Annotated in this window: 39 protein-coding genes and 4 pseudogenes; 28 read left to right on the plus strand and 15 right to left on the minus strand. The window is 38.5% G+C overall.

Annotated elements, in window-relative coordinates:
• The first annotated feature begins 162 nt into the window (after positions 1–162).
• From ABW51_RS07200 to cas2, 11 genes and pseudogenes are all read left to right on the plus strand, one after another.
• Complete coding sequence (locus tag ABW51_RS07200; RefSeq protein WP_053466183.1) at positions 163–780, plus strand: TIR domain-containing protein; 618 nt, start codon at positions 163–165, stop codon at positions 778–780.
• A 10-nt stretch (positions 781–790) separates the two neighbouring features.
• The gene (locus ABW51_RS07205) at positions 791–1,288 is read left to right on the plus strand and encodes a toll/interleukin-1 receptor domain-containing protein (protein ID WP_053466184.1); all 498 of its coding nucleotides are present in this window, start codon (positions 791–793) and stop codon (positions 1,286–1,288) included.
• A 57-nt stretch (positions 1,289–1,345) separates the two neighbouring features.
• Positions 1,346–2,785 carry an SIR2 family protein gene (locus ABW51_RS07210; RefSeq protein ID WP_053466185.1) on the plus strand — a complete coding sequence of 480 codons (1,440 nt, stop codon included), beginning with the start codon at positions 1,346–1,348 and terminating at the stop codon, positions 2,783–2,785.
• 77 nt (positions 2,786–2,862) lie between these two features.
• A pseudogene (gene cas5c, locus ABW51_RS07215) lies at positions 2,863–3,537 on the plus strand (type I-C CRISPR-associated protein Cas5c).
• Positions 3,534–5,311 (plus strand): annotated as a pseudogene (gene cas8c / locus ABW51_RS07220) (type I-C CRISPR-associated protein Cas8c/Csd1). The pseudogenes cas5c and cas8c overlap by 4 nt, the downstream one beginning before the upstream one ends.
• A gap of 11 nt (positions 5,312–5,322) precedes the next feature.
• Positions 5,323–6,189, plus strand: a complete 867-nt coding sequence (gene cas7c / locus ABW51_RS07225) for a type I-C CRISPR-associated protein Cas7/Csd2 (protein WP_053466186.1) — start codon at positions 5,323–5,325, stop codon at positions 6,187–6,189.
• A gap of 233 nt (positions 6,190–6,422) precedes the next feature.
• Positions 6,423–7,046: a hypothetical protein gene (locus ABW51_RS07230; protein ID WP_053466187.1), complete on the plus strand. Its 624-nt coding sequence runs from the start codon at positions 6,423–6,425 to the stop codon at positions 7,044–7,046.
• 9 nt (positions 7,047–7,055) lie between these two features.
• Entirely contained in the window at positions 7,056–7,664 is a 609-nt protein-coding gene (gene cas4, locus ABW51_RS07235) for a CRISPR-associated protein Cas4 (protein ID WP_053466188.1), read from the plus strand.
• Positions 7,665–7,728: 64 nt separating this feature from the next.
• Complete coding sequence (locus ABW51_RS07240; RefSeq protein ID WP_197271846.1) at positions 7,729–8,325, plus strand: DUF4760 domain-containing protein; 597 nt, start codon at positions 7,729–7,731, stop codon at positions 8,323–8,325.
• Positions 8,326–8,529: 204 nt separating this feature from the next.
• Positions 8,530–9,542, plus strand: a pseudogene (cas1c, locus tag ABW51_RS07245) (type I-C CRISPR-associated endonuclease Cas1c).
• Positions 9,543–9,545: 3 nt separating this feature from the next.
• Positions 9,546–9,839 carry a CRISPR-associated endonuclease Cas2 gene (gene cas2, locus ABW51_RS07250; protein ID WP_053466189.1) on the plus strand — a complete coding sequence of 98 codons (294 nt, stop codon included), beginning with the start codon at positions 9,546–9,548 and terminating at the stop codon, positions 9,837–9,839.
• 659 nt (positions 9,840–10,498) lie between these two features.
• On the opposite strand, the gene ligA is transcribed toward cas2, so the two are convergent.
• On the minus strand, positions 10,499–12,517 hold the full coding sequence (ligA, locus tag ABW51_RS07255) for an NAD-dependent DNA ligase LigA (RefSeq protein WP_053466190.1): 2,019 nt from the start codon (positions 12,515–12,517) through the stop codon (positions 10,499–10,501).
• A 110-nt stretch (positions 12,518–12,627) separates the two neighbouring features.
• Positions 12,628–13,614 carry a cell division protein ZipA gene (gene zipA, locus ABW51_RS07260; RefSeq protein ID WP_053466191.1) on the minus strand — a complete coding sequence of 329 codons (987 nt, stop codon included), beginning with the start codon at positions 13,612–13,614 and terminating at the stop codon, positions 12,628–12,630.
• Between the two features lie 152 nt (positions 13,615–13,766).
• Here zipA and cysZ point away from each other — a divergent pair, with 152 nt between their 5' ends.
• Both cysZ and cysK read left to right on the plus strand, forming a co-directional pair.
• Complete coding sequence (gene cysZ / locus ABW51_RS07265; RefSeq protein ID WP_053466192.1) at positions 13,767–14,585, plus strand: sulfate transporter CysZ; 819 nt, start codon at positions 13,767–13,769, stop codon at positions 14,583–14,585.
• 99 nt (positions 14,586–14,684) lie between these two features.
• Positions 14,685–15,635 carry a cysteine synthase A gene (gene cysK / locus ABW51_RS07270; protein WP_053466193.1) on the plus strand — a complete coding sequence of 317 codons (951 nt, stop codon included), beginning with the start codon at positions 14,685–14,687 and terminating at the stop codon, positions 15,633–15,635.
• Positions 15,636–15,776: 141 nt separating this feature from the next.
• Here the strand turns inward: cysK and ABW51_RS07275 are convergent, their stop codons facing one another.
• The 9 genes from ABW51_RS07275 to ABW51_RS07315 form a co-directional block, all read right to left on the minus strand.
• Positions 15,777–16,433 carry a HEPN domain-containing protein gene (locus tag ABW51_RS07275; protein ID WP_053466194.1) on the minus strand — a complete coding sequence of 219 codons (657 nt, stop codon included), beginning with the start codon at positions 16,431–16,433 and terminating at the stop codon, positions 15,777–15,779.
• 118 nt (positions 16,434–16,551) lie between these two features.
• Complete coding sequence (locus tag ABW51_RS07280; RefSeq protein WP_053466195.1) at positions 16,552–16,956, minus strand: SMI1/KNR4 family protein; 405 nt, start codon at positions 16,954–16,956, stop codon at positions 16,552–16,554.
• Positions 16,957–16,965: 9 nt separating this feature from the next.
• Complete coding sequence (locus ABW51_RS07285) at positions 16,966–17,607, minus strand: HNH/ENDO VII family nuclease (RefSeq protein ID WP_082318415.1); 642 nt, start codon at positions 17,605–17,607, stop codon at positions 16,966–16,968.
• 9 nt (positions 17,608–17,616) lie between these two features.
• Positions 17,617–20,709, minus strand: coding sequence for an ATP-binding protein (locus ABW51_RS07290; RefSeq protein WP_053466196.1), 3,093 nt, complete (start codon positions 20,707–20,709; stop codon positions 17,617–17,619).
• A 10-nt stretch (positions 20,710–20,719) separates the two neighbouring features.
• Positions 20,720–21,622 (minus strand): hypothetical protein, encoded by a 903-nt coding sequence (locus tag ABW51_RS07295; protein WP_053466197.1) that lies wholly within the window; start codon positions 21,620–21,622, stop codon positions 20,720–20,722.
• A 10-nt stretch (positions 21,623–21,632) separates the two neighbouring features.
• On the minus strand, positions 21,633–23,909 hold the full coding sequence (locus ABW51_RS07300; protein WP_053466198.1) for a dynamin family protein: 2,277 nt from the start codon (positions 23,907–23,909) through the stop codon (positions 21,633–21,635).
• 63 nt (positions 23,910–23,972) lie between these two features.
• Entirely contained in the window at positions 23,973–24,920 is a 948-nt protein-coding gene (locus tag ABW51_RS07305) for a dynamin family protein (RefSeq protein WP_053466199.1), read from the minus strand.
• A 13-nt stretch (positions 24,921–24,933) separates the two neighbouring features.
• Positions 24,934–25,257, minus strand: a complete 324-nt coding sequence (locus ABW51_RS07310; protein WP_046942247.1) for a hypothetical protein — start codon at positions 25,255–25,257, stop codon at positions 24,934–24,936.
• A 2-nt stretch (positions 25,258–25,259) separates the two neighbouring features.
• The gene (locus tag ABW51_RS07315; RefSeq protein WP_053466200.1) at positions 25,260–26,156 is read right to left on the minus strand and encodes a helix-turn-helix transcriptional regulator; all 897 of its coding nucleotides are present in this window, start codon (positions 26,154–26,156) and stop codon (positions 25,260–25,262) included.
• A gap of 154 nt (positions 26,157–26,310) precedes the next feature.
• Between ABW51_RS07315 and ABW51_RS07320 the strand changes: the two genes are divergently transcribed.
• A complete protein-coding gene (locus ABW51_RS07320) occupies positions 26,311–26,691 on the plus strand; it encodes a helix-turn-helix domain-containing protein (RefSeq protein ID WP_082318416.1) in 381 nt (126 codons plus the stop codon).
• A gap of 135 nt (positions 26,692–26,826) precedes the next feature.
• On the opposite strand, the gene sodA is transcribed toward ABW51_RS07320, so the two are convergent.
• The gene (gene sodA / locus ABW51_RS07325; protein WP_053466201.1) at positions 26,827–27,474 is read right to left on the minus strand and encodes a superoxide dismutase [Mn]; all 648 of its coding nucleotides are present in this window, start codon (positions 27,472–27,474) and stop codon (positions 26,827–26,829) included.
• Between the two features lie 261 nt (positions 27,475–27,735).
• Between sodA and ccmA the strand changes: the two genes are divergently transcribed.
• From ccmA to ABW51_RS07380, 11 genes are all read left to right on the plus strand, one after another.
• Positions 27,736–28,374 (plus strand): cytochrome c biogenesis heme-transporting ATPase CcmA, encoded by a 639-nt coding sequence (ccmA, locus tag ABW51_RS07330; protein WP_053466202.1) that lies wholly within the window; start codon positions 27,736–27,738, stop codon positions 28,372–28,374.
• Positions 28,375–28,378: 4 nt separating this feature from the next.
• Positions 28,379–29,044: a heme exporter protein CcmB gene (gene ccmB, locus ABW51_RS07335; protein ID WP_005637214.1), complete on the plus strand. Its 666-nt coding sequence runs from the start codon at positions 28,379–28,381 to the stop codon at positions 29,042–29,044.
• A 60-nt stretch (positions 29,045–29,104) separates the two neighbouring features.
• A complete protein-coding gene (locus ABW51_RS07340) occupies positions 29,105–29,845 on the plus strand; it encodes a heme ABC transporter permease (RefSeq protein ID WP_005634316.1) in 741 nt (246 codons plus the stop codon).
• A gap of 42 nt (positions 29,846–29,887) precedes the next feature.
• Complete coding sequence (ccmD, locus tag ABW51_RS07345; protein ID WP_053466203.1) at positions 29,888–30,091, plus strand: heme exporter protein CcmD; 204 nt, start codon at positions 29,888–29,890, stop codon at positions 30,089–30,091.
• Positions 30,088–30,609 (plus strand): cytochrome c maturation protein CcmE, encoded by a 522-nt coding sequence (ccmE, locus tag ABW51_RS07350; RefSeq protein WP_053466204.1) that lies wholly within the window; start codon positions 30,088–30,090, stop codon positions 30,607–30,609. Before ccmD ends, ccmE begins: the two co-directional genes overlap by 4 nt.
• A complete protein-coding gene (locus ABW51_RS07355) occupies positions 30,606–32,552 on the plus strand; it encodes a heme lyase CcmF/NrfE family subunit (protein WP_053466205.1) in 1,947 nt (648 codons plus the stop codon). The genes ccmE and ABW51_RS07355 overlap by 4 nt, the downstream gene beginning before the upstream one ends.
• Before the next feature lie 142 nt (positions 32,553–32,694).
• On the plus strand, positions 32,695–33,237 hold the full coding sequence (locus ABW51_RS07360; protein ID WP_053466206.1) for a DsbE family thiol:disulfide interchange protein: 543 nt from the start codon (positions 32,695–32,697) through the stop codon (positions 33,235–33,237).
• 2 nt (positions 33,238–33,239) lie between these two features.
• On the plus strand, positions 33,240–33,701 hold the full coding sequence (locus ABW51_RS07365; protein ID WP_053466207.1) for a cytochrome c-type biogenesis protein: 462 nt from the start codon (positions 33,240–33,242) through the stop codon (positions 33,699–33,701).
• On the plus strand, positions 33,702–34,619 hold the full coding sequence (gene ccmI, locus ABW51_RS07370; RefSeq protein WP_053466208.1) for a c-type cytochrome biogenesis protein CcmI: 918 nt from the start codon (positions 33,702–33,704) through the stop codon (positions 34,617–34,619).
• Positions 34,620–34,726: 107 nt separating this feature from the next.
• On the plus strand, positions 34,727–35,257 hold the full coding sequence (locus ABW51_RS07375) for a hypothetical protein (protein ID WP_053466209.1): 531 nt from the start codon (positions 34,727–34,729) through the stop codon (positions 35,255–35,257).
• Positions 35,258–35,268: 11 nt separating this feature from the next.
• Positions 35,269–35,565 (plus strand): hypothetical protein, encoded by a 297-nt coding sequence (locus ABW51_RS07380; RefSeq protein WP_053466210.1) that lies wholly within the window; start codon positions 35,269–35,271, stop codon positions 35,563–35,565.
• Positions 35,566–35,640: 75 nt separating this feature from the next.
• Here the strand turns inward: ABW51_RS07380 and ABW51_RS10570 are convergent.
• Positions 35,641–35,912, minus strand: a pseudogene (locus ABW51_RS10570) (IS3 family transposase); the annotation flags it as partial.
• 447 nt (positions 35,913–36,359) lie between these two features.
• The gene (gene udp / locus ABW51_RS07385) at positions 36,360–37,118 is read right to left on the minus strand and encodes a uridine phosphorylase (RefSeq protein ID WP_053466211.1); all 759 of its coding nucleotides are present in this window, start codon (positions 37,116–37,118) and stop codon (positions 36,360–36,362) included.
• 237 nt (positions 37,119–37,355) lie between these two features.
• On the opposite strand from udp, the gene ABW51_RS07390 reads away from it, so the two are divergent.
• From ABW51_RS07390 to ABW51_RS07400, 3 genes are read left to right on the plus strand one after another with little or no spacing between them, the layout of a single operon-like run.
• Positions 37,356–38,018, plus strand: a complete 663-nt coding sequence (locus tag ABW51_RS07390) for an MOSC domain-containing protein (RefSeq protein ID WP_053466212.1) — start codon at positions 37,356–37,358, stop codon at positions 38,016–38,018.
• 2 nt (positions 38,019–38,020) lie between these two features.
• Positions 38,021–38,503 carry a YchJ family protein gene (locus ABW51_RS07395; RefSeq protein WP_053466213.1) on the plus strand — a complete coding sequence of 161 codons (483 nt, stop codon included), beginning with the start codon at positions 38,021–38,023 and terminating at the stop codon, positions 38,501–38,503.
• Positions 38,500–39,309, plus strand: a complete 810-nt coding sequence (locus tag ABW51_RS07400; RefSeq protein WP_053466214.1) for a virulence factor BrkB family protein — start codon at positions 38,500–38,502, stop codon at positions 39,307–39,309. Before ABW51_RS07395 ends, ABW51_RS07400 begins: the two co-directional genes overlap by 4 nt.
• 17 nt (positions 39,310–39,326) lie before the next feature.
• On the opposite strand, the gene lpt6 is transcribed toward ABW51_RS07400, so the two are convergent.
• Positions 39,327–40,982: a phosphoethanolamine transferase Lpt6 gene (lpt6, locus tag ABW51_RS07405; RefSeq protein ID WP_053466215.1), complete on the minus strand. Its 1,656-nt coding sequence runs from the start codon at positions 40,980–40,982 to the stop codon at positions 39,327–39,329.
• Positions 40,983–41,158 lie beyond the last annotated feature (176 nt).

Raw genomic sequence — 41,158 nt, forward strand, 5'->3', positions numbered from 1 at the left:
GGCTGGATTTGTATAATGAAGTGGCGGGGTTGAGTTGGGAGGATACTAATTTTATAAAAGAGGAGAGCTTGATATTTTAAAATTTCAATCTGATTAAGTTATTTAACGTATGATTACGCAATGAAATTAACCTGCAACCATTTTATTAGAAGGAGAGTTCCTATGGGACGTAAAATTTTTATTTCATACAAATATAGTGATTCATCTGTAGAACGCTTATCACCTTATCAGGAAGCAACAGCTCGAGATTATGTTGATATTCTACAAGCAAAATTAGAAGAAGATGGCATCCATATAAACAAAGGAGAGAAAGACAATGAAAGTCTAGCTCAATTTAAAGATGAGACTATTCAAACAAAATTATCAGATAAGATTTTTGATAGTTCAGTAACAATAGTCTTGCTTTCACCGAACATGAAGGAATGGTGGAACTCTGAAAGTGAACAATGGATTCCTTGGGAAATCGCATACTCTATTAAAAATAATAAAAGATCATTGTCTTCAAGTAAGAGAAATGCAATTTTGCTGGTTGTATTACCTGATCTATCAGGCTGTTATTCTTATGTTAATAAAGAAGGTTTTTATTTTAATATTATTAAAAGTAACAGAAATAACCTTCAACACTCTTATTCAGCCAAAAAGCTAAAGAATGGTTGTTCAAATTCCTATATGCTCAAGTGTAATTGGGATAATTTTATTTCAAATGTCAATGGTTGGATTAATGCCGCCGTTGAAATTAAAGAAAATGCTGATAAGTATGCTATCAACACTAAAGTTTAGGAGTATATAAATGGCTTATTTTACCAAACAGGAAGCTCGCAACTATGCAAGAAGTGTTACAGCATCATTTGAGAGTTATTCAAGTAAACTGGAAAGTATCGTTGAAAGTCAAAAATATCAATATCGCTTTGATGTTTTTCTATCACATTCTGTTAAGGATGCTGAGCTAGTTCTTGGTGTTGTACGTATTTTAGAAGATATGGGGCAAAAAGTTTACGTAGATTGGGTAGTTGATCCACAACTTTCCAGGGATTCTGTAACAAAAGAAACTGCTGAAACATTGCGGGATAGGATGAAGCAATCTTCTAAATTGCTGTATTTAGCTACGGATAATGCTTCATCTTCTAAATGGATGCCTTGGGAATTAGGATACTTTGATGGATTGAAGTCTGGAAACGTAGCTATTTTACCTTTGGTTGATTCTGTATACAGCTCATTCCAAGGACAAGAATATTTAGGGCTTTATCCTGCCTTAGGTAAAGATGATTTGAGAAGATTTTTAGGTTAATCATATTGTGCTTTAGAGGGTTTCTAAAGCCCAATATAAATATTTATTGGAGTTGCTATGGAATTCACCAAGAAACAGAAAAAATTTATCACTGATTTTGTTGTAGAGATTAAAAATGGTGATGCTGCAATTTTTGCTGGGGCAGGCTTATCAGCTCCAGCAGGCTTTGTTAATTGGAAAGGTTTGCTGAAAGATCTTGCAGAAGAACTAGGTCTTGATATTGAAAAAGAACATGATCTAATTGGAGTAGCTCAATATCATTTCAATCGGCATAAAAGAGGAAAAATAAACAATAAGATAATCAATGAGTTTACTACATTAAGACAAGGCGGAGATAACCATAAGTTACTTTCTAAAATTGGTATTAGTACATTTTGGACAACTAACTATGAGCAATTAATTGAAAAAACTTTAGAGGCTGATGGAAAAACAGTAGAGAAAAAAATCAGAAATGAAGATTTTTCAAGAAATATCAAAAAGAAAGATGCCATTGTTTATAAAATGCATGGTGATAAAGATTTACCTGATGAAGCAGTATTAATTAAAGATGATTATGAAACCTATCAGGACAAGAAAGAATTATTTGCTACCGCATTAAGAGGAGATTTGCTTTCAAAAACATTTTTGTTCATAGGCTTCAGTTTTGATGATCCAAATTTGGAATATATTTTGGGCAGAATTAAAGTCTTATTAAAAGATAATACGCCAACTCATTATTGTTTTTTCAAAGAAGTATCGAGAGATGATTTTCATGATGATGAAAGCTACATGTATGCTAAAGTTAAGCAAGAACTAAAAATAGAAGATCTCAAGAGGTATGGCATTCATTCAATAATGATTAAAGAATATTCTGATATTACTGCCATTTTAAAAGAAATTGAAAGACGCTTAAAACGTAGCAATATCTTTATTTCTGGTGCTGCTCATAGTTATTCTCCTTTTTCTGAAGAGCAAGCTAAAGAACTTATACATAATCTTAGTTATAAGCTGGCAGAGAAAGAATATAAGATTATTTCCGGTTATGGTTTAGGTATTGGAAGTATCGTTATTAATGGAGCGTTAGAATATAAATATCAGTCAAACTATCGCAATTTAGACGATTTATTAATTTTAAGACCATTTCCGCAAATACAATCAGGAGATAAATCTATTTCTGAAAGATGGACTGACTACAGAAATGAAATCATTTCTCAAGCTGGCATCGCTATTTTTATGTTTGGAAACAAATTGAATAAAAATGGAGAAATCGTTCTTTCCAATGGCATGAAAGAAGAATTTGAGATTTGCTTACAACATAATGTGATTCCAATCCCAATTGGCTGTACTGGCTCAATATCTAAAGAGCTTTGGGATGATGTTGTAAAAAATCATACCGAACTATACTTTAATGATCAGTCATTGATAGATGAAATAAGAACGCTAGACCAATCTGGTATTTCTAATGATGAAATTATTTCTACGGTGCTTTCTATTATCGATAAGTTACAAAATATGTAGCAACAAGTGCGGTCAATTCTCCCAACGTCTTCAAAACGTCGTCTGAAACCGCACTTTCCAACCAAAAGGAGAACCAAATGAACCAAATCCGCCTACACATTTGGGGCGATTATGCCTGTTTTACCCGTCCGGAGATGAAGGTGGAGCGGGTGTCTTATGATGTCATCACGCCGTCGGCGGCGCGCGGGATTTTGGCGTCGGTGCATTGGAAGCTGGCGATTCGGTGAGTGATTGACCGGATTTATGTGTTGAAGCCGATTCGGTTTGAGTCGGTGCGGCGCAATGAGTTGGGCGGCAAGATTTCGGCGGGTAAGGTCAGCGGGGCGATGAAGCGCAAGAGTGTTGCCGATTTATATATGTTGATTGAAGACGACCGCCAGCAGCGCGCGGCGATGGTGCTTAAAGACGTGGCTTATGTGATTGAAGCCCATGCGGTGCTGACGGCAAAAGCAGGGGCGGATGAGACCGTTACCAAGCATATTGAGATGTTCAAACGCCGTGCGAAAAAAGGGCAATGCTTTCAGCAGCCTTGTTTGGGCGTACGTGAATTTCCTGCCGATTTTGCGTTGATTGATGAAGGCGAGTCGCTGCCGCTGTCGGCGTTATCGGAAAACGAGGCAAACCGCGATTTGGGCTGGATGCTGCACGATATTGATTTTGAACACGGCAACATGCCGCATTTTTTCCGCGCACAAATGAAAGATGGCGTGATTGATGTGCCGCCGTTTTACGCCGAGGAGGTGAAAGCATGATTCTTGCGTCCCTTGCCCGCTATTACCGCCGTTTGGCAGCGGAAACCGATGAAATGGGCAATCCGAAAGTGCCTTCTTATGGCTTTAGCGAGGAAAAAATCGGCTGGATTTTGGTATTGGATAAAGAAGACCGTCTGAAAACCGTTGTGCCGATCTGACAGCTGATAAAAAGCCGCAACCGAAGCTGATGAGCGTGCCGCGCCCTGAAAAACGCACATCGGGCATCAAGCCGAATTTTTTGTGGGATAAAACCGCCTACGCGTTTGGCGTGGAAGCCAATAAAAACAAAGCCGAAGCCAAAGAAAAAACCTTTACGTCGTCTGAAAAAACCTTTGAAGCCTTCAAGCAATATCATCTCGATTTATTGCAAAACAGCGAAGATGAAGGCTTACAAGCCTTGTGCCGTTTTCTGCAAAACTGGCTACCTGAAAATTTTGCTGCCGAAAACCTGCCTACCGAAATGCTTGATGCCAATATTGCATTTTCTTTTGAAAAAACGACCGCTTGTATTCATAAACGAGAAGCAGCACAGGCTATATGGGCTAACTGTCTGAAAAGTGATGAGGCTGAAAAAGGCCTATGCTTGATTAGCGGCGATACTGCCCCGATTGCGCGGCTGCATCCTGCAATTAAAGGCGTATTTGGCGGGCAAAGTTCCGGCGGTTCGATTATTTCGTTCAACAAAGAAGCCTTTGCTTCGTTTGGCAAGGAGCAAGGCGCAAATGCGCCCGTTTCCGAACAATCCGCGTTTGCCTACACCACTGCGCTGAACTATCTGTTGCGCCGTGAAAATAATCACTGCTTGACCATCGGCGACGCCAGTACGGTCTTTTGGGCGGAAGCGGATGATAATGCCACAGCGCAGGCTGCCGAGGGCTTCTTCGCGCAAGTGTTCACGCCGCCGGATGATGAACAAGAAAGCGCCAAAGTTTTCAATGTGTTGGAACAAATCGGCAAAGGTCGTCCGCTGCAAGAAATTGCGCCCGAACTCTCTCCCAATACCCGTTTTTATATTTTAGGGCTTGCTCCTAATGCCGCACGGATTTCTGTTCGGTTTTGGCTGGACACCACGTTTGGGCAGTTGGCGGAAAATTTGGCGCAGCATTGGCAAGATTTAGCCCTTGAGCCTTGCGCATGGAAAACGCTGCCGTCGATTTGGCGACTCTTGTTGCAAACTGCTGTATTGGGCAAAAGCGAAAACATCTCGTCCGTGTTGGCAGGCGAAATGACCCGCGCCGTGATTTGCGGCACGCCGTATCCCATGAGTTTACTGTCGCAACTGATTACCCGAATCCGCACCGACGGCGACGTGAACAGTCTGCGCGTGGCAATGATGAAAGCCGTATTAGAGCGGCGTTTTAGAAAAGGTTTTATCGAAGAAGGAGTTCCTATGAGTTTGAACAATGAAAATCCGAATCGCGCCTATCTTTTAGGGCGACTGTTTGCCGTGTTGGAGCGCATTCAATATCAGGCGTTGGGCGAATTAAACGCCGGTGTCGCCGACCGCTATTACGGCTCTGCCTCCGCCGTGCCGTTTTCGGTTTTTCCGCGCCTTTTGTCGGGTGCAAAACACCATTTGTCGCGCTTGCGTAAAGACAAAGCCGGCATGGCGGTGAATTTGGATAAAGATTTGGGCGAAATCATTGCCAAACTGCCCGAAACCTTTCCGCGCCATTTGAGCATTGACGAGCAAGGCCGCTTCGCCATCGGCTATTACCATCAAAAACAAAGCTATTTTGCTAAAAAAGAAACCGCTGAAACCATTGAAAACTAAGGAGCCAGAAAATGTCTGCCATTCAAAACCGCTATGAATTTGTTTACTTTTTTGACGTCACCAACGGCAACCCCAACGGCGATCCCGATGCGGGCAATATGCCGCGTCTTGACCCCGAATCCAGCAAAGGCTTGGTAACCGATGTCTGCCTGAAGCGCAAAATCCGTAATTTTGTAGAAATCAGCAGCGAAAACGAAGCCGGTTACGAAATTTACGTCAAAGAAAAAAGCGTGTTAAACCTGCAAAACAAACGCGCTTATGAAGCACTTGGCATTGAATCTGAAGCCAAAAAATTGCCAAAAGATGAAGCCAAAGCCCGCGACATTACCGCTTGGATGTGTAAAAACTTCTTCGATATCCGCACCTTCGGCGCTGTGATGACCACCGAAGTCAACAGCGGACAAGTGCGCGGCCCGGTGCAACTGGCGTTCGCCCAATCCATCGACCCGATTGTGCCGCTGGAAGTTTCTATCACCCGCATGGCAGTCACCAACGAAAAAGACTTGGAAAAAGAACGCACCATGGGGCGTAAATACATTGTCCCTTATGCGCTCTACCGCGTGCACGGTTTTATCTCCGCCAACCTTGCCGCCAAAACTGGTTTTTCAGACGACGACTTAGCCAAACTCTGGCAAGCCCTGACGCTGATGTTTGAGCACGACCGCTCCGCCGCCCGTGGCGAAATGGCGGCACGCAAACTGATCGTTTTCAAACACGACAGTGCGCTCGGCAGCCAGCCTGCACATAAATTATTTGACGCCGTGAAAGTCGAATGCGTAAACGGCGAATCAGGTACGCTGGCAAGCAGTTTCAGCGATTACAAAATCAGCGTGGTTTCAGACGGGCTAAATGGCGTGAGTGTGGAAGAATATTTGTAAAAATGCCTGAAAAAAACACCGCTTGCATTGCAGAAGTCGGTAGGGTGGGCTTCAGCCCACCGTTTCAACAAATATAAAGGATTGATGGGCTAAAGTCCATCCTACGAAACTAATACAAATAAATTTCATAAAGTCGCCATTCTTTAATTTAGAACATGTAATGTGTTTTTTTTGTGTTTGCATTTGTGTTATTTATTGATATGATGGATTCGTTAATATGAAAGGAGTATTCAGTGAAAAATTTTATCCAAAACCTAGAAAATGAGTTTGTTGAAAAAAATCAGGAAAAAACAACGTTCAGTATTCGCCTTTCTGTAAAAGAAGATTTGATCTTGCAGGAAATTGCTGAAAGTTTTGATCTTTCGCGGCAGGAACTATTGCATCGTCTGATTACAGAGCAAATTATCGTTCCGTGGAAACAACGCTTTGAGGCACAGGCAAATGAAGAGCTTGAGCTGGATGGAGAGGAGTCAACTCAATATTTTTTGTTGAACACAAATAAAGTCAATGATATCGACGATCATAAATTTATGTTAGAAAAACAGGTGGCTGCGGCATTTGAAGATGGTTATAAAGAAAAAATTGACAAATTCAAAAAAGGTGATTGGGTATTTTTATATGAGTCAGGGCAAGGAATCGTGGCATTTGGGCAGGCATCAGGTAAGCTAGAAAAAGCACCGCATTATGGGCGGGAGGATAAAACCTATTATCAGCGCTTGGACGGTTTTACCTGTTTACCAAAAGCTATTAAAGCTAGCGAAGTCAAAAAGATTTTAAGCCGTTCTTTTCCCTTTGCTCAAACCTTGGCGCGAATTGTTGATGGGGAAAAATTATTATCAGAAATTAAAAAGCGATAAACATACATTATGCAAATTATTCCCCTTTCCGCCTTGCAACACTACGCTTTCTGCCCGCGCCAATGTGCCTTGATTCATAACGAGCAGGCGTGGGCGGAGAACTATTTGACCGCACAGGGCAAGGCGCTGCATGAGCGGGTGGATTCGGGGGAGCCGGAAACGCGCAAGGGCGTGCGTTTTGAGCGGACGGTGCATGTGTCGGCGGAGAAACTGGGCATCAGCGGCGTGTTGGATTTGGTGGAAGTGGACACGAAAACAGGCCGTCTGAAACCTGTGGAATACAAACGCGGCAAGCCCAAACCCGATCCGATGGATGAAATCCAGCTTTGCGCCCAAGGCTTGTGCTTGGAAGAAATGACAGGGCAAACCGTCTCCGAGGGCGCGTTGTGGTATATGCAAACCCGCCACCGCCTCCCCGTCGTGTTTTCAGACGACCTGCGCGCCCAAACACTCGCCACCATCGCCGCCGTGCGCGAACTTCTAAACAGCGGCCAAACCCCACCGCCCGATTACGGCAAACGCTGCAAAGCCTGCTCGCTGGTGGAGATTTGCCAGCCGGAATTGTTGGGGAAACGGGATAGGAGTGTGGGGTATGTGGCGGGGTTGTTTGGAGAATAGGTTGTTTTTTTCCTCTAGTAGGTTAGGTGTATAATATTATTAATTTTTTGTATAGGAGATTTATATGAGTGAAAAATTAGGTTGGAGGATTTTTTGGAGTATTATTGTTTTATTGGGACTGGCGTCAATTGGTTTGACTATAACCGCGTATGCAACACCTGTTCCTGAAAATAGCTCAGCTATGTTGGAGGCGGCAAAGATATTTTTTCTTTGTCTTGGTGGTAGTGGGGTTATTTTATCTACATATTTTTCTGCTGTAAGCATATATTTTTCTTCTAAAAATATAATTTTACAAAGGAAGTTAAATATTATTGAAAACACATTTGAGCTTTTATCTCGTTGGGATGATCCTCATTTTTTAGATGCTAGAAAATGGACTAGAAAAGCAAAAGAAGAAAAGCCTGATACATCAGATAATAATTTAATAAAGAAAATTAAAGAGAATGAAGAATTAAAGCAATCTGTTGTATTGGTTCTAAATTATTTAGAGCATGTAAGATTTTCGCTAGAAACTAACAGAATAGATAGAAAGCTTTTTAAAAGAGCATTGGGTGAGACTCTTGTTGATATTGCTAAAAGATTTGAACCATATGCTGAAACATTAGGTCAGCAAAATAAAGAAGACTTAAAAGAACTAATTGGCTATCTAGAAAAAGATTAAGTATCCATAGGCTGGGTTAGTCACAGGCATAACCAACAAAATGCTGGAATATCCAGTCAAGGCGATCTGAAAACAATATTTTGGAGACTGAATCGTTTCGTTGGGTTACGGCGTTCCGCCTAACCCAACCTACCGGTCATTTTCAGGTAGCCCAAGAAACCTGTTAAAACTCAAAAGTGCGGTCAAAACCCAAGGAGTTTCCCCATGCGCAAACTGCAAAACACGCTCTACATCACCACCCAAGGCAGTTATTTGCATAAAGAGCGGGAGACGCTGGTGGTGGAGCAGGAGCGTAAGAAGGTGGCGCAGTTGTCGGTGCATTCCATCGGGCATATTTTCTGTTTTGGGAATGTGTTGGTGTCGCCGTTTTTGCTAGGGTTTTGCGGCGAAAATAATGTGAATTTGGCGTTCTTTACCGAAAACGGACGTTATTTGGGGCGGCTTCAGGGGCGGCAGAGCGGCAATGTGCTGCTGCGTCGGGCGCAGTATCGGATGTCGGAGCGAAATCCCGTGCCGATTGCGCGCAATATCATTGCGGCGAAGATTCAGGCGAGTAAGCGGGTGCTTCAGCGGCAGATTCGCAATTATGGTGAGAATGCGGCGATTCAAAGTGCGGTCGATGCTTTGAACATTTCGCTGCGGCAGTTGAAGGGCGCGGCGGAGCTGGACGTGGTGCGCGGTATTGAGGGCGATGCGGCGGCGCGTTATTTTGGTGTATTCGGGCAGCTTTTGAGCGAAAAAAGCGGCTTTACTTTTGACGGGCGCAACCGCCGTCCGCCCAGAGATGGGGTGAATGCGCTGTTATCGTTTGTATACAGCATCTTGGGCAAGGACATCAGCGGCGCGCTGCAAGGCGTGGAGCTTGATCCGCAGGTGGGCTTTCTGCACGCCGACCGTCCGGGGCGCGACAGTCTGGCGCAGGATATTTTGGAAGAATTCCGCGCATGGTGGGCGGATAGGTTGGTGCTGTCGTTGATTAACCGCGGGCAAATCAAACCGCAGGATTTTGTTACCGAGGCAAGTAGCGCGGTGAGCTTGAAAGCGGAGGCGCGTAAGCTGTTGTTTCAATCGTTGCAGGCGAAAAAACAGGAAAAAATTGTGCATCCGTTTTGGGTGAAGAAGTGGAAATCGGGCTGCTGCCGTATATTCAGGCCATGCTGTTGGCGCGCCACTTACGCGGAGATTTAGCGGAATACCCGCCGTTTTTGATGAGGTAAGTTATGTTAATGCTGATTACTTACGATATTTCTTTTGACGATCCAAACGGACAGGCGCGATTGCGCCGCATAGCAAAACATTGCTTAGATTACGGCGTGCGGGCGCAATATTCGGTATTTGAGTGCGATGTTACACCAGACCAATGGGTAACATTGAAAAATAAGTTATTAGAAACCTACGATCCTCAATGTGACAGCTTGCGTTTTTATCATTTAGGCAGCAAGTGGCGTAATAAAGTGGAACATCATGGCGCAAAACCGGCTGTTGATATATTTAAAGATGTACTTGTCATTTAGTTCGCTAACCTATTGTTCTCATTAAAACCCTGATAGGGTAGCGATCCTTATTTTCTTTAACAATTTGAATAAGTTAATCTATTTGTATAACGGCGGTATGACCGTTATACTTATTAAACTCCTTATCATAAAATCAGTTAGCGAAATACAGTGTTTAATACGCTGATTTTTCTTGCTTTTTTATGTAGGGAGCAGCCGCCTCCGCGCGGCTGTGTGTTGAAACTATCGATATGGAATCTGAATTGCCAATCAATAAATGCAGCCGCCTCGCGCGGCTGTGTGTTGAAACTCGTTTAAAAGATATTAATACACAAATGCAACTTAGCAGCCGCCTCCGCGCGGCTGTGTGTTGAAACCGCGATTTAAAACTCGCTCACACATACTGTTACTGCAGCTGCCTCCGAGCGGCTGTGTGTTGAAACACCAAAGGCCAATATTCTCACTGCGAGATTGCCAGCGGGCACCTCTGCGCGGCTGCGTGTTGAAACTGTAATCACAATCAAGTTACCGTCATTAATATGGGCAGCTGCGTATTTAAGTAAGGATGAAAGAAGATAAAACGACTATGTCAGTAAATGGATAACTTAACATTTAAATACAAAAGAGCGGTCAAAATATAATGATTTTTGGCCGCTCTTGTTTATACGATTTGAATTCAACTAATTTAAAAGATTAACCTGCTCTAAAAATTCTTCTTCTGTTAATACTTTAATATTTAGTTCCTGCGCTTTGGCTAGTTTAGAGCCAGCTGCGTCACCTGCGATGACAAAGTCCGTTTTGCTGGAAACTGAGCCACTTACTTTTGCGCCTAGCTGTTGTAGTAATGCTTTTGCTTCGTTGCGACCCATTTGAGTGAGGGTGCCGGTGAGAACGACGGTTTTATCTTTGAATAAGTTTTCACTTGCTTCTTTTACTTCCACGGTTTCCCAATGTACGCCTTGTGCGAGTAAATCCTCAACAACGGCAACATTATGTGCTTCACGCCAGAATACAAAAATTCTGTTTGCCACGACTTCACCTACATCAGGCACTTGTTGAAGCTCTTCAAGATCAGCGGCTTTAAGCGCATCTAAAGTTTTGAAGTGATTCGCAAGATTTAATGCAGTGGCCTCACCTACCTCACGTATGCCTAAGGCAAAAATAAAGCGAGCAAGGGTCGTGCTTTTGGCTTTCTCAAGACTATTGAGAGCATTTTCTGCAGATTTTGAGCCCATTCTTTCTAAGCGTGTGAGCGTAGTTAAATCAAGTTTAAATAAGTCCGTTGGCGTATGAATCAGTTCTCGATCGACTAATTGCTCTATTAATTTTCCGCCTACACCATCAATATCCATGGCTTTACGAGAGACGAAATGCTTTAACGCCTCTTTGCGTTGTGCAGCACAGAATAATCCTCCCGTACAGCGAGCTACTGCCTCGCCTTCAATACGAATAATTTGAGAGTCGCAGACTGGGCAATTTGTCGGGAAAATAATTGGTTTAGCATTATCAGGTCGACGTTCATGTAATACACCGATAATTTGTGGAATTACATCGCCTGCTCGACGAATGATAACAGTATCGCCAATGGCAATATTTAAACGTTCAATTTCATCACCATTGTGTAAGGTGGCATTACTTACTGTAACACCAGCAACAAATACTGGTTCTAATTTTGCGACTGGCGTGATTGCACCCGTTCGGCCAACTTGGAATTCAACATCATTCAGCACGGTTAATTCTTCTTGGGCTGGGAATTTATAAGCAATTGCCCAACGAGGTGCTTTAGAAATAAATCCTAGCTCATTTTGTAAGGCTATATCATTGATTTTTAATACGGTCCCATCAATATCATAACCTAGCGAGCTTCGTTTATTTTGAATATCTCGGTAAAAATCTAAAACTTCATTCGTGCCATTACATAAACGAATTTCTGGATTCACAGGAATACCAATAGATTTTAGCCATTGCAAACGAGCATAATGAGTGCTTGGTAGTTCAACGCCTTCAGCAATCCCAATGCCATAAGCATTTAATACCAATGGACGTTTACTTGTAATATTAGGATCAAGCTGACGCAAAGAGCCTGCTGCAGCATTACGAGGGTTGGCAAAGGTTTTTTCACCATGTTCTAGCGTATATTCATTTAAGCGCTCAAATCCTGCGTGTGGCATAAAAACTTCGCCCCGCACTTCTAAACGTGCTGGAGGATTGTCTGTTAGAAGTTGTAATGGAATATTACGAATAGTACGGATATTGGCTGTAATATCTTCGCCTGTGGTGCCATCGCCACGAGTGGCAGCTTGGGTGAGAATACCATTTACATACAAAATACTCACTGCTAAACCATCAAGTTTAGGTTCACAACAGAAGGTAAGCGGTTTAGGTAATACGATTAAACGATCTTCAATGCGTTTTACAAAGGCATAGAATTCTTCATCGGAAAAGACATTATCTAAAGAGAGCATGGGAATTTCATGACGAATTTGGCTAAACCCAGAAAGTGGTTTTGCGCCAACACGTTGAGTTGGGGAGTCTGAAGTAAGAAATTCAGGATGTTCTAGTTCTAACGCTTTTAGCTGATGAAAGAGACGATCATATTCGCTATCAGGCACGGTTGGATTATCTAGAACGTGATATTCGTATTCATATTGGCGCAAGGTTTTGCGTAGATTGTCTATTTGAGTTTGAATATTTGTCATAAAATTCTCGGGGAAACATGACCGCACTTTTTGCTTGTTTAGAGTGAAAATAGACAGGCATCAAGCCTGTCTCAATAAAGATAAAAGTGCGGTAAATTTAAGGTATGAATTTACACGCGAGCAAGATATGTTTGCTCTGCATTTTCATCAAAGATTTCTTGTTCTTCAGTAAGCACTATGCCTTGTAAATCTTCGGCCAATGTATGCGCAGCGCGAATCATCATTCGTAAATTGGCGAGATTATTACCTGGTGATGGCAGTTGCATAAAGAATACAATTCCCATCGTGCTAAAATCCACTAAGTTGTAAGCATCAAATGTTCCTGGTTGCTCTAAATTTGCCACGCTAAAGAGAACGGGGCTTGCCACACTTAAATCTAAGTGGCGGTGATACATTTCATCCTCACCCAAGATAAACCCTAGGTTTTCAAGTGCTTGTACTAATTTCGCACCATTGAATTGATCGCTAGATTTTGGAATAAGATAAAGTTGAATATAGCCAGTTTTTTGTTTCGGTTTAGCTGTTGTTTCTGCTTTGGGTTCATTAAAAGAGACGTTGTAGTCCACTTGACGTTCTTCGTGAGCTAATTCCGCAAGTTGTGCTCTTAATTCTTGTGATGACGAATTAATTCCATCGAAACTAGCATTTTGGCTTTGTTCTTCAATTTGTTCCAATGTCATATTCGCAACGCTATTTGATGTCGGCATATCATATTGTGGTTGAGTCGGCTTTAACGGCTCAGAACGATGATTTCCCATATCATAAACAGGTTGAACATTTGGAATCGAAATCTTAATATCATCGACGCTTTTTTCACTTTGTCTATAATCAACAGGTTCTTGATTTACTGTTGCATTAGGCATGACTTGATGACGAATTGGGGCATTTGCTTGCGCTGTAGTGACGTGAGATAAATTAGCATTTGTTGGTTGCGTTTCTTCTTGCGTATGGGATCTTTGCACATGAGAAGTGCGGTCAAATTTATTGGCTTTATCAAAATATTTTGATTTCTCACGACGATTTGACCATAATCCGTGCACGATTAAGGCAACAAGTGCCAAAATGCCCACAATAATCAAAATTGTATTTAAATCCATCTTTATTCCTTACGCGTGCTAGTCCAGCGAGAATGCTATTAATGGCGCTAATCCTACCATATTTCAGTAGGTGAAAAAATACTTCAATGCGTGGAATTTTAAGGGAAAAGAGCGGTCTGTTTTAGGCGTATTTTTATTGAAAGGAAAGAAAAATGTTGAACCCCAATGAATTAAAATCTGGTTTCCATTATTTTGTAATGGGCTGGCATTACATCACACAAAAAGGTTTGCGTCGGTTTGTTATTATTCCTATTTTGCTCAATACCGTTTTACTTTGTGGTTTATTTTGGCTTTTTATTAGTCAAATCACCAGTGCGATTGATTGGGTGATGAATTTTATTCCAGACTGGCTGAGTTTTCTCAGTGTAATTTTGTTAACTCTGTCGATTTTAACGATTTTATTGCTCTTTTATTTTACTTTCACCACACTTTCTGGCTTTATCGCTGCCCCTTTTAATGGCTTGCTAGCGGAAAAAGTAGAAAAAATGCTGACAGGTGAAAATATTAATGATGATAGTCTCGTGGATGTAATGAGGGATGTGCCTCGTATGCTTGCTCGAGAGTGGCAAAAATTACGTTATAGCCTACCAAAAATTATCGCTTTGTTTTTACTGAGTTTTATTCCTTTGGTTGGACAAACCATCGTGCCTATACTAACTTTCTTGTTCACTTGTTGGATGATGGCAATTCAATATTGTGATTATCCTTTTGATAATCATAAAGTCTCTTTCGATATCATGAAAAATGCGCTTGGCAATCAAAGAACCCAAAGTTTAACTTTTGGTGGATTAGTAACTTGTTGCACATTTGTACCTGTGATTAATTTATTAATTATGCCTGTTGCAGTATGTGGTGCGACGGTGATGTGGGTGGAAAATTATCGTAATGGCTTACGCTTTAATATGAATAGCCCTTCCTCCGCTCAAACAGGGCTTGAAGTTCGTTCACAAAATACAGGGATTGTTAAATAGCTTACGGTTATAAAATAGATCAAATAACTATTTTTTTAATCAAAAGTGCGGTGCTATAAATAAACCAACACTAACGAAGTCCAATGAAAGGAAAATATTATGACAATTTATGCAGACAATTCTTATTCTATCGGAAATACGCCACTTGTGCGTTTAAAACATTTTGGTCATAACGGCAATGTGGTCGTGAAAATTGAGGGACGCAATCCAAGCTACAGCGTAAAATGCCGTATTGGGGCGAATATGGTGTGGCAAGCTGAAAAAGATGGCACGCTCACGAAAGGAAAAGAAATTGTAGATGCAACGAGCGGTAACACAGGTATCGCTTTGGCTTATGTTGCTGCCGCTAGAGGTTATAAAATCACGCTCACCATGCCGGAAACAATGAGTCTGGAAAGAAAACGCTTATTGCGCGGATTAGGTGTGAATTTAGTGCTTACCGAAGGCACAAAAGGAATGAAAGGCGCGATTGCGAAAGCAGAAGAAATTGTTGCTTCTGATCCAAGCCGCTATGTCATGCTTAAACAATTTGAAAATCCAGCCAACCCACAAATTCATCGAGAAACAACAGGCCCTGAAATTTGGAAAGATACGGATGGCAAAGTCGATGTTGTTGTTGCTGGCGTAGGAACAGGCGGCACCATTACGGGGATTTCTCGCGCGATTAAATTAGATTTTGGTAAACAAATCACTTCTGTTGCGGTTGAGCCAGTGGAATCTCCTGTAATTACTCAAACTTTAGCGGGCGAAGAAGCAAAACCTGGCCCACACAAAATTCAAGGAATCGGTGCAGGTTTTATTCCAAAAAATTTAGATTTATCTATTATTGATCGCGTAGAAACTGTTGATAGTGATACCGCACTTGCCACAGCTCGTCGCTTAATGGCGGAAGAAGGCATTCTTGCAGGTATTTCATCTGGTGCAGCTGTTGCAGCCGCAGATCGTTTAGCTAAATTACCAGAATTTGCTGATAAACTCATTGTTGTTATTTTGCCTTCAGCTTCTGAGCGCTATTTAAGCACTGCACTGTTTGAAGGGATTGAGGGATAAACAAAAAAGAAAAAAGTGCGGTGAATTTTCACCGCACTTTTACCTAGACCAAAGGAGTTCAATCTGAATGATATCAGATTGGTGAGAATTATAGCGAACGAGATTGCAAGGTTGGTTCGCAAATTACAGTAAGAAATAAATTTACTTTACAACTGGGTAAAAAGGTTTTCCCCAACTTGGCTCAGAATCATTACGCAACATAATTTTTACCATTGCTGGTACGAATAATGACAGTAATGCACAGGCGTCTTCTAGCTGTTTGCGGTTGGTACTACTTTCATAAGTAGCTCCGCCATGTATAAGCTGATTTCTCAATGTGTATAAATGCCCAAATACCACTTCCAATACTGCTGCTGTTTTCTGTTCTTCAAAAGCAAAATGGGCTTTTTTCTTCGCTGCAGAAAACATTGCTTTCCATTCTTTTCCTGCTAATAGATCATTATGAGCATCCCAAAATGGTTGGAATGTATAAGGCGTATCCAGTAGAGTTTTCACTGTCCCAGGAAATTCATCCCAAATAATTCCATAAAGTAGATGTTCAGAATCCAATTCACAAAGGCGAGTAATAAATTGATGAAATACCTTACGTTCAATTTCTTCTTTACTTAACTCATCGGCATAGGCTGCATTAAAGGCAATCCAAAGTGCGATAAATTTGAAATCTAAATTGTCTTCTTCATTGGCTTTTTTCAACCAGCTTAATGTACGGTGCATTTTTAAGCGAAAGTTATCGTTAAAGGTATCACGATTTTCTTTGTAATAAGTAGTCAAATTTTCTTGTTTGTCTGCAAGTGACATAATAGGCTCGAATATAATCAATATTGAGCCATTATGGTATAGATTGGTGGGTTTGTAAATTTTAGAAGAAAACCGACTGCTAGGGTCAGTTTGGGGAAGCATAGTAAATTAAAGTTATTTAGCCAAAGAGTAATGAAATTAAAAATTCTTCCAGATTAGATTTAATTTCTTTCACTACACCACCATTTGGAGAAGCCCAAATTAATATAGTTTTAGCATGATTATCATAAAGATAAAAATGTCCATCCCCAATATCTGAAATAGGAACAGATGACGCAGGAAAATTAGCTTCATCTCTCATTTCAGGTAGTATTTTATAAAGACTTAAATAAGATGTATTTTTTACACCTAAACCATAAATTTCCGTTGACTCCAAAGAAATAACGCCACAAGTAGAAAGATAGGATTTATATTCATTGGAAAATGAGATATTAAGAGCTTTTTCTGCTTGATTAATTGTTTCTTCTGTTACTGGACGAATTAATGCGTCAGTGTTTTTTAATTTTTCAATAAGTTTATTCATCATCGTTCCTTATGCATTCATTTCAGATTTGATTTGTTCAGCTCTTGCTTTCCAGTGTTCAGCACGTTCTTTAGCAAAATCTTCCCGATTAATTTCTGATTCTTTTTGTTTATTGTGTAACACGGTATCATTGCCTTTTCCACGATGCTCATCACGTGTCAATTCAGCTAAAGGCGAATCCATTTTTTGCCCTACGTGGTGCAATTCTATTGGATTTCCGTCTTTATCTAGTGGTGCAAGCCCCTGTTCCATTCGTTCAAGATTTGTTCTTCCGAAGTCATCCTCTTGTTTCAAATCAATATCATTCTTTGTCAATGCATCACGTCCATTTACTTCTTTTGGTGTTAAATCTGCATTTTCATAAATTTCTTTTTCTTCCTCACTTCCGATATTCTCAATAACTGAATCAGGATATCCTTGCTCCTTTAAATCTTCCTTAGATTCTTCTGAAAGTGGAGTTAATTCCTTTTTTACATCACTTTTACTCTCTAAAGGTAGATCTTCTACTTTTGGTAAAGGTTTAATCTCTTTTGACGGATTTTCTTCACCTCCAAGTGGCGGCAAATCTTTAACCTCTGGCATTTTTAAAGAATTATCTTTAGTGCTTTCTACAGATGGCTGAATATCCGAAGGCTTAAAATTCTCTAACATAATAGTCCCCTAGCTAATGTTAGCTAAATGCTGTTGTAACTCAACAGATAAATCTTTTTGAACTAATTCTATTTGTTGCTGAATAATGCGTTGATAAAGATCAACCAAATAATTATCATCTTTTTCCAAAATTGGCGGGATGGTATTTTGCTCAAGACGATTAATGACCTCTAAAAAGTAATTTTTATACTCTACACCTAGTTTTGACTGCTCAATACTTTTAGAAATTTCAACCAAATCTAGCTGTTTTTTCGTCTTTTGGCTAAATAACAAATCTGCAATATGTTGATAAAATGCTTTTTTCTCATCACTTAGCTGATTTTGCGGCTCATATTGATACGGCTTTTCTTCCTCTCCAAAGTGATGAATTTTACAAAGTACTGGTTCTAACCAATCGTTTTGATATACCACTGCTACACCTTTTGGCAATTTTGCGATTTCTTCTAACTGCTCATCCGTGACTCCAGCCGCTTTACCTGCTAAACGACGATCTGTTTCATCAGGCAAACGCATAATAATTTTTGTGTTGGTATTACGAATAGCTGAAATATCTACCGCACTTGGTGACTGATCTGCAATAATAAAGCCTTCGCCATAAGTCCGCATTTCGGCAATAGCATTAGATAACATTTCCACTGCCTTACCTGCTACGTTTGAACCTTCTGAGCTTTGTTCTGTTGAAGTACGTTTCAAAATATTATGTGCTTCTTCTAGTACAGTAACGTGTTTGAGTGGTTGGTTCATCCCAGTAGCATCCGACATACGATGTTCGCTCAAACGCATTACTAAAATGCCCATAATGAGCGATTTGGTTTCTTGTGAGCCTATACGGCTTAAATCTACAATCACATTGCTATCAAATAACTGTGCATTATCAATTTCATTTGAAGCAAAAATTTGCCCATTTAAACCATTAGTGAGTGATTTAACGCGGGTCACTAATGAACCGATATAGTTACTTTTCACTTCCTCTGAGAATGCTGATTGCTGAATCACTTTTTCTAATTGTGTGAGTAAATCTGTAAAGGTTGGGAATAATGCTTTGCCAAACAGATTACAAGATGTATCCAAATCCCAACCGCTTGTTTTATAGGCCTCTAACATGGCATCTTTCAATACAGCAGGCATAGCCGCATACATCGGCCAGCAAACATTGAAGATTTCCACTAAGCGATCAATATGTTCTAAAACGTGTATCCCCTCTGGGAATTTAAACGGATTGATTTTAAGCATTTGAGCTTGGAGCGGATTTGTGCCTAATACCAACACATCTTCACGATGCCCAAAAACATTTTTGTATTCGCCTTTTGCAGGTTCAATCACCATAAATTTCACATCGTTTTGATGTAATTGGTCTAATAGTTGGTAAACGGTGTTACTTTTCCCAGAACCGGTAGAGCCTGAGATAAATACATGAGAAGTGAATTGCTCTAAGCTAAGTTTAATTGAATTATGTTTCATCTCATTCCATAAATGATACACATTGCCCAAATGAATTGCCCGCTCCGCAGTCTCTGCTACGTGATCCGCCCTCTGCACCTTACGCCCAAAGGCTTGAGTTTCGATGACGGTGACGGCGGATGTGGAGCGGCGTGGGAGACCGAGTTGGATCGCCATTTCTTTCGTTGAAACCAAAGTCGCCGGTGTTAAGTAAGGAATATTGAGCTTTTCATATTCTTCACTATGTAAACGAGGATGAGAAAGCTGTTTAAGCCAACCAATAACCTTTTCTTTCTTTGAATCATAGATTGAATCTGAGTCCGTCCATGTCGTTAAACTAAAATCTTCACTACTGGAATTCACCCCTCGAATTAACCCTAAGAAAATACTGGCTAAGGCTTCTGATGATGCCGAATTCTCTCCAATAAAATAAGCGGCAGAATTCCAAGCACCATATTGACGCGCTTCTTCAACCCGCTCTAATTGATGATCTACCCTTTTTAACAACTGTTCGATAGATTTATCCGTACTTTCCAACGTAATTTGACGGCTTGCTCCTAAGGAACGACTATCTGTTTGGGATTGTGTGAATGAGGTGGAATCTGTTTCGGTCATAGTTTGTGAATATGCAGAACTAGAACTAAAACTTTTTGACGAACTATGTGTAGAACTACTTGATTCTTGTTCATTAAATGCACTCGCAATTACACCACCAACGGCAGAACCAATTGAACCACCAATAACTGCGCCACCTGCACCACCTGCGAACAAACCAACCCCAGATCCTACAATTCCCATCATAGCACCAACACCTGACGCAATCTTGCTGGAAGTTGTTGAAGATGAACGGCCTTCAGTATACGAAAAAGACGAGCTTTCAGAAGTTGATTTTGTTTCCGTTAATCCAAGACTTGTTCCGAGCGAATGACTTAATCCTTGGCTTAACGCTAAACTAATACTTTCACTCTCATTTTGGGAAAAGCTCAACGTTTGTTTTAATAAAGGGGATAACTGCGTAGCCACTTGTTCGTAACCGACACGAATTATTTCTAATTGTTGTGGTGAAACCGGCTCTGCAAGTATAAGAGCCTGATATTTTTTCCCCTCAGCAGCATCAATAAAATGTTCTAATCCTTGAATAAAATGCTCATAAGCATCCTGTGAAAGTGAGGGGATGCCCGTTACCGCAGTAATTGCAGAAGCATTATCGTCCAGTTCATCAATTAATTGAGGTAGTTGTTCATAATTTTGATTGGTCAATTGGCTACCCGGGAAATGCCCATTTATGACCTGTTCTAACAAATCTCCGGCCTCTTGACCTAAACCACTCCCGCCTTGACCACGTGTACCTAAATAAAGATGAGTTTCTTGTCCATCACTTTTTAATAGAAAGAATACCGCATAGCCTGCTGTTCCTAATGCGGTATAGGCAGCCGTGACACTTTCTAAAACTGACTGCTTATTTCCCAAAACAATACGAGAAACATGAAAAATTCTCACATCAGAATTTGGGCTTAACAAAACACTTGAATCCTCTAAATTGAAATTACCTAATTTTGTTAAATAACTTTTATTTAGTAATTGGCTACCGCTCAATAGTGTTGATAATGCCATTTCACGAATTTCATTCGCCTCAACAATTGAAATAACTTGCGTACTCATTCTATTTTCCTTATTTAAAGATAGCGATTAAAACTAAAATAGCCGATGCCACTACACCACCAATTTTTAATGCTGTTTTCCATATATCGTTATTTTCTTTATAAGAAGGTTTTGAAAAAATATATTCAGTTTTTTTAGGCTCTTCTTGAGCATTTTGTTGAGGCTCTGATTGTAATGACAGTGATGTTTCTTTTTTCTCTTGTTTAGAAAAGATAGCTTTACTTACATTAATTAAATGTAAAAAACGTTCACGCGAGAAGTTTTTATTTAAGTAAACTAATTGCATAGAAAAATAATTTTGATTCCAAGATACTGAATTTTCATCAATTGCTTGTGCGAAAAGAGAAACTGCATAAGGTTCAAATATCTGAGCATTTTGCGTTTCAGCATAAATACCCATTTTTAATACTTCCTGTACATCTAGTTTGCTATGATTAAGATCAGCAATAAGCATTGACCTAACCAGAGAAATATCTGATTTTTTTAGTGCATCGCTTAATGATGCTGGGGCTTTATAACCCCCTAATAAGCCTTGAATATTCAATTCATCCGCTTTTTTGGTAAATTCTTTGTTATTTATATCCAATTGACTCTTATTGTTTTCACCTAAAGATAATGAAAAACCTCGAATATTATCTTTCTGTAATTTTTCTTTAACTTTTGTGAGATATAAACAGCGTTCATAGGAAAAGCAATCTAGTGTCTCTAAGTTAGAAAGTAATACATTATAATGTTTTTCAGTCCATAAATGCTTTTGTGTCTCTAGAATCATCTCTTCCGCAATAGGTGACTCATCCTCTAGCTGAATAAAACATTCAGGTTCATTACGATGAAGTGCAGCTAAAATCTCTAACGTTTCATTAGCAGGCTGCCCTTTATCTCGGGCAGCAATAATAAATTTTTGTTTTGACATAGCAATGTCCTTATAACTTAATAACTTCAGCAACTTTCTGCTTAAATCTTTCAATTTCTTCTAAATTTTCCTTAGCTTGTTTTACCTTTTTCTCCAATAATTTTTGATCTTTCATCTTATTTTCTAGATCAGAAATAATTTCATTAAATCGAGGTGTAAATTCTGCATCCATAAATTGAATATATTGTTCAACTAATTGAGCTTGACGTCTCTCAATATCTTTTGTTGCTTTTGAAGTAAATTGGGTAAATTTCATGCTAATATCCTTACCACGACTTTCCCATAATTCCTTAAGATCAACATATTCAACTGTTTTATATCTTGCTCTTTGTTCAGTTCCGCCAATCCCGATTTTAGTCCAAGGTTTCCACCAAGTAGATACATCAACGGTTTCATAATGAGAGAATACTTCTTCTTTCTCAATTTCCTTATTATCTAATTTTTTAACAATAGCATTCTCAATCTGTAATTGAACATTATATAATTGAGGCACTTCAAAAGTATTTACATCTTTAAATAGCTTCTTAACGTATTCTTTATAGATTTTTTCAAGTTCATCTTTCATCAACTCATCCATTTGCTTAATAATATTATTGTATGTAACAATAATGTCATTTCTTGCATAATTTACATCATTTTGAACTTGGTTTAATCTATTTATTGCAGTTGCAACTTCTCCTTTCCCAACGAATAAACCCGATAAATTATTAATGAGAGTATTTACTTTTCTCTCACTCTCATTTAATTTTCTAATTGTTTCATCAGGTAATCCAATACCTTTTTCTTTTAGATCATTTAGATAACTATTTGTGTTGGCAGACTCACGCTGAACTTTTTTTATAGATTCAATGCTTTCTTTCAACTTATCAATTTCCACTTGATCTGCTTTTAAAGATATTGTTAGTTTTTCCTCATTGCTGCACTCTTTAATTGCATTATTCAAAGCTCGATAGGCTCGGAATACTCTTTCAGGAACATTATATTTCTCAATATAAGTATCGATTGTTTTCTCAACTGCAGGTAAGCCACTTCTTAATTCTAAATTATCATAGTTGCCATTTTTTAATTTATCCTTAACTAATTGAGGCAAATTCATATATAGATTAAAATCTATACCCTCATAGTTATCATCTTTATCTGGATTAAATTTCATTCTAAAAGAATAGAAGTCACCATCCTCAGCTTTAGTTAGTTTTTGCTTATTATTATCTTTTCTAATCAATCTGGCTAGATATGCTGAAATCGGATAAACATTTGGACTTTCAATTCCATTTTTCTTTAAGTATTCTTTTGTTCTTTCGATAGTACTTTCTATGTTTTCTTCTTCTGGGTTAAATTGGTCCATCTTATTAATAACAAAAATAAAACGATCCTTATTTTGTACCCCAGACTCTTTCATTTTTTCTGAAATTGTAGTTAATGTATTTTTATCATCATCAACACCAAGTGTTGTAGCATTTAAAACATAAAGTATAATCGGATTTTTCTTACCATCTTTTAAATGTGCAATCGTTGTTTCTTTATGTTTTTCATTTTGGCTATTATTGATTCCCGGAGTATCACTAAGTACCAGTTGCACGTGATTACGCTTTTCCATACCCGAAATATTAGCGTTAATATTAATAACAGCCGTATCTTCCTGAATATTCCAATCCTTTAGCATTTGAAGATTAATGGATTGTATAGGAGAAACAATTTGATTATTAAAATCTCGACGTTCTCCATGAAATTCACCAATAGGCATATCCGTATCATAAATTTTTGCAATTGTTGATGTTGTAGCCTCATTTGCTGCTGGTAATAAATCTGCCCCTAGCATTGCATTAATTAAGGTAGACTTACCAGCTGACATAGTTGCCACCACATAGATATCAAACTCTTTATTAAAAGAAGCGTTTAAATCACTAAGGATTTTGGTATTTGTTTGCATTTCATTACATAATAATGGGTGATTTTTAGCTTCTTCAACTAATTCTAGAATGTTCTTTAATCGTGTATCAGCGTTTTCCGCTTTTTGAAATTCTAATTGAATTTCAAACCTCTCCTTTTCGGCTTTTTCTGCTGCGACGACTAAATCTAAGTAATCAGATTCTAAACCTTGGAAGGTTACCTTGAATTTTTTTGCACCATTATTCTTTTTACTTAACTCAGTAAATAAACGTTCTACCCATTGTTGGAAACGCTGAGTAAGAAACTCAGAATAAACATTATCTGCAGGTTGTTTCCCATCAACTAAAAATGTTGTTTCAACCGTGAATGGATTGTGTTTTATGCTAATATTAATCATTTTGTTTTCCTTATTTTATGCTAAAGAATATATTTGCCTTTTGATTATCATTTTTAATGATGTCTATGAAGGAGAATTAATCACCGCCAAACGTTCTTGTAATAAATAATTCACCACACCAAAACCTGATTTCATTAAAGCTCTTTCTAAACGTTGTTTAGTAATTGTATTTCCGTTTGCCGTTTTTACTCGTCCCTCTGTTTTTGTTTTTTTAATATTGTTTAAGATTTTTAACTTTTGTTCTGTTTCGATCGTTGAGGCAACAATTAAATTTGTATTTAAGCTATCTAGCGCAATACGTAATTCAGCTCTTTCAGAGCGAGTGAGTAGCTCCTTATTTAACATTTTTTGTAATACAAGCGCATAGTTTGCTGCGGTTGGGATAATTGTTGGATTATTAAATCCGACTTCAGTTAAATATTTTTGGGTTCTTATTACAACTTGATCCAGACGTTCTCCTTTTTCTTCATCAAGACAGTCTGCTTTATTTAATAGGAAAAGAATTTCTTTATTTGGATCTTTCCCTAATGCTTCTTTGATTTTTTCTAACAAGCTTCTATCGTCATTTACACCTAATTGAGTAGCGTTTAAAACATATAAAATTAATCCATAACCACCATCGTTGATCACTTCCATAGTTAATGCTTCGTGATTATCATCTTGGCTGTTATTAGGGCCAGGTGTGTCGTAAATCACTAATTCAGCTTCATCGTTATATAACGCCTCAATATCTCCCATCAAATCAATCATCTTAATTTTAGGGTTTGCATTCCATTCTCTTAGTGTTTGTGCATCAATATTATAGGCTTCTGCAATAAGTTCTGACTTATAGCCATATGCATTACCTGAAAAGAAAGGTAAATCATCCTTATCATGAATACGAGTAATGGTTGCTGTTGTAGCCTCATTGGCAGAATGTAGCAATTCTTTTCCAATAAGCGTATTAATTACGGTGGATTTACCAGCACTCATTGTGGCAACCACAATAATTTCAAATAAATTATTATGCATAAATTAAAATACCTCACTTTTTATATCTAATATTGATTCGATTATTTGCCAAATCTCGACTAATCTCATAATCAGGACTCCAAGTTAAAAGATTATGTGCCAAGATAAAGGCTGCGGATAAAATGCCATAGCGTTTATTCAGAACAGATGATAGCAGGCTTGTCATTCGTTTTTCTGTATAAATTCGGCATTTTAGGTTTTGTTTTTCGATATATTCTTCTAGTTCACCACAGATGGAAATCATATCAGTGAGTGATACTTGATAAATTTCAAAGCTAGCACGTTGATTTATTAAATTTTGGTAATAAGTGCGGTAATTATTTGCTGTGATTTCCATCGTTAAGCTCCAATATTTGCCATATAGTCTTTCAACTTAACAATCATTCGTTCTTGCAAATCATTCGGGCTGATGATAGTTAAAAATGGAATCCAATATTGCACCAATGGAATAATTTCTAACTCGTGGATGTTTTTGCAAGAGAGTAGAAGCTCGCCATTTTCTAATTTTCGGATAGTTTCTTGGTTTGGTAGCAAATTACGTCGAGTGAAATAATGGGCAACGGAAGCATCTACTTTGATTACAACTTCACTAATTTGATTGCCGTGAGAAATGCTGTCGCTTTTTTGAATTTCTGAGAGAAATTTTTCATTAGGTTTGAATGTTTTATCTGTTATTTTTAAAAAGTGGATTTGAGTGAAACAAAAGGTTTTTTGTTTTCCATTTTCAAGGCCAATGAGATACCAAACCCCATTTTTATTTAACAGCACATAAGGCTCAACTTCACGATTTGAGGCATTTTGAGTGCCGAGTTTTTGATAGGTAAATTGCACTATGCAATGTTTTTCAATGGCATTTTGAAGTTGTTTAAATTCTTGTTGGCGATGCTGAATCGTTTCGTAATGTAATCCTTTAACAGCAATACTTTCATTTAAACTATGTTGAAAAAATTCACGATCTATTTTAGGGAAAAGATCTTGCACACTAGCGAAATGGGCAAATCGTTCAATATCTTCCTTAGTGAACACGCCGAGTTGGGCGCGGTTTAAACGATAAAAGCGCGGTCCATTTTGTTCCCAATTTAAGAAAATAAGACGTTCATTTAGATCTTTTTGTAAGGTGCGAATGCCGATAGAAAAGCGTTCTGCTAGTTCATTAATATCAATTTGCCCACTGGTATTCAATTCCACCAAAATAGAAGCTAAACGTTCCGCTAGTTTTTCGTGTTTGTTCGACATAGTTATTCTCTTGATTTCAATATATGTGCGTATTTTATGTAAAGTATTTGCAGGGTTGATTCGGGCGAGAAAAATATTTTGTATAAAATCTTGCTTATTGTAAGAATTTAACTCTTTATTGCAAGATTTTAATTCTCTTTTTATTGGGTGGTGAATGTCTATACTCGTTCCATTCAAAAAATGGAATAAAGAAAATGGCGTGAAAGATAAAGTTGAGATAAATAAACAAGTGGGAGCTTCTATTGCAAAATATCGGAAAGCCTTAGGTTTATCACAAGCAAAAGTAGCAGAAATATTGGGATTAAGTAATGATGCCATTTCTAGAATGGAGCGCGGTAAGATTGGATTAAATGTAGAGCGTTTATGTGAATTTGCAACACTGTTTCAATGCCGTGTGTCCGATTTGATCACAGATAGTAGTTTGCAACCATCGGATCAAATTTATCAACTTGATCGATTATTAAATCAATTAGATGATATGGAAAGAAAAAAATTAATTTTATTGATTGAGCAAATGATCGAATGGAAAAATTAGCTACAGAAAATTAGGGTTGATTATCCTGTTGATAACAGTATAACTTTTGGGGCTAGTCGTTTTCACCGCACTTTTATATATTGAGTATAGGGAAAGAAGAAAAGCCTAGCGTTTGCTAGGCTTCTTCAATATTGATTATTTTGCACAATTGCAGTGTGCTGTTTTTTGTTCAAAACGTTCTGCAACGAAATCCCAGTTTACTACGTTCCAGAATTCTTTAATGTAGTCTGGACGACGGTTTTGGAATTTTAAGTAGTAAGCGTGTTCCCAAACGTCTAAACCTAAAAGTGGGAAACCTTCACAACCAGCCACTTCTTTACCCATTAATGGGGTATCCTGGTTTGCTGTTGATACCACGGCTAATTTACCTTCAGCAGTTAATACTAACCACGCCCAACCTGAACCGAAACGAGTTGCTGCTGCTTTTTCAAATTCTGCTTTAAATGCATCTACAGAACCGAAATCACGTTCGATAGCATCTTTTAATGCGCCCTGTAAGGTGGTGCCTTTTTTCAAACCTTTCCAGAATAAGCTGTGGTTTGCATGACCGCCTGCGTTATTGCGTAATACGCCGCGTTTTTCTGCAGGGATTTTGTCAAGGTTAGAAACTAATTGACCCGGGCACATTTCCACTAATTCAGCCGGTAAACCTTCTAATGCCGCGTTTGCATTGTTTACGTACGCTTGGTGGTGTTTGCTGTGGTGGATTTCCATTGTTTGCGCATCGAAATGTGGTTCTAATGCATCGTAGGCGTAGCCTAATTCAGGTAGAGTGTAAGCCATAATTTATTCCTTCTATGTAAAGACAAATTTCGTTGAGGGTTTTGGTCTATAACCAAAATTGGGCAAATAATAGCAAAAATTTTGATTTAGATCATTAAATGTTTTTCCTTTTGCATTAATAGACGAATTTATTAAACCTTGTTTTAAATCAACAAACCTATCGATCTACGCCTAAAGAGTTATTTGTTTTGGGGGCTAAAATCTCGTCAAATATTTCTCTTGTGGTAGAATACCGCCACTTTTTATCTTCCCTTTGCAATTATGTTTGAACCACACAAGTTATCTCTGCAAAATTTATCCTGCCAACGTGGTGAGCGCGTACTTTTTCGTGCTTTGACTTGCGATTTTAATAGCGGTGATTTTGTGCAAATTGAAGGGCATAACGGCATAGGTAAAACTAGTTTATTGCGTATTCTCGCGGGTTTGGCTCAACCTTTAGAAGGCGAAGTGTGGTGGGATTCCGAAGTAATTTCTAAACAACGTGAACAGTATCATCAGAATTTGCTTTATTTAGGTCATCTTTCGGGCGTAAAACCAGAGTTAACCGCATGGGAAAATTTGCAGTTTTATCAACGAATTAGTCAAGCTGAACAAAATACTGATATTTTGTGGGATTTGCTTGATAAAGTGGGATTGTTAGGTCGTGAAGATTTGCCCGCTGCACAACTTTCTGCTGGGCAACAAAAGCGTATCGCGTTAGGTCGCTTATGGCTGTCTCAAGCTCCCTTATGGATTTTAGATGAGCCCTTTACTGCGATTGATAAAAAAGGCGTGGAAATTCTAACCGCACTTTTTGATGAGCATGCTCAACGTGGAGGTATTGTGTTGTTGACCAGCCACCAAGAAGTGCCAAGTTCTCATCTGCAAAAATTGAATTTAGCGGCTTATAAAGCGGAATAACTTAATGATTTTTTTAGAAATAATTAAACGCGAACTTCAAATTGCGATGCGCAAAAATGCGGAAATTTTAAATCCGCTATGGTTTTTTTTGCTTGTGATTACTTTGTTTCCGCTTGTTATTGGACCAGATCCAAAATTGCTTTCCCGTATCGCACCGGGTATCGCATGGGTAGCCGCATTACTTTCAGCATTGCTTTCTTTTGAACGTTTATTCCGTGATGATTTTATTGATGGTTCTCTTGAACAATTAATGTTAACCGCACAGCCTTTGCCGATGACGGCTCTGGCTAAAGTCGTTGCACATTGGTTGCTCACTGGTTTGCCGCTTATTTTGCTATCACCTATTGCCGCTTTATTACTTTCTCTTGAGGTGAATATTTGGTGGGCATTGGTTTTGACATTGTTACTGGGCACCCCTGTATTAAGTTGTATTGGTGCAATTGGTGTGGCTTTAACGGTGGGATTGCGAAAAGGTGGCGTGTTGTTGAGTTTGCTTGTTGTTCCGTTGTTTATTCCTGTTTTAATTTTTGCTTCATCTGTATTAGAGGCAGCAGGCTTAAATGTGCCTTATGGGGGGCAACTGGCGATTTTAGGTGCCATGATGGTTGGTGCTGTAACGCTTTCGCCCTTTGCCATCGCAGCGGCACTGCGAATTAGTTTAGATAATTAATTTCATTCCACCGTATAAAAGTGCGGTGGTTTTTCTCTTTAATTTTTAAGGAGCTTTTTTATGTGGAAGTGGCTACATCCTTATGCAAAACCCGAAACTCAATATCGTATCTGCGGTAAATTGAGTCCGCTATTTGCATTTTTAACGCTTATTTTACTCGGTGTCGGCATTGTATGGGGCTTAGCATTCGCTCCAGCAGATTATCAACAAGGTAATAGTTTCCGAATTATGTATGTGCATGTGCCGACAGCGATTTGGTCAATGGGTGTGTACGGTTCAATGGCGATTGCAGCTGTGGTTGCCCTTGTGTGGCAAATTAAGCAAGCTCATCTCGCAATGATTGCAATGGCGCCAATTGGTGCATTGTTTACTTTCTTATCGCTTGTTACAGGCGCAATTTGGGGTAAACCAATGTGGGGCACTTGGTGGGTGTGGGATGCTCGTTTAACTGCAGAATTGATTTTATTCTTTCTTTATCTTGGTATCTTAGCGCTTTATTCTGCTTTTTCAGATCGTAACGTAGGAGCAAAAGCTGCCGGGATTTTATGCATTACAACGGTCGTGATTTTACCGATTATTCATTTTTCTGTGGAATGGTGGAACACGTTACATCAGGGTGCGAGTATCACTAAACTGGAAAAACCATCCATTGCAATTCCAATGTTGGTTCCATTAATTTTGTGTATCTTCGGTTTTTTAACCTTGTATATTTGGCTCACTTTAGTTCGTTATCGCGTGGAATTATTGAAAGAAGATGCGAAACGTCCTTGGGTTAAAGCATTGGCTCAAACACTGAAATAAAGTGCGGTTAGTTTTTTAGCGATTTTTTATAAGGAATATTTTATGTTTTTCCAAACTTGGAGTGATTTTTTTAATATGGGTGGCTACGGTTTTTACGTATGGTTATCCTATACAGTAAGTTTAGTGGCAGTTATTGCCTTAATTGTTCAAAGTGTAAAACAACGCAAGACAGTGTTACAAAATGTATTGCGTGAGCAACAACGCGAAGAACGTTTACAACAAGCAAATAAAGGGAACACACTATGAATCCAAGACGTAAATCCAGATTTAAATTAGTTATTTTTGTTGTGCTCGGCATTGCTATTGCAAGTGGATTGATGCTGTATGCGTTACGTCAAAATATCGACTTGTTTTATACGCCATCTGAAGTGATCCAAGGTAAGGATAATAACCCGAATCAAAAACCTGATGTGGGACAGCGTATTCGTGTTGGCGGTATGGTGGTTGAAGGCACAGTAGTGCGTGATCCAAAAAGCTTAAAAGTGCGGTTTGATTTAAATGATATTGGCCCTGCGATCACTGTTGAATATGAAGGCATTTTGCCAGATCTTTTCCGTGAAGGACAAGGTATTGTGGCTCAAGGGGTATTAACTCAGCCAACCGTTTTAACCGCAACAGAAGTATTGGCTAAACACGACGAGAATTATGTGCCACCAGAATTAGGTGAAAAAATGCAAAAAGTGCATAAACCAATGGGTATTGGCGATGCAGATTTAAAAGGCGAAAGCACACGTGATCGTCAACAAAAAGAAGGCGCAAAATGATTGCTGAATTAGGAAATTATGCGCTAGCTTTAAGTTTAGCCGTATCGCTTATGTTGGCGATTTTCCCTTTATGGGGGGCGGAAAAGGGTAATGCACAATTAATGGCATTAGCTCGCCCAATGACTTATGGTTTATTTGCAAGTCTAAGTATCGCTTTTGCTGCATTATTTTATGTATTCGCAGTAAATGATTTTAGTGTTCAGTATGTAGTGAATAACTCTAATACGGTTTTACCTATTTATTATCGTTTGTCTGCCGTATGGGGTTCTCATGAAGGTTCTTTATTACTGTGGATTTGGTTACTCGCCGTTTGGTCATCTGCCGTTGCTTTATTGAGTAAACATTTACCCCAAGAAGCGGTTGCTCGCGTGCTTGGTATTATGGGGATTATTAGCGTAGGTTTTGTGTTGTTCGTCTTGTTCACTTCAAATCCTTTTACTCGTACTTTCCCAGATTTTCCAGTAGACGGAAAAGAGCTCAATCCAATGTTGCAAGATATAGGCTTGATTTTCCACCCTCCATTACTTTATATGGGCTATGTTGGTTTTTCTGTGGCATTTGCGTTTGCGATTGCATCCTTAATGACGGGAAAATTAGATTCAGCTTGGGCGCGTTGGTCACGTCCTTGGACGCTTGCTGCTTGGGTATTTTTAACTTTAGGTATCGTACTCGGTTCTTGGTGGGCTTATTATGAGCTTGGCTGGGGTGGCTGGTGGTTCTGGGATCCAGTGGAAAACTCCTCGTTTATGCCTTGGCTTGCGGGAACAGCATTGATTCACTCTCTTTCTGTCACAGAAAAACGCGGTTCTTTTAAAGCTTGGACAGTATTACTTGCGATTTTAGCCTTTTCACTTTGTTTACTCGGTACGTTCTTAGTTCGTTCTGGTATCTTAGTTTCAGTTCACGCATTTGCATCGGATCCAACTCGTGGTTTGTATATTTTGGCTTACCTCGTTGTGGTGATTGGTGGGTCACTAGCACTCTATGCGTATAAAGGAAGTCAAATTCGTTCTCGCGATAATGCAGAACGCTATTCACGTGAAAGTATGTTGTTATTAAATAATATCTTATTAATGACCGCACTTTGCGTTGTATTCTTAGGAACGTTGTTACCACTTGTTCACAAACAACTTGGTTTAGGTTCTATTTCTATTGGTGCGCCATTCTTTGATCAAATGTTCTTAATCATTATGACACCATTTGCATTATTGCTTGGTATTGGCCCTTTGGTGAAATGGCGTAGAGACCAATTTTCTGCAATTCGTACGCCTGTTGTTATCAGCGTATTTGTTATGGTGATTGCAGGTTTTGCGTTACCTTACTTCTTGCAAGATAAAATTACCGTGAGTTCGGTGCTTGGTTCAATGATGACCGTGATTATCGCGTTACTTGCGCTTTATGAATTGCAACAACGTGCGACGCATCGTGAACCATTCTTTGTGGGCGTACGCAAACTATCTCGTTCTCATTGGGGAATGATGTTAGCTCACTTAGGTGTAGCAATGACCGTATGGGGAATTGCATTTAGCCAAAACTTCAGCGTAGAACGTGATGTTCGAATGAAAGTCGGCGAGAGCGCACAAATTGGTCGTTACGATTTTAAATTTGCAGGTGTGACGGATGTTAATGGTCCAAATTACATTGGTGGAAAAGCTCAAATTGATATTTCGAAAGATGGGCAACCAGAGGCAAGTTTATTCGCAGAAAAACGTTTTTACACAGTAAGTCGGATGTCTATGACGGAAGCCGCTATTGCTGGTGGTTTAACTCGTGACCTTTATGTGGCTCTTGGCGAAAAACTTGAGGACAATTCTTGGGCGTTACGCTTATATTACAAGCCATTTATTCGCTGGATTTGGATTGGCGGTTTGTTTATGGCATTAGGTGGATTATTGTGTATGTTCGATCGACGCTATCGGTTTAATGCATTGTTGAAGAAATAATTTATACTGCCATGGGTAGGTATACTCATGGCTAATTGAAATGGTTCCCCTTTGGGGAATTTCAACTAGCCTCAAAGAGGCTACACTTTTACTAGCCTAGGGTATACTTACCCTAGGCACTAATTTTAAAGTGCGGTAAAAAATGAAAAAAAAATTACTCGTTCCTCTTATTCTCTTTTTATCAATAACAATTGCTTTTTTAGTGCAATTAAAACGTAATGCACAAGGCGAAGATATTAAAGCGTTAGAGTCAGCTTTGGTTGGAAAGCCTGTGCCGGCAAAAAATTTGACGGAGCTTTTTGAAAATAAAGCTTACATGAATGAATTGTTTCAACAAGGTAAGCCAGTTTTGCTTAATGTGTGGGCGACTTGGTGTCCAACTTGTTATGCAGAACATCAATATTTAAACAAACTTGCTAAAGAGGGTGTGCGAATTATCGGTTTAGATTATAAAGATGAATCCCCTAAAGCAATGAAGTGGTTAAAAGATCTTGGCAATCCTTATAAAGTTGTTTTAAAGGATGAAAAAGGTTCTTTCGGTTTGGATTTAGGGGTATATGGAGCACCAGAAATTTTCATTGTAGATGGAAAAGGCGTGATTCATTATCGTTATGCTGGAGATGTAAACGAGAAAGTTTGGACGCAGACTTTAAAACCAATTTATGACAAACTTTCGGAGCAATAATAATGAAAAAAATATGGCTATTTTTGACCGCACTTTTGTTTAGCTCAGTGGCATTTTCAGCGATTGATGCATTAAATTTTAGTTCTCCACAACAAGAGAGTGATTACCACCAATTAACACAATCTTTGCGTTGCCCTCAATGTCAAAATAACAATATTGCGGATTCTAATGCGACTATCGCTGTGGATATGCGTGGCAAAGTATTTGAGCTTTTACAAGAAGGCAAATCGAAAAATGACGTAGTGGATTATATGGTGGCTCGCTACGGCAATTTTGTAACTTACGATCCACCTATGACAGCGAGCACATTAGTGCTATGGATTGCGCCATTATTGCTTGTTTTGTTAGGCGTGGTGTTTTTATTAAGACGTAAACCAAAAGCTCAAAGTGCGGTGAAATCCCAAGATGTTTTAACTGATGAAGATAATGTGCGTTTGGCAGAATTATTAAACAAGGATAAATAGATGAATTTTGCATTAATTTTTATATTAACCACTTTAGTTGTGGCGTTAATTTGTTTTTATCCTTTATTGCGTCAATTCAAAGCGAAACATGGGCAAAAACGTGATGATTTAAATAAGGCGTTATATTTCTCACGCTTGGAAGAAATTGAGCAGGATAATTCCCAAGGTTTAGTTGAAAATGTTGAGCAACTCAAACAAGAATTACAGAAAACCTTGCTTGATGATGTGCCGAGCAAGGTTCAAGAGAACGTGGATTATTCTGGCAAATCTTATGGGAAAGTATGGTTTGTATCTGGCGTGTTAGCGCTAGGAATTATCGCGGGCTCTTCTTATTTTATGGTGGGTTCTTGGCAAGCTGAATTGATGTTAGAGCAAACTTATGCTAAATTGCCCTATTTCTTTGAACGAATGAAAGATGAAGATAAAAATCCATTTTCTGATGCAGAAATGCAGCAATTTTCTACCGCACTTCGTATAGATTTACAGAAAAATGCAAACGATGCAAAAAAATGGTGGATGCTCGGTCAAATTGGAATGAACTTAGGTGATGCACGTTTAGCATTTGATAGCTATCAAAAGGCTAATAAACTCGAACCAGATAATGTGCAATATAAATTAGGCTATGCTCGCATATTGATGTTTTCTGAAGACGCGACTGATAAACTTAAAGGTGGCGATTTATTGCGTCAAGTGATCCGTCAAGATCACACTAACATTGAAGCGTTAAGTCTGCTCGCATTCCGTTATTTTGAAACGGAAGATTATAAAATGGCAGCCGTGACTTGGGCGATGATGCTACGCTTAATGCCGAAAGATGATGAGCGTGTGCCACTAATTGAAAAAAGTATCCGTGCCGCGCGTGATGCTTTAGAGGCTCAAAACGAAGAAAAATCAAAAAGTATCACTCCTGAAAAATAACCTAGTATCATATAAGTCTTTTTGATATAGTTCGGTAATGCTATTAATTGGCAAATAGCTATTTTAATATTAGAAATTACTTTAAAGAACGTTAAGGAGAACTGGAGATGAATTACAAAAATTGTATTTCTTTTTCTTTATTTTGTAGCATGCTGGTTAGTTTGTTTATACCGCATTTATCTATTGCTGAAGATACATCTAGTTCAGTAACTTATGTTGATGAAAAAGATAAGAAAGCCTTTAGCTCTGATATATCAAGTAATGATACTCAGAAATTGGGTCAAAGCATTGAGTTAAAAGTTTATAAAATTAATGAGATAAGTTCATCAGAAAGTGTTTTTGAGTCTCCAGCTGGTATTTGTCAAGGATTTAAAGTAAAAATAGGTGTGGATTACACAAATTCAACTCACAATTATCTTTCACCAAATGATAAAAGTGAATATTACGGTAGTGTAACGGGTGCAACGATTTATAATCAAAAAGATCCTCAAAATTTAAGTTATGTGCCAGTTTATTCAATTACAGATAAAAATGTGTCTAAGCGTATTCAATCACAAGAAAATAAAAAACTAAAGGAAAAAGCAGCTAATTATGTATCAGAAGGTAGAGCTGTATTAACTGACGTAATTTGTAAATAGGATCATATTAAATGAGAAAAATAGTTTTTGTAACTTGTGCAAGTTTAGGTTTAGTAGCATGCTCATCTCAGCCAGCACAAACTGGTAACGGTGTTTATGATATGAAGTCTGTGCAAGAATATAATGCTCGTGTAACAAGTGGTAATACGGTTACTCAGGCACAGAAAGATAAAGTGGCAAGTCAAGTTGATACTAACTTAAAATTGAATGCGAGTGATAATAAGGTTAGAACTCTAGTGAGAAGTTCGCTACCGGTTATCCCTGTAGTCCCAAGTGTTGGGTATCATTATAATTACCATCATTTTTGATAGAAAAACTAAAGCCTTGATAATTCAGCAACGACAAAAAGGTTGGATTGTTAAATCAAGGCTAAGTTATGGGAACTATAGGGCTAGTTCTCTTAGTTTAAACTGAATACGCTCATGATTGTAATAATGAATGTATTCATGGATCATTTTTCGAGTTGCTCAAAAGCATCAAATTATTTTCTATCGTAAACCCCGTTTTTACCATCCAAAGAAGCTATTTATCATCGTATTATCTAGACAATTTCCTTTTCTTGACATACTTTTCAAATACTATTTTTCAACAGGATTTCTTGATAACTTCTTATTTGATATTGCAACCCTTGGGCAAAATGTAAAATAGGGTTTGCCCCTCAAGCTTTGCTACCATTTTCTACATATTTAAATTCACTTAGGCCTATTACCCATCTTTCATTAGTTCAACTCAGTCAGAATTTGTACGATTTATTGATTATATGGTCGATGATTTAGTTAAATTCTCACTATCAAAACTCTATGAGTTATTCTGTTTAGAGCAGTTTTAAACTCACTTTAAAACAATTAGTTAAGAGGAATTTAAGTTAGTATCTAGGATAGCCCTAAATTGTCTAATCCGGTCTCTTAACATTGTGTCAGTAAAATGAAAATATTTCTTTGTGAGAAAAGGATTTTTACTGTGTTGAAGATAAAAATCGATCACTTGTTGTTTGACGGATTGGGTATATTTAATCATAAAAAATCTGCACCTTAATCAGTTAGTTGTTTCGTCCAACTTTTGGGTGCAGATTACAGGGCTTTATTCTTTCAATTAAAAGATATTAACTTAATAACGCCTGAGCAGCTGCGATCACAACAGACACAGCTTTTTCTTCTGTTTGTTTCATTGTTGCTTCATTTGGAATTTCTTGTTGAGTGCGGTTTACAATCACGCCCGCAACCATCCCAGCACGCAAACCTAATGCGCTACACATGGTAAACAATGTTGACGATTCCATTTCGTAGTTCATCACATTCAAATCTTGCCATTGTTTAAGTAGACCTTGGTAATCACGATATACTTTACCGCTATAGGTATCATAACGCTCTTGACCTGGATAGAATGTATCAGATGATGCGGTTACACCCACATAAGGCTCGATACCTTTTGCTTTCGCTGCATTATAAAGTGCGGTTGTACATTCAAAGTTTGCCACTGCAGGATATTCTAATGGTGCGAAATGACGGCTTGCACCATCTAAGCGAACAGAAGCCGTTGTGATAAGAACATCGCCTACATTAATATGTGGTTGAATTGCGCCCGTTGTACCGATACGCAAGAAAGTGCGAACACCAAGTTGAGCTAGTTCTTCTACACAAATTGATGTTGATGGCCCACCAATACCCGTAGAACATACAACAACAGGTTGTCCATTGAGATAACCTAACCATGAAGTAAATTCACGCGTGCTAGCAAGAAACTCTGGATTATCAAGTTGTTTAGCAATACGCTCACTACGTGCAGGATCGCCAGGAACAATAGCGAGTGTTGCGCCTTTAAGTTGTGCTTTGGTGAGGTTTAGGTGGAATACGTCTGACATAATAAATCTCCTTATTATCATTGAACGTGATGATTTCGCCCTTAGGAAAAATCTTGTTTTAAAGAAAAGAAATAAAACATTTTTAGAAAATTCTGTTTTCTCTTTCAAACATTTTCATTATTTCCTTTTCATTTTTCTGGTAAGGAATAATAAGTAAAAAAAGAAGTGCGGTCAAAAAGTTAAACGTTTTCGGTTATAATTCCACGTAAATTTTTTCTAGAACAAGCGAAAAATAAAATGAATGCAAAAATTTTAGTTATAAAAGTGGGACAAGTTAAAACCCTAACCTTTTCCGATGGAAGCCAGTATGAAAGCGCGATTCGTAAAAAAGTTGTGCTATCGGTAAAAATTCATTCTCTTGGTGCGGAAGGAAACGATGTTGGTTTAAAAAAACATCACGGCGGTGTAGATAAAGCTCTCTTTTTTATGTCGGCCGATTCTTTTAATAAATTAAATGCTTTATTAAATAAAGATTTTTCTTACATGGAAACCGCCACTTACGGAGAAAATTTTGTCGTGTCAGGCTTGAATGAAGACAATGTGTGTATTGGTGATCGCTATCAAATCGGCTCAACAATTTTAGAAGTATCTCAACCACGTAAACCTTGTGAGCGTTTATCAAAAAATACGGAAAACGAAGAGACTCGCGATATTGTTTATCAAACTGGGCTCAGTGGATGGTATGTTCGCGTCATTGAAACGGGAGAAATTAGACAAGGTGATGAATTAAAATTGCTCGCGCGCCCTTATCCGCAAGTAACAATTCGCCATTTAAATCGATTGTTATCTGCACCCGAAAATGAAGCTGAACTAGAAGCAGCATTAGATATTGAAGTATTAGCTGAAGCCTTTAAACGCTCAATTCGATCGCAAGTATCGAAATTCAAACAACAGGGATAAATATGTCAGAAATTTCAACCGCACTTTCGGAAGATTGTCCATGTCAATCTGGTCATCAGTACGCAGATTGTTGTGGTAAATTTCATTTGAGACAATCGTTTCCCGAAACTGCTGAACAACTCATGCGTTCACGTTATACGGCTTATGTTTTAAAAAATATACCTTATATTGTTGCAACAACTGTGCCAAGCCAACAAACTTTATTAGAAACTCATCTATTGCAAGAATGGGCTGACAACACTACATGGCTAGGGTTAGAAATCCTAAAAACAGAAAACCTCACAAAAACTCAAAGTGCGGTGGAATTTAAAGCTATTTTTCAAGGCGAAGAGAGAGTACTAGCTCATGAAGAACGGTCAATTTTTGTGAAAATTGAAAACCGTTGGTACTTTGTGGATCCGACCGTATCCTTGCCTACAATGAAACAACCTTGTGTATGTGGTTCTGGTAAAAAATTTAAACATTGCTGTGGGGGATTTTTATGATTTCATTGAAACAATTTAGCCTGCTCTTTTGGAAACGTTTTTCAGAAAATAAACTCAACCAAGCTGCTGGCGCACTAACTTACAGCACGATGCTTGCTATCGTGCCAATGGTAATGGTGATTTTTTCTATATTCTCTGCATTTCCTGTATTCAATGAAGTCACTGGAGAATTGAAAGAAATGATTTTCACCAATTTCGCGCCATCAGCGAGTGATATGGTGGGTGAATATATCGATCAATTCGTATCAAACTCAAAGAAAATGAGTGCGGTGGGAATTGTGAGTTTAATTGCCGTTGCCTTGATGTTGATTAATAATATCGACCGAACATTAAATAGTATTTGGCACAATAGTCAATCTCGCTCTCCGCTTTCTTCTTTTGCGATTTATTGGATGATTTTGACACTTGGCCCACTTATTATTGGCGTTAGTATTGGGATTAGTTCATATATTAAAATAATGTTTGAACAATCGGAACATTTATCATTAGGTTTAAAATTGCTCAGTTTTGTGCCTTTTTTATTTACTTGGTTTATTTTTACGCTTATTTATACGGTTGTACCGAATAAAAAAGTGAAAATTAAGCATTCAGCTTACGGTGCATTTCTTGCCGCGATTTTTTTTACTCTTGGTAAACAAGCCTTTACTTGGTATATCGTCACTTTTCCCTCTTATCAATTAATTTATGGTGCAATGGCAACTTTACCAATTATGTTATTGTGGATTCAAATAAGTTGGCTTGTGGTGCTAGTTGGTGCGCAATTAGCTTCAACCTTGGATGAAATTAGAGAGCAGATCGAGCAATAATGCTCGATCTAAGAAAATTATCGGGCAATTGCCAATGTTTGGTATAAATAATGGCGATAATCATTGAGTAGCTGAATATCAGAAGAATCTTCTAATTTGCCATTACTCAATTTGCACATTGCCATATTCGCTTTCATAAATTCATCTTCTGCTGATAATCCAGCGACATTCATCAAGACACCTCCGGCAAAAGCGAGATCTAAAAAATGTTGCTCTTGCTTAAATTGACTCGCACAATTACTTCTTACAACAAATTGTGTCACATAATCAGGCTGTGCATAATCCCCTTTCTTCGGAGGGATAACATTATCAAATGCTACTTGGTGATCTCCGAAATACCCTAGAACAAAAGGCTTTTTACGTTCATGTAAATAGTTATTCATTCCTTCAATCGCCTCATTCAAGGCGACAATACGTTGAGTATAGTCATTCAATGCAGAAATACTTTTAACCTCTAAATTAGGCATTTGAAGATTAAATGTATTTTCCATGCCCAATTCGTATGGACCATGTTCACGCATAGTCAATACATAAACAAACATTGGCTGCTCCACATTTTCTAATGCTGGATGTTGTTTTTCCAAAATCATTCGGGTGTACTTCATCATTTCTTCACTGCTAATATCCCAAAGATTTTTACTGATAGGCGCAGGATAACCGAGATCTTGAGGCTGCAACATCAAATCAAAACCAAAATGATCATAAGCGAATTTCGCATTGTAATTACCTTTTGTAAAAGGCGACAAGGCAACACAAAAATATCCTTGTGCTTTTAGATTTTTCACTAAACCTGATTGCAAGTGCGGTACAACAGAATAAAAAACGCCACTTGCTAACGCGCCAAAATCGGTCGAAGGCACACCAGCTAAAAAAGCAAATTCTGATTTCCACGTTGCGCCAGCAAAAGTATGTACACGCAACGGCGAAGCAAATACTGTATCATTTTGAGGTTCAAACATGGAAAGTGGCGGAATAGATTGCTGACTAAAAGCAAATTGATGAGGATTCAGCGTGGATTCCATTAATGTTACAACAATATCGGGTTTTGTTTCAGATACGTTGTTTGTATCAGATGAAAGTGCGGTCATTTTTTCAATAAAATTTTGGCTATTGCCATCAAAATTTGGCACCTTGAAAAAAATACCGCGGCAAGACATTGGTAAATTCAAAAACACATCGCGACCATCATCGGGTAAAGAATCTAACCAAACTTGCACCGCACTTGGCTTTTTAGAATAATGCCACATCAAGCTAAAGCTAAGGATAAACAATAACGCTCCAATGCTGTTACCTAATAGCCCTAAAGATCCGACATCATTAAAACCAAAAATCGCATAACCTAATAACGCAAGTAGCCCAATAACGCCAAACAACGCACCTTTATAATGAATTAAGGTTTCCCAATTTCGCCAATCTACCACAAGAAAGAAATCTGAAATTAGCAAAGGCTGTTTGTAATAATGAATTTTTAAACGGTGAAATAACATCAGCACAACAAAAAGCACAGATGAAAAATTTAAAGCACGTTGCCATTGGCCAGAAACCATAAGCATCCCGCCAAATAAAAAAGTAAAAAGCGTAATAGCAAAGAAATAAGTCCAACGATAATGAGAGTTTACGATAAAAATCACTGCCGCAATCGTGAATAAAGCTAAGAAAATATAAGCGATCATGAATTTTCCCTATGATGCATAACAGACTAAAATGAGACATGACAATGTTTGCGCACTTTATCACGTAAACGTAATAGATTGAACGGGAAAAGAAAATTATTTGGATAATTTGAAAATAAAGTGGTGGGCGATACCGGTCTCGAACCAGTGACCCCCTCCTTGTAAGGGAGGTGCTC

Origin of the sequence: Haemophilus sp. C1 (genome assembly GCF_001276515.1) — a bacterium.
Classification (GTDB): Bacteria; Pseudomonadota; Gammaproteobacteria; order Enterobacterales; family Pasteurellaceae; genus Haemophilus.

Coding starts and splice junctions, on each gene's coding strand:
- ABW51_RS07365 (WP_053466207.1), top strand. CDS start 33,240: ATGAAAAAAATATGGCTATTTTTGACCGCACTTTTGTTTAGCTCAGTG.
- ABW51_RS07310 (WP_046942247.1), bottom strand. CDS start 25,257: ATGGAAATCACAGCAAATAATTACCGCACTTATTACCAAAATTTAATA.
- ABW51_RS07300 (WP_053466198.1), bottom strand. CDS start 23,909: ATGATTAATATTAGCATAAAACACAATCCATTCACGGTTGAAACAACA.
- zipA (WP_053466191.1), bottom strand. CDS start 13,614: ATGGATTTAAATACAATTTTGATTATTGTGGGCATTTTGGCACTTGTT.
- ABW51_RS07360 (WP_053466206.1), top strand. CDS start 32,695: ATGAAAAAAAAATTACTCGTTCCTCTTATTCTCTTTTTATCAATAACA.
- sodA (WP_053466201.1), bottom strand. CDS start 27,474: ATGGCTTACACTCTACCTGAATTAGGCTACGCCTACGATGCATTAGAA.
- ABW51_RS07320 (WP_082318416.1), top strand. CDS start 26,311: ATGTCTATACTCGTTCCATTCAAAAAATGGAATAAAGAAAATGGCGTG.
- cas4 (WP_053466188.1), top strand. CDS start 7,056: ATGCAAATTATTCCCCTTTCCGCCTTGCAACACTACGCTTTCTGCCCG.
- ABW51_RS07390 (WP_053466212.1), top strand. CDS start 37,356: ATGAATGCAAAAATTTTAGTTATAAAAGTGGGACAAGTTAAAACCCTA.
- ABW51_RS07315 (WP_053466200.1), bottom strand. CDS start 26,156: ATGTCGAACAAACACGAAAAACTAGCGGAACGTTTAGCTTCTATTTTG.
- ABW51_RS07290 (WP_053466196.1), bottom strand. CDS start 20,709: ATGAGTACGCAAGTTATTTCAATTGTTGAGGCGAATGAAATTCGTGAA.
- cas7c (WP_053466186.1), top strand. CDS start 5,323: ATGTCTGCCATTCAAAACCGCTATGAATTTGTTTACTTTTTTGACGTC.
- ccmD (WP_053466203.1), top strand. CDS start 29,888: ATGTTTTTCCAAACTTGGAGTGATTTTTTTAATATGGGTGGCTACGGT.
- ABW51_RS07200 (WP_053466183.1), top strand. CDS start 163: ATGGGACGTAAAATTTTTATTTCATACAAATATAGTGATTCATCTGTA.
- ABW51_RS07375 (WP_053466209.1), top strand. CDS start 34,727: ATGAATTACAAAAATTGTATTTCTTTTTCTTTATTTTGTAGCATGCTG.
- ligA (WP_053466190.1), bottom strand. CDS start 12,517: ATGACAAATATTCAAACTCAAATAGACAATCTACGCAAAACCTTGCGC.
- cysZ (WP_053466192.1), top strand. CDS start 13,767: ATGTTGAACCCCAATGAATTAAAATCTGGTTTCCATTATTTTGTAATG.
- ccmB (WP_005637214.1), top strand. CDS start 28,379: ATGATTTTTTTAGAAATAATTAAACGCGAACTTCAAATTGCGATGCGC.
- ccmE (WP_053466204.1), top strand. CDS start 30,088: ATGAATCCAAGACGTAAATCCAGATTTAAATTAGTTATTTTTGTTGTG.
- ABW51_RS07400 (WP_053466214.1), top strand. CDS start 38,500: ATGATTTCATTGAAACAATTTAGCCTGCTCTTTTGGAAACGTTTTTCA.
- ccmI (WP_053466208.1), top strand. CDS start 33,702: ATGAATTTTGCATTAATTTTTATATTAACCACTTTAGTTGTGGCGTTA.
- ABW51_RS07280 (WP_053466195.1), bottom strand. CDS start 16,956: ATGAATAAACTTATTGAAAAATTAAAAAACACTGACGCATTAATTCGT.
- ABW51_RS07380 (WP_053466210.1), top strand. CDS start 35,269: ATGAGAAAAATAGTTTTTGTAACTTGTGCAAGTTTAGGTTTAGTAGCA.
- ABW51_RS07205 (WP_053466184.1), top strand. CDS start 791: ATGGCTTATTTTACCAAACAGGAAGCTCGCAACTATGCAAGAAGTGTT.
- ABW51_RS07295 (WP_053466197.1), bottom strand. CDS start 21,622: ATGTCAAAACAAAAATTTATTATTGCTGCCCGAGATAAAGGGCAGCCT.
- ABW51_RS07240 (WP_197271846.1), top strand. CDS start 7,729: ATGAGTGAAAAATTAGGTTGGAGGATTTTTTGGAGTATTATTGTTTTA.
- ccmA (WP_053466202.1), top strand. CDS start 27,736: ATGTTTGAACCACACAAGTTATCTCTGCAAAATTTATCCTGCCAACGT.
- ABW51_RS07340 (WP_005634316.1), top strand. CDS start 29,105: ATGTGGAAGTGGCTACATCCTTATGCAAAACCCGAAACTCAATATCGT.
- ABW51_RS07395 (WP_053466213.1), top strand. CDS start 38,021: ATGTCAGAAATTTCAACCGCACTTTCGGAAGATTGTCCATGTCAATCT.
- cas2 (WP_053466189.1), top strand. CDS start 9,546: ATGTTAATGCTGATTACTTACGATATTTCTTTTGACGATCCAAACGGA.
- udp (WP_053466211.1), bottom strand. CDS start 37,118: ATGTCAGACGTATTCCACCTAAACCTCACCAAAGCACAACTTAAAGGC.
- ABW51_RS07210 (WP_053466185.1), top strand. CDS start 1,346: ATGGAATTCACCAAGAAACAGAAAAAATTTATCACTGATTTTGTTGTA.
- ABW51_RS07355 (WP_053466205.1), top strand. CDS start 30,606: ATGATTGCTGAATTAGGAAATTATGCGCTAGCTTTAAGTTTAGCCGTA.
- ABW51_RS07275 (WP_053466194.1), bottom strand. CDS start 16,433: ATGTCACTTGCAGACAAACAAGAAAATTTGACTACTTATTACAAAGAA.
- ABW51_RS07305 (WP_053466199.1), bottom strand. CDS start 24,920: ATGCATAATAATTTATTTGAAATTATTGTGGTTGCCACAATGAGTGCT.
- cysK (WP_053466193.1), top strand. CDS start 14,685: ATGACAATTTATGCAGACAATTCTTATTCTATCGGAAATACGCCACTT.
- ABW51_RS07285 (WP_082318415.1), bottom strand. CDS start 17,607: ATGTTAGAGAATTTTAAGCCTTCGGATATTCAGCCATCTGTAGAAAGC.
- lpt6 (WP_053466215.1), bottom strand. CDS start 40,982: ATGATCGCTTATATTTTCTTAGCTTTATTCACGATTGCGGCAGTGATT.